Source organism: Agrobacterium sp. CNPSo 3708 (assembly GCF_028674915.1).
Lineage (GTDB): Bacteria > Pseudomonadota > Alphaproteobacteria > Rhizobiales > Rhizobiaceae > Agrobacterium > Agrobacterium cavarae.
Genome location: NZ_JAQZSF010000006.1, coordinates 335,752 through 377,320 on the forward strand (window position 1 = coordinate 335,752; position 41,569 = coordinate 377,320).

At 56.5% G+C, this 41,569-nt stretch carries 53 protein-coding genes (1 of these 53 cut by a window edge); 35 read left to right on the forward strand and 18 right to left on the reverse strand.

The annotated features are described in order from the left end of the window. From PVA19_RS15345 to PVA19_RS15460, 24 genes are all read left to right on the forward strand, one after another. Positions 1 to 489 carry the 3' portion of a phage portal protein gene (locus PVA19_RS15345; protein WP_274103234.1) on the forward strand. The gene continues 1,131 nt to the left of window position 1, outside the view, so 489 of the gene's 1,620 nt are visible here — the last part of the coding sequence; the start codon falls outside the window, past its left edge; its stop codon occupies positions 487 to 489. After that, on the forward strand, positions 486 to 755 hold the full coding sequence (locus PVA19_RS15350; RefSeq protein ID WP_274103236.1) for a hypothetical protein: 270 nt from the start codon (positions 486 to 488) through the stop codon (positions 753 to 755). Before PVA19_RS15345 ends, PVA19_RS15350 begins: the two co-directional genes overlap by 4 nt. Before the next feature lie 50 nt (positions 756 to 805). Further along, positions 806 to 1,111 (forward strand): hypothetical protein, encoded by a 306-nt coding sequence (locus tag PVA19_RS15355; protein WP_274103238.1) that lies wholly within the window; start codon positions 806 to 808, stop codon positions 1,109 to 1,111. A 135-nt stretch (positions 1,112 to 1,246) separates the two neighbouring features. Continuing rightward, entirely contained in the window at positions 1,247 to 2,299 is a 1,053-nt protein-coding gene (locus PVA19_RS15360) for a head maturation protease, ClpP-related (protein ID WP_274103240.1), read from the forward strand. 15 nt (positions 2,300 to 2,314) lie between these two features. After that, positions 2,315 to 2,686: a head decoration protein gene (locus PVA19_RS15365; RefSeq protein WP_274103241.1), complete on the forward strand. Its 372-nt coding sequence runs from the start codon at positions 2,315 to 2,317 to the stop codon at positions 2,684 to 2,686. A 15-nt stretch (positions 2,687 to 2,701) separates the two neighbouring features. Next, positions 2,702 to 3,730, forward strand: coding sequence for a major capsid protein (locus PVA19_RS15370; protein ID WP_274103242.1), 1,029 nt, complete (start codon positions 2,702 to 2,704; stop codon positions 3,728 to 3,730). Between the two features lie 38 nt (positions 3,731 to 3,768). Continuing rightward, positions 3,769 to 3,954 carry a hypothetical protein gene (locus PVA19_RS15375; RefSeq protein WP_274103244.1) on the forward strand — a complete coding sequence of 62 codons (186 nt, stop codon included), beginning with the start codon at positions 3,769 to 3,771 and terminating at the stop codon, positions 3,952 to 3,954. After that, a complete protein-coding gene (locus PVA19_RS15380) occupies positions 3,954 to 4,355 on the forward strand; it encodes a hypothetical protein (protein WP_274103246.1) in 402 nt (133 codons plus the stop codon). Before PVA19_RS15375 ends, PVA19_RS15380 begins: the two co-directional genes overlap by 1 nt. After that, positions 4,342 to 5,052 carry a hypothetical protein gene (locus PVA19_RS15385; RefSeq protein ID WP_274103247.1) on the forward strand — a complete coding sequence of 237 codons (711 nt, stop codon included), beginning with the start codon at positions 4,342 to 4,344 and terminating at the stop codon, positions 5,050 to 5,052. Before PVA19_RS15380 ends, PVA19_RS15385 begins: the two co-directional genes overlap by 14 nt. Positions 5,053 to 5,064: 12 nt before the next feature. Continuing rightward, on the forward strand, positions 5,065 to 5,253 hold the full coding sequence (locus PVA19_RS15390; protein WP_274103249.1) for a hypothetical protein: 189 nt from the start codon (positions 5,065 to 5,067) through the stop codon (positions 5,251 to 5,253). Beyond that, positions 5,254 to 6,735: a phage tail sheath subtilisin-like domain-containing protein gene (locus PVA19_RS15395; protein ID WP_274103250.1), complete on the forward strand. Its 1,482-nt coding sequence runs from the start codon at positions 5,254 to 5,256 to the stop codon at positions 6,733 to 6,735. A gap of 28 nt (positions 6,736 to 6,763) precedes the next feature. After that, positions 6,764 to 7,138 (forward strand): phage tail tube protein, encoded by a 375-nt coding sequence (locus tag PVA19_RS15400; protein WP_274103252.1) that lies wholly within the window; start codon positions 6,764 to 6,766, stop codon positions 7,136 to 7,138. Next, complete coding sequence (locus PVA19_RS15405) at positions 7,138 to 7,494, forward strand: hypothetical protein (protein WP_274103254.1); 357 nt, start codon at positions 7,138 to 7,140, stop codon at positions 7,492 to 7,494. Before PVA19_RS15400 ends, PVA19_RS15405 begins: the two co-directional genes overlap by 1 nt. A gap of 58 nt (positions 7,495 to 7,552) precedes the next feature. Further along, positions 7,553 to 9,454: a phage tail tape measure protein gene (locus PVA19_RS15410; RefSeq protein WP_274103256.1), complete on the forward strand. Its 1,902-nt coding sequence runs from the start codon at positions 7,553 to 7,555 to the stop codon at positions 9,452 to 9,454. 11 nt (positions 9,455 to 9,465) lie between these two features. Continuing rightward, a complete protein-coding gene (locus tag PVA19_RS15415; RefSeq protein WP_274103258.1) occupies positions 9,466 to 9,924 on the forward strand; it encodes a DNA circularization N-terminal domain-containing protein in 459 nt (152 codons plus the stop codon). A 9-nt stretch (positions 9,925 to 9,933) separates the two neighbouring features. Further along, positions 9,934 to 10,557 (forward strand): hypothetical protein, encoded by a 624-nt coding sequence (locus PVA19_RS15420; protein WP_274103259.1) that lies wholly within the window; start codon positions 9,934 to 9,936, stop codon positions 10,555 to 10,557. Beyond that, entirely contained in the window at positions 10,557 to 11,603 is a 1,047-nt protein-coding gene (locus PVA19_RS15425) for a phage baseplate assembly protein (protein ID WP_274103260.1), read from the forward strand. The genes PVA19_RS15420 and PVA19_RS15425 overlap by 1 nt, the downstream gene beginning before the upstream one ends. Further along, on the forward strand, positions 11,603 to 12,088 hold the full coding sequence (locus tag PVA19_RS15430) for a phage baseplate assembly protein domain-containing protein (protein WP_274103261.1): 486 nt from the start codon (positions 11,603 to 11,605) through the stop codon (positions 12,086 to 12,088). Before PVA19_RS15425 ends, PVA19_RS15430 begins: the two co-directional genes overlap by 1 nt. Before the next feature lie 11 nt (positions 12,089 to 12,099). Beyond that, complete coding sequence (locus tag PVA19_RS15435) at positions 12,100 to 12,636, forward strand: phage GP46 family protein (RefSeq protein WP_274103262.1); 537 nt, start codon at positions 12,100 to 12,102, stop codon at positions 12,634 to 12,636. Next, complete coding sequence (locus PVA19_RS15440) at positions 12,608 to 13,690, forward strand: baseplate J/gp47 family protein (RefSeq protein WP_274103264.1); 1,083 nt, start codon at positions 12,608 to 12,610, stop codon at positions 13,688 to 13,690. Before PVA19_RS15435 ends, PVA19_RS15440 begins: the two co-directional genes overlap by 29 nt. Next, positions 13,680 to 14,474, forward strand: coding sequence for a putative phage tail protein (locus tag PVA19_RS15445; RefSeq protein WP_274103265.1), 795 nt, complete (start codon positions 13,680 to 13,682; stop codon positions 14,472 to 14,474). Before PVA19_RS15440 ends, PVA19_RS15445 begins: the two co-directional genes overlap by 11 nt. A gap of 9 nt (positions 14,475 to 14,483) precedes the next feature. Continuing rightward, the gene (locus PVA19_RS15450; RefSeq protein ID WP_274103266.1) at positions 14,484 to 15,386 is read left to right on the forward strand and encodes a hypothetical protein; all 903 of its coding nucleotides are present in this window, start codon (positions 14,484 to 14,486) and stop codon (positions 15,384 to 15,386) included. Position 15,387: 1 nt separating this feature from the next. Next, positions 15,388 to 16,566, forward strand: a complete 1,179-nt coding sequence (locus PVA19_RS15455) for a hypothetical protein (RefSeq protein WP_274103267.1) — start codon at positions 15,388 to 15,390, stop codon at positions 16,564 to 16,566. After that, positions 16,563 to 17,078: a hypothetical protein gene (locus tag PVA19_RS15460; RefSeq protein WP_274103268.1), complete on the forward strand. Its 516-nt coding sequence runs from the start codon at positions 16,563 to 16,565 to the stop codon at positions 17,076 to 17,078. The genes PVA19_RS15455 and PVA19_RS15460 overlap by 4 nt, the downstream gene beginning before the upstream one ends. A gap of 21 nt (positions 17,079 to 17,099) precedes the next feature. On the opposite strand, the gene PVA19_RS15465 is transcribed toward PVA19_RS15460, so the two are convergent. After that, complete coding sequence (locus PVA19_RS15465; RefSeq protein WP_274103269.1) at positions 17,100 to 17,828, reverse strand: hypothetical protein; 729 nt, start codon at positions 17,826 to 17,828, stop codon at positions 17,100 to 17,102. Positions 17,829 to 17,950: 122 nt separating this feature from the next. Between PVA19_RS15465 and PVA19_RS15470 the strand changes: the two genes are divergently transcribed. Then, positions 17,951 to 18,196, forward strand: a complete 246-nt coding sequence (locus PVA19_RS15470) for a DUF7940 domain-containing protein (RefSeq protein ID WP_274103270.1) — start codon at positions 17,951 to 17,953, stop codon at positions 18,194 to 18,196. Next, positions 18,159 to 18,395 carry a hypothetical protein gene (locus PVA19_RS15475; protein WP_274103271.1) on the forward strand — a complete coding sequence of 79 codons (237 nt, stop codon included), beginning with the start codon at positions 18,159 to 18,161 and terminating at the stop codon, positions 18,393 to 18,395. The genes PVA19_RS15470 and PVA19_RS15475 overlap by 38 nt, the downstream gene beginning before the upstream one ends. Before the next feature lie 246 nt (positions 18,396 to 18,641). Here the strand turns inward: PVA19_RS15475 and PVA19_RS15480 are convergent, their stop codons facing one another. Further along, positions 18,642 to 20,615 carry an acyltransferase family protein gene (locus PVA19_RS15480; protein ID WP_274103272.1) on the reverse strand — a complete coding sequence of 658 codons (1,974 nt, stop codon included), beginning with the start codon at positions 20,613 to 20,615 and terminating at the stop codon, positions 18,642 to 18,644. A 200-nt stretch (positions 20,616 to 20,815) separates the two neighbouring features. Between PVA19_RS15480 and PVA19_RS15485 the strand changes: the two genes are divergently transcribed. The 5 genes from PVA19_RS15485 (at position 20,816) to PVA19_RS15505 (ending at position 23,051) form a co-directional block, all read left to right on the forward strand. Further along, positions 20,816 to 21,061: a DUF7940 domain-containing protein gene (locus PVA19_RS15485; protein WP_274103273.1), complete on the forward strand. Its 246-nt coding sequence runs from the start codon at positions 20,816 to 20,818 to the stop codon at positions 21,059 to 21,061. Continuing rightward, the gene (locus tag PVA19_RS15490; RefSeq protein WP_274103274.1) at positions 21,024 to 21,611 is read left to right on the forward strand and encodes a lysozyme; all 588 of its coding nucleotides are present in this window, start codon (positions 21,024 to 21,026) and stop codon (positions 21,609 to 21,611) included. The genes PVA19_RS15485 and PVA19_RS15490 overlap by 38 nt, the downstream gene beginning before the upstream one ends. Further along, the gene (locus PVA19_RS15495) at positions 21,608 to 21,988 is read left to right on the forward strand and encodes a hypothetical protein (protein ID WP_274103276.1); all 381 of its coding nucleotides are present in this window, start codon (positions 21,608 to 21,610) and stop codon (positions 21,986 to 21,988) included. The genes PVA19_RS15490 and PVA19_RS15495 overlap by 4 nt, the downstream gene beginning before the upstream one ends. A 317-nt stretch (positions 21,989 to 22,305) precedes the next feature. Beyond that, on the forward strand, positions 22,306 to 22,590 hold the full coding sequence (locus PVA19_RS15500; RefSeq protein ID WP_274103278.1) for a hypothetical protein: 285 nt from the start codon (positions 22,306 to 22,308) through the stop codon (positions 22,588 to 22,590). Continuing rightward, a complete protein-coding gene (locus tag PVA19_RS15505) occupies positions 22,587 to 23,051 on the forward strand; it encodes a hypothetical protein (RefSeq protein WP_274103280.1) in 465 nt (154 codons plus the stop codon). Before PVA19_RS15500 ends, PVA19_RS15505 begins: the two co-directional genes overlap by 4 nt. Here the strand turns inward: PVA19_RS15505 and PVA19_RS15510 are convergent. Together PVA19_RS15510 and PVA19_RS15515 are read right to left on the reverse strand one after the other, a co-directional pair. Beyond that, positions 23,039 to 23,467 (reverse strand): hypothetical protein, encoded by a 429-nt coding sequence (locus PVA19_RS15510; RefSeq protein ID WP_274103282.1) that lies wholly within the window; start codon positions 23,465 to 23,467, stop codon positions 23,039 to 23,041. The genes PVA19_RS15505 and PVA19_RS15510 overlap by 13 nt on opposite strands. A 407-nt stretch (positions 23,468 to 23,874) precedes the next feature. After that, positions 23,875 to 25,743, reverse strand: coding sequence for an ATP-dependent nuclease (locus PVA19_RS15515; RefSeq protein WP_274103284.1), 1,869 nt, complete (start codon positions 25,741 to 25,743; stop codon positions 23,875 to 23,877). Positions 25,744 to 26,325: 582 nt separating this feature from the next. On the opposite strand from PVA19_RS15515, the gene PVA19_RS15520 reads away from it, so the two are divergent. After that, a complete protein-coding gene (locus PVA19_RS15520; protein ID WP_274103285.1) occupies positions 26,326 to 27,012 on the forward strand; it encodes a hypothetical protein in 687 nt (228 codons plus the stop codon). A gap of 55 nt (positions 27,013 to 27,067) precedes the next feature. Here the strand turns inward: PVA19_RS15520 and PVA19_RS15525 are convergent, their stop codons facing one another. From PVA19_RS15525 to PVA19_RS15540, 4 genes are all read right to left on the reverse strand, one after another. Beyond that, the gene (locus PVA19_RS15525) at positions 27,068 to 28,624 is read right to left on the reverse strand and encodes a hypothetical protein (RefSeq protein ID WP_274103286.1); all 1,557 of its coding nucleotides are present in this window, start codon (positions 28,622 to 28,624) and stop codon (positions 27,068 to 27,070) included. A gap of 62 nt (positions 28,625 to 28,686) precedes the next feature. Continuing rightward, positions 28,687 to 29,499, reverse strand: a complete 813-nt coding sequence (locus PVA19_RS15530) for a hypothetical protein (RefSeq protein WP_274103287.1) — start codon at positions 29,497 to 29,499, stop codon at positions 28,687 to 28,689. 257 nt (positions 29,500 to 29,756) lie between these two features. Then, a complete protein-coding gene (locus PVA19_RS15535) occupies positions 29,757 to 30,692 on the reverse strand; it encodes a hypothetical protein (protein ID WP_274103288.1) in 936 nt (311 codons plus the stop codon). 317 nt (positions 30,693 to 31,009) lie between these two features. Next, the gene (locus PVA19_RS15540) at positions 31,010 to 31,666 is read right to left on the reverse strand and encodes an outer membrane protein (protein WP_113181025.1); all 657 of its coding nucleotides are present in this window, start codon (positions 31,664 to 31,666) and stop codon (positions 31,010 to 31,012) included. Between the two features lie 463 nt (positions 31,667 to 32,129). On the opposite strand from PVA19_RS15540, the gene PVA19_RS15545 reads away from it, so the two are divergent. Then, entirely contained in the window at positions 32,130 to 32,519 is a 390-nt protein-coding gene (locus PVA19_RS15545; protein ID WP_274103290.1) for a PAS domain S-box protein, read from the forward strand. 69 nt (positions 32,520 to 32,588) lie between these two features. Here the strand turns inward: PVA19_RS15545 and PVA19_RS15550 are convergent, their stop codons facing one another. The 8 genes from PVA19_RS15550 to PVA19_RS15585 form a co-directional block, all read right to left on the reverse strand. Further along, a complete protein-coding gene (locus PVA19_RS15550; protein ID WP_062425195.1) occupies positions 32,589 to 32,792 on the reverse strand; it encodes a CsbD family protein in 204 nt (67 codons plus the stop codon). 82 nt (positions 32,793 to 32,874) lie between these two features. After that, complete coding sequence (locus tag PVA19_RS15555) at positions 32,875 to 33,147, reverse strand: hypothetical protein (RefSeq protein ID WP_186330222.1); 273 nt, start codon at positions 33,145 to 33,147, stop codon at positions 32,875 to 32,877. Between the two features lie 96 nt (positions 33,148 to 33,243). Next, entirely contained in the window at positions 33,244 to 33,759 is a 516-nt protein-coding gene (dps, locus tag PVA19_RS15560) for a DNA starvation/stationary phase protection protein Dps (protein ID WP_274103294.1), read from the reverse strand. A gap of 202 nt (positions 33,760 to 33,961) precedes the next feature. Then, on the reverse strand, positions 33,962 to 34,222 hold the full coding sequence (locus tag PVA19_RS15565; RefSeq protein ID WP_062425157.1) for a hypothetical protein: 261 nt from the start codon (positions 34,220 to 34,222) through the stop codon (positions 33,962 to 33,964). A 129-nt stretch (positions 34,223 to 34,351) separates the two neighbouring features. Next, positions 34,352 to 35,869 carry a tripartite tricarboxylate transporter permease gene (locus PVA19_RS15570; RefSeq protein ID WP_062425156.1) on the reverse strand — a complete coding sequence of 506 codons (1,518 nt, stop codon included), beginning with the start codon at positions 35,867 to 35,869 and terminating at the stop codon, positions 34,352 to 34,354. Positions 35,870 to 35,960: 91 nt separating this feature from the next. Beyond that, a complete protein-coding gene (locus PVA19_RS15575; RefSeq protein ID WP_062439864.1) occupies positions 35,961 to 36,455 on the reverse strand; it encodes a tripartite tricarboxylate transporter TctB family protein in 495 nt (164 codons plus the stop codon). Beyond that, complete coding sequence (locus tag PVA19_RS15580) at positions 36,452 to 37,396, reverse strand: Bug family tripartite tricarboxylate transporter substrate binding protein (protein WP_062425154.1); 945 nt, start codon at positions 37,394 to 37,396, stop codon at positions 36,452 to 36,454. The genes PVA19_RS15575 and PVA19_RS15580 overlap by 4 nt, the downstream gene beginning before the upstream one ends. A gap of 320 nt (positions 37,397 to 37,716) precedes the next feature. Then, positions 37,717 to 38,784 carry an ABC transporter substrate-binding protein gene (locus PVA19_RS15585; protein WP_245495323.1) on the reverse strand — a complete coding sequence of 356 codons (1,068 nt, stop codon included), beginning with the start codon at positions 38,782 to 38,784 and terminating at the stop codon, positions 37,717 to 37,719. A 123-nt stretch (positions 38,785 to 38,907) separates the two neighbouring features. On the opposite strand from PVA19_RS15585, the gene PVA19_RS15590 reads away from it, so the two are divergent. Further along, positions 38,908 to 39,588, forward strand: a complete 681-nt coding sequence (locus tag PVA19_RS15590; RefSeq protein WP_062425152.1) for a response regulator — start codon at positions 38,908 to 38,910, stop codon at positions 39,586 to 39,588. Next, positions 39,585 to 40,958 carry a sensor histidine kinase gene (locus PVA19_RS15595; RefSeq protein ID WP_274103298.1) on the forward strand — a complete coding sequence of 458 codons (1,374 nt, stop codon included), beginning with the start codon at positions 39,585 to 39,587 and terminating at the stop codon, positions 40,956 to 40,958. The genes PVA19_RS15590 and PVA19_RS15595 overlap by 4 nt, the downstream gene beginning before the upstream one ends. A 55-nt stretch (positions 40,959 to 41,013) precedes the next feature. Here the strand turns inward: PVA19_RS15595 and PVA19_RS15600 are convergent, their stop codons facing one another. Together PVA19_RS15600 and PVA19_RS15605 are read right to left on the reverse strand one after the other, a co-directional pair. Then, positions 41,014 to 41,373 (reverse strand): hypothetical protein, encoded by a 360-nt coding sequence (locus PVA19_RS15600; protein ID WP_062425150.1) that lies wholly within the window; start codon positions 41,371 to 41,373, stop codon positions 41,014 to 41,016. Then, positions 41,370 to 41,569: hypothetical protein (locus PVA19_RS15605; RefSeq protein WP_274103300.1), on the reverse strand; the 200-nt coding region annotated here is incomplete at its 5' end. The genes PVA19_RS15600 and PVA19_RS15605, both read right to left, overlap by 4 nt.

Consider the following 41,569-nt stretch of genomic DNA (forward strand, 5'->3'; position numbering starts at 1 on the left):
TCTTACGGTGGTTATACACTGGATTACTCCAAAGCGACGTATGCCAGTACCAACATGGAGAACTCGGCTCTTTGGCCGATTGCCCAGAGACGTACGGACCGCATCGCAGCTCCGCATGTTCTTCTTCCATATGCCAGCTGGCTGGATGAGGAAATCGGCGAAGGGCGTATTCCGTTCAAGGGCGGATATGAGGCTTTCAAAGCCACTCGCGACGCGGTTCTGTGGGCGGTCTGCCAAGGCCCGTCGAAACCTACCGCCGACGATCTCAAGCGTGCGAACGCGGCAAGCGAACGTATCGCCAATGGTACCGGTATGCTTGAGCGGGAATGTGCCGAGAACGGTGACGATCCTGAAGAAGTCTTCGAAAGCCGGCTTCTTTGGCACACTCGTTATCTTGAGGCTGGGATGCCTTCGCCGTTTGAACGGGGATATGTCGGAAAGCCATCATCCACCGATGAGGACGCGCCGAAGCGGAAAGAAAAGGCATGATCACGCCAATCAAAATCGCCGGTATGGTGGTCGATCCCGAAGACCCGTGCGCAATGTATGCTGCGCTTGCTGCGGTGAAGGCCAAACGTCTCGCCGGTGAACAGATCGAGGAAAGCGAAATTCGCTCTCCAGTGATGCAGCAGCGCGTCAAGGTCGCGTCCAGCAGCATCGCAGATCTCGATAAGGAACTGGTTAAGCTGCAAGCGGCCTGTCAGGCAAAAACGAATGGTTGCCGCGTGTCGCGGCGCTGGAATTTAAGGTTCTGAAATATCCGAGATCGGCGGTACCGGTTACTCTTTCAACACAGGATGAAGATATGAAGTCGCTTCGAAGTATTGCCTTCGTCGCGCTGGCGCTTTTCGCCGGCGCGTTCATTGCTGCACCTGCGGCCGCTACGGTTGCCGCTGAATATCCAGTCTATGACACCATCGCCCGCGAACTGAAAAGCACGCCCGCGACCGTTGCCAACATGGCTGCCGACATTGCAGTCCATCGCTGCAAGGTTCCAGTGGTGCAGGCTTCGACCTCGCTGGGCCGAAGTATTCAGTCGGCTCGCGGCGCACGCGTCTTGCTCAGCCATGAAGCCAGTCTGCCGTCCATCGAATTCTTCCGGCGATGCTGACGCAGTTTGATGGCTCGACCTGATGTCATGTTGAAGCGGCCCGTGCCGCTTCAATTTGCCCCGCTCTGTTGCCCTGGGCTGCCAGGCAAGAGATTGAGGCAATCAACTCAGCCTCCTGTTTGAAGGAAATCCACCATGACCGTTCTCGTTAACGGCGAAGTCGTTCTATACGGGTTCGTTGGCGAAAACTATTGGGACGCCGGCTTCACGGCGCGCGAAGTCATCGAAGCACTCGCTGAAGTCGGGCGCGATACCGATATCACAGTCCGGATCAACTCGGGCGGTGGTTATACGGATGACGGCGTCTCGATCTTCAACGCCCTTAAGGCCCACAAGGGCAAGGTGACCGTCATCGTTGATGCTGTCGCTTTCTCGAGTGCCTCGCTGATCGCCATGGCTGGCGAGGAGCGCATCATGCGCAAGGGCGCGATGATGATGATCCACGACCCATCGGGCGGCGTTTGGGGTACGGCTCAAGATGTGGAGAGCTTCACAAAGTATCTTCAGAAGCAGGCCGAAAGCATGGCTGGCATCTATGCGGACGTCTCGGGCGACGATCCCGCCGATATCCGCGAGGAGATGAAGACCGAGCTTTGGCTGACCGCCGACGAGGCTGTCGAACGCGGCTTTGCGACCTCTGTCGCGGATACAAAGAGCAGGACCGTCGCGGCCCACGACTACCGCGTCTACTCGCATGCGCCGGAACGACTTGTCGCGATGGCTGAAAAGAAAAACTGGTCTCACGAAGAGGCTGGATCGAAAGCCCTGGCGTCCGCCACGGCACCTACCCGTCAACTTAAGGAGACCCCCAAAATGACGGAAAAGCCCAAGGCGGACGATAATGCCGCCGATATCGAAAGCGCAAAGGCTGAAGCGGCGAAAACCGCTGTTGTCGCGTACCAGGCTCGCCGCAAGAGTGTGATGGCGCTGGAAGAAGCCAAGGGTCGTGAAGCTCTGGCAGAAACGCTGATCGACACGGATCTCTCGGAGGACGCCATCAAGGGTGCGCTGGCTGCTGCACCGAAGCCTGGTACTTCCCAGGGTGGCAAGTCGTCGACCGCGAGCTACCAGGATCAGCGCCTTTCCGCAGCGGCTGGCTTGGCACAGCCAGGATCGAGCGAACGCTCTGAGACCGAAAGCCGCACATCCCTCCGCGCATCCGTCGACCGCGCCAACAAGCGCCGCTAACAGGAGATCAGTTTTATGGTTGTTCTTTCTGAAAATCTGCGTCGCACGGCGCACTATCTGGTCTCTGAAGCGAATGGTTTACGTTCCCGCGAGACCGGGCTCATCGCAGCTGGTAGCGGCAAACTCGACCCAGGTGCGGTTCTTGGCCGCGTGACGGCGAGCAAAAAGCTTGTGCCGTTCAACCCCGCCGCGACCGATGGCTCGCAGAACGCTGTGGCGATCCTCTATGAGGGCTGTGACGCCACAACCGTCGACGTTCGCCGGACTTATACAGCCCGCCACTCCGAAATTCAGGCCGCTGTGTTGGTCTGGGCGAATGGCATCACCGACAGTCAGAAAACCGCCGCGCTTGCCCAGCTCGCCGCGTTCGGCATTGCAGCCCGATAAAGGAGGGGCAACTCAATGGCTCTTGTGGCAGACATTTTCAACCAGAACGCCTGGGGTTTGATCGAAGTCCAGGAAGAGGTAATCGACCGCGTCGAGTACAAGCCTCAGCTTCTGGGTTCTCTCGGCCTTTTCGCGCCAATCTACTCGCGCTCCCGCACGATCGCTATCGTCGACCGTAACGGCACACTCGCTCTGATCCCGACATCTCCCACTGGTGCGCCGCCGGAAGAACTTATCCCTCGCGGATCACGCGTCCGCACGATGGAAGCGGTTCGCCTTGCCAAGGGTTCAACGATATACGCCATCGAACTCGCTAGCGTCGCTGCACTTCCCTTGGAAGATCAGACCGTTGAAGTTGCGGACGAGGTTGCAACCCGAACCGCGCAGATCACTGACGATCTCGAATTGACCTGGGAGCATATGCGTTTTGGCGCCGTACAGGGTAAAGTTCTGGACGCAGACGGAACGACTGTCCTTGTCGACTGGTACCAGTTCTGGGGCATCGCAGAACCTGCCGAGATCGACTTCGAGCTCGATGACGACACCAAGGACATTCGCAAGAAGTGCCGAGACATCAAGCGCGCCATGCAGAAGGCTGCGAAAGGCGTCTGGACCCCCAACACGCGCGTCGGGGCTCTCGTCGGCGACACTTTCTTCGATATGCTTGTCAATCACAAGCAGTACAAGGAGACCAAGCTCAACACCGAAGGTGCGATGGATCTGGAGAACATCGAAGGCTATTCGGTTGTTGTTTTCGAAGGCATCGCGTTCATCAATTACCGTGGCACGGACGATGGCAGTGCGATTGCAATCGCTACCGACAAGGCTCGCTTCTTCCCGATCGGCGCACGCAACGCCTTCCAGGTCGGTTGGGCGCCGGCGAGTGAGTTCAAGCCTTATCTCAACAAGCGTGGTCAGGAAAAGGTCGGCATGATCCTTTCCGACGTGTCCGGACGTGACGAATGGGACCGTGTCGAAATCTACAGCTACCCGCTGTTCATCGCGACCCGTCCTGAAATGCTGCTGCGCGCCAAAGCCTTCTGATCCTCGGATCAGTCGGCCAATTCTGAAGGAAACTCGACATGGCACCGAAGATTGTAACTGAGGCCGGCTATTACGCCGGTAAGTTTCTGAAGCCTGGCCAGTCTTATGAGGAAGATGAGGTCGTCCACGAGGAGGTTGACCTCGACAACCTCTCCGATGACGAGAAAGCGGTATTCGCAGGCGACAAAAGCGGAAATCGCAAAGCTGCTGTCCGGTCGACCTAATGGTTGACTGGCAGGCGGCTCGGGCCTTTACCGAGGCGGCGTGCGCCGAGATCTTCGACGTCACGCTTTGTCGCCTTCTGCCTTGGTCGAAAGGTCTTGACGTGAACAAGAAGGGTGGTGCCGATCCTGATCGGTTGCCATTCGACTTCATGGGCACCATCGATCTGGAGCCTCCCAGTGATCGTATCGCCCGGCACCTTCCTGCCGATCCGGGGCCTCGCAACAGCACTGTTTCCTATGATGCAGTGCTGTCGGCTCACGTTGGCGCATGGCTCTACGAGCCGAGGCGAGGCGACAGGGTGAAGACCGCAACTGATGTCTGGAAAATCGAGGCCAAAGAACCGGACGGATCGAACCGTCCGGCCTGGTATCTGACGAGGATTGGCGATGCTGTCAGCTGAGGCACTACGACTTGTGGCTATCGAAGCCCTTTGCCCGACCGAGGCGATCGCCGGCGAGATTGCGTTTCCGACCCTCGCCGGTCGCCGCGTCTATGACAGCAAGGCCGCGCCGTTGGAGGATCTTGATCGGTCCTCTGAAGATGGAACACCGGTTCTTTCGCTTTACACGCTAGAAAGCGGGGTGAAACCTCGAGGCCTCGCGTCCGCCGACACAGACAGCGTTGCTAGCGCGGTTCTTGAGGTCATTGCCGAGATCGCGATCGTCGCCAGAGATGGCGGCGAAGAATACGCCGACGCTGCAGAAACTGATCCTGAAGGCCGCCTCGTGCTTGCGGCGCTTTGCGCGCAGGTCCGGCACTGCCTCATGTTTAGCCAGCGGGGCGCTTTGTGGCGCAAGATCGTCCGGCAGGTCGAGGATATCGACCAGAAGACGTTTGCGGTTCCAGAGCTTGGGCTTCGGTTCCAGCGCGTCAATATGCGGTTTCATTGTTCGATCCGCGACGATGAATTTGCGACAGCTGGCGGGTTGCCGGAACCTCTGGCCTCGGTTTTCAATCAGCTATCCGAGCAGTCTTATGCCAAGGCGAAGCTGCAGAGCCTGGCCGGGCAATTTCAGCCGGCCATCCTTCCACGTCTGCAGGGTGTGGACCTCAACACGAACGGTCCGGTTCACGGCGCCGTTGTCAATTTCACGTAACCGGAGCCTCCCATGAGCGAGCTTTACAGGCCTGTCAAAGGCCAGCGCATTCCTATGCCCGGCGGCGAGCCAGACTGGCCGCAGGATGGCCGACCGATCAACGAATTCAACACCTACGAGGCGAGGCTTCTGGCTGAAGGCGCGCTCGAAAAAGTTCCTGAAGAGCCGCAGCAGAGCGGTACGTCTGGGAAAGGTAAGTAAATGGTATCGAACATTCCTGCCGCTCTGACGGCTCCGATCTTTACCTTCGACGTGCAGTCCGGCGGCCAGTTCGAAGCCGAAACGCGCATCATCCTGCTTGGTCACGGTCTGGCTAGCGGCGCTCTTGCGGCCGGTCAGATTGCGATCTGCAACACCGACATGGATGCGCGTACGCTCGCTGGCGCAGGTTCCATGTTGGAAAGCATGTTCATCGCGGCGCGTAAGAACGCGCCTGCACAGGAAATCTGGCTTGGCAACGTGGCTGATAGCGGAACGGCCGAGCAGCGCACGATCACGATCGCCGCGCCCCCGTCCGATGGCGGGCAGGGTGTGATCCAGATCGGGGGTGAGTTGATCGCCCTGCAGATCGCGGCTGGAACGACTGCGGCTACGCTGGCAACGGCGCTCGCTGCTGCGATCAATGGTTATTACAACCGGCTTTCGCATCGCTCTTTGCCTTACACAGCGACCGCTGCCACCAACGTCGTGACACTGACCGCGCGGCATAAGGGGACATATGCAGCTGGTATCGACATTTCTGTGCCAGTTCTCGATCGCGTCAATGCGTTCAAGAGCCTGTTCACGTTTGCAGTCTCGGTGCCAGGCGCTGGAGCACCATCGCTGTCGAATATCCTGGCGGCGATGAATGACGATCCATTCGAGATCATCGTCTCTGCCTTCGGTGACACAACCAACCTGGCCTTGCTGAACACCTTCCTCAGCGAGGTCAGCGGCCGTTGGTCTTACGCGAAGCAGATCTATGGTCACGCCTTCTATCCAAAAACGGATACATCGGCGAACCTGGTAAACTTCGCACTCGCCCGCGACACCTGGCACCTGACGATGATCCCGATGTTTGCCAGTGGTGGTTTCGGTGTTCCGGACTACCAATGGGTTTCTGCCTTCGTCGCTCGCATCGCGCCGTGGCTTGGTGGCGGATCGAACGGCGATGTTTCGCGCAACCAGACCGGCCTTGTCGTCGAGGACGTTCTCGCTCCTCGCGATCGTCTTTACTGGATGGATTACGCGACGCGTGATGCCTTCCTGAAGAACGGTGTGTCGACCTGGATGGTAAACCGCAGTGGTGAAGTGACGATCGACAAGATCATCACCCACCAGCAGACGACGAACGGTGCGCCGGATACGACGTTCCGCGACATCCAGCGCGTCTATCAGCTCACCTATGCGCTGAAGAAATTCCGCGCCGATCTTGCATACGAGCATTCGAACAAGGCTCTTGCGGACGAAAATCCGAGCAACCTTGCGGCAATCTCGACGCCGAGGGACATCAAGGCGACGCTGTATCACAGCTACCGATCCATGCCGGGTGTGTTGGAAAATGACGCTGCGGCTCTGGAGGCGATGGTCGTGACGCGTGATCCGGAAAATCCAAATCGGATCAACGCCAGCCTGCCGCTCGATTTCGTCAACGCGCTCGATATCTTCGCCGGTCTCGCGCGCGTCTACAGCCAGTTCCGCTGAAACCACTCAGATCTAACAGGAGGCTCATATGAGCAATGATTTCGGCGGGCGGATGACGTTGCGCTTTTCGAACAGCACGCTGATCTCGCTGCGCTCGACGGTTACCATGTCGCCGGGCCGGAACTCGGTTGAAGCGATCGCCAACCAGGATGGCTCTGTCGATCGCGCCGGGACCGTCAAGCCAGGCACATGCGAAATCAGCTTCGCGGCAGCTGATGATCATGACTATGACGCGCTGATCTCTGGCAATCGCTTCAACGCCACGCTCATCGAGGAGTTTGGCGGTCGGACGCATTACTTCACCAACGCGTTTCTATCGGGTGAGGCTTCCATCAACCGTATGAACGGCGAAGTCACCGGTCTTTCGCTCACATTTGAGGGCTACAGGAAGGCGGCATCCTGATGAAGGTTCAGCTTTCGAAACACTACACCGTCAACGACGTAAAATTCGACAGCATCGAGCTTCGTGAACCGACCTACGCCGATACCTTCATGTCAGGTATCGGCGAGCCTCGCGAATGGCAGCCGGTCGCCGGCGGTGGCATGGCTGTGCTGGTTTATCCTGAGCGGATCGACCAGTACGCGCAGCGTTTGATCCAGAAGCCCGGTTATGAGTTCATCCATGCGATCAGTGCCACCGACGCTCGTCGACTTCAGAATGCGATCTGCGATTTTTTTCAGGAAAAGCCGGATGCCTCGAAGTTGGAGACGACTTCGTCTTCCGGCTCGGATGGGACCCAGTCCGCGTCCAAGGAATGACGCTTTCTGAACTGGCCTGGTGGGCGACCCGATTTATCAGGAAGGCAAAGTCCAAGCCATGACGAGAGAAATTGAAGCCCGGCTGAAGGTGTCGGCGGTCGACAAGACCGGGAACGTCCTAAAAGGCGTTGCCAGCAAGCTTGAGCAAGTCAACAACCGCGCGGCCGCTCTGAATCGACAGCAGGGCGTTCTCGCTCGGACCTCGGCAACCGCCTTTGCAGCGGTTTCGCGTTACGCGGCACCTGCGGCGATCGCTTACGCCGGCGCGCGGGCTGTGAAGGACTTCGCGGCTCTTGAACGACAGATGACCCGGATCGGTGTCACGGCCGATGCGACAGCAGAGCAGACGAAGCGCGCCTTCGAGGAGGCGCAGAGAGTCACAAAAGATCTGGGTTACAGCAGTGTGCAGCCCGCGATCGAAGCGCTGGACACTCTTGTCGCGTCGGGCAAGTCTCTTGAAGAGGCCATGGCGTTCCTGCCATCTGTTCTGGCGACCGCTCAAGCCTCTGGTGCCGCAACAGAAGACATTGCCAACACCGGCATTAAAGCGGCTTCTGCTCTTAAACTGCAAACCGGTGAGCTGCAGCGCGCCTTTGACATCATGGTCATGGGCGGCAAGGCAGGCCAGTTCGAACTAAAGGACATGGCGCAGTATATTCCCGGGCTTGCAAACAGCTTTGCCTCGCTGGGATACGAGGGCGAAGACGGCCTTAAAAGGCTTGTTGCGATCCTTCAGACGATCCGAGAGGATACGGGCGACGCTTCCAGTGCCGCAACGCAGGCCCAAAACATCTTCGGCAAGATGTTCGCGGAAGACACGTCGAAGAAATTTGCCGGGTTTGGTATCAATCTCCGCAAGGAGATGGAGGCTGCAAAGAAGGCGGGAGAGGACGCGGTTTCTGCGTTCGTTCGCCTGTCAAAGCAGGCGCTCGATGGCGATCTGTCCAAGCTGCCTTTGCTTTTTACCGACCAGGAGTTCCGCCTTGGCATGCAGTCGCTGATCACCAGCGAGGAAAGCTTGCAAAAGTTTCTGAAAACGGTGAATGGCGCGGAGGTCGACGGTGTTGTTTTCCGCGATCTCAATCGTGTTCTGAGCGACACTCAGTCCCGCCTCGACAAGATGTCTGCCAGTTGGGACAAGATGTGGACGAGCCTCGGCGGGGCCATCGCTCCTGCCGCCACGCCTATCATTGATGGAGCGGTCAACGATCTCGACCGATACAACGCAAGACAGGTGGGGATGGAGAAGCGCGGCTGGTCCTGGTGGAAACGGAACCTCGGGGTTTTGAGCAAGCAGGACGAACTGGATCTTGCTTATGAGGGCGGCTATCGCGACCCGAAGTTCCTAGGTGAATACTGGGGTTCCAGATATGGCGCCGGAGCGGATGATCCTCGTCGTCCGAAAGATTCGGTAGGTCGACAGGGCAGGCCGGTCGTACTTCCAGAGTTTCCGGGTGGGGGTAGAGGGTACACCAATGGTCAATCACCTGAAGCGTCCGCGCCTGTTCCCGGACAGCGACCGATCGTTCCTGATGCACCGTTCTCTCTGCCGCGCGGTCTTCCAAACGAGTTGAAGCCGATCGGGGCGCAGCCAGTTATGGCTGGCCTCCCCAGTCTTCCTTCAATCTCATTACCCTCCAAAGAGGATTGGAAGAGCGCTCTGAAGATCGACATCGACAGCTTGAAAAGCTCTGGTCAGCAGGCAGGTCAGGCTGTCGCAGACGGTGGGCGCGACGCCGGCAAGGCAGTAGAGGATAGTGCCGGTTTCTTCAGGGTCGCTGGCATCGATGTTGCCGAGGCGATCAGATCGGCGGCAGCCTCGCTCGCCGAGAGCGCTAAAAGCTTCAACCGCATGCAGGCCAGCGCCACGAACCTACCGCGCAGTGCCGTGAACGCAGACACAGGACGTTCCATGCCGCCTTCCGCTAACCAGCCTGGTGGCGGAGGTGGTGGCTATTAGGAGTTGAAGTAATGAGGGACTGGCCGAGAACGTTGCGCCTCGCGAGCTATCGCGGGGTGCCCTTTTGGGTCGAGTATGACGATCTGAGCGGCGGAAAGCGTCTGGCCTTGCATGAGTATGCAGGCGGGCGTCAGACTGTCGTTGAAGAACTTGGCCTCGCCACTTCTGCTTTCGATGCCACCATCTATGTCGTTGGCGATGATGCTGATATCGCGGCCCACAATTTATCCGCGGCGTTTCTTGCCAGCGGACCTGGTTATCTGATCCTGCCGATCGACGGTGGGATGTTGGCGACGGCACAGAATTTTCGACGGTCTCGCGAGAAGAGCCGAAATGGATATATCGGTTTTGAGGTGACGTTCGTCCCTTCATCAAACGAAGTCGGTGGAAGCTTGTCGATCGGGAATGTGAACGTTGCTGCCACATTCAATATAGGTCCGGTTAGCGTAGAGCTTTCGGCCTTCTTCTGAGGATTATCGATGTCTGCCAACCGAATGGCCATTCTGCGATGGATCGAGGATCTTGCCGCGGTCATCGTTACGGACGCAGAAGATGCTGCAGATCTTGCAACCCGTATCGCAGCGACGCCCAACCTATCTGCGCAAAGCTTCTCGTTGGAGGTCCTGTCGCTGACACGGGTCGTGGCGGAAAGTGTGGATGCTGCATCAGATTTCGATCTGATTTCTTCCGCTCTGCAGGTTGACGGCACCACGCTGCCCGTTCTGCAGATATTGCAGGCCATGGCGCTCGCCATCGCTGGCGTCCGCGTCGATTGGCCCTCAAGGCCATCAGCGCGACGCGCGCGCAGCAGGATGGCATCGTCCGGCGATATCGCTTTGTCGGCAGCTTCGGCGCTTGGCGCGGGAGGCGCAGAGACGTTTGCCTGGCTGGCGTCATTGGTCGCGGTGTCGAGCCGTTTGATTTCCGATTTGGCCGCCAATGCAGCGCCGATCGTGCGGGTGCAAACGGGCGTTTCCTTGCCTTCGACCGTGCTGGCCTATCAGTTGTACGGCGATGCAAACCGCGCAGAAGCGATGATCGATATTGCAGGGGCGGCGACGCCTTTGGTCATGCCAACCCATTTTGATGCACTGGCTTCGTAATGCTGGAAAACCTGACCATCAGCGGATTGCCGCCCTACAAGTCGATATCACTGTCGTCTTCGGCGGAAGAGGCTGTGAGCACAGCCTCGCTTGATCTTGTCCCAAGCGGCAATGGAGTTGGTGTCTTGCCGGGGCAAGATGTTACGATCAAGGCCGGAAGCGATTTGCTGCTGACCGGTTACGTGCGCGACGTGGCGCCCAGTCACGATGCGCGAAGCCGATCGCTCTCAGTCACTGTCTGCTCCCGCACTGTGGATGCTACCGAGTGCTCATGCGATCATCCGACAGGAGAGTTTCTCGACAAGGATCTCGCTGCAATCGCGAAGGAACTGGACCGGTTAAACATCGGGGTTGAAAGCGACAGCAAACTTCCGAAGGAGCCGCGGCACAAGTTGCGGCCCGGTGAGACGCTGTTCAAGACGATCGAGCGACGGGCTCGCGGTCGAGGCATCTTGATCCACGACACGCCGCAGGGAAAGCTGAAGCTTGCGACCAAGCCGGAAGGCACTCATGTCGGTGGTTTGTTTTTCGGCAAGAATATCCTGTCCGCGTCGTCCAGCCTCACCGAAAAAGGGCGCTATAGCAAAGTCAAGGTTCGTGGTCAGTCGAGCGATGGTAGCACGAAACAACAGCTTCGATCGGAGGCTACTGCCAACGATAAGGGTGTTACCCGCGAGAGACCGATGATCATCCACCATGAAGGTGAGACGACGGTCGACCGCATGAAAACGCGGGCAGAATGGACCGTAAAACGAGGTGTCGGCGATAGTTCGACGGCGACGATCAAGGTTACAGGCTGGCGTGACGAGGGTGGCAACATCTGGAAGAGAAACTGGCTGGTCTATGTCGAAGATGACTGGATCGGTATCCGCAGCATGATGATCATAAAGTCCGTCACGCTCGACCAGGTCGCGGATGGCGAAGGAACGACCGCGACGATAAACGTTGCCGATCCTCGGTCGCTCGGCGGCGAGAACCCGCGCGGCAAGTCATCAAAAGCCTATGCGGCTCCTGGCTCGACGCCAGCGGAAATCGAGGATGAGTGATGAGCGGGAAGCGCATCGAGCTTGACGGCGAGAATGTCGAGCGTGACGGGCAGCAGTTCGTTTCGGGCCGAGGTCTCTTCCGAGACGCGTACACGAAAATTCATCGTATCGAACCGCATGGGTTTGCCTCTCAGCCGGTCAAAGGTGCCAAAGGTCTGCTGCTATCGCCAAATGGGGATGACGATCAGAGCTATGTTGTCGGTGGCGAACATCCGGGACACCGTCCGAAAAATATTCCGGGCGGGGGCGCTGCGCTCTACGATGCGGCTGGCAATATCATCAAAGTGGTGATGGGTGACGGCATAGTGGTTGACGTGACAGGTGCCGCTTACACGATCACGAAGGGTGGAAATTCCTTGCGTATTTCTGCAGACGGCTTCGACTTCAGCGGCGGTACCGTGCGGCACAACGGTAAGAACATCGGCGATACTCACTATCATGGTGGGGTGCAGCCCGGCTCTTCAAATACCGGCGACCCGGTTTAAGGATCACTTGCATGTTGAAGATCATTCCGGTCGACGAGGCCGAGGAGCCATACCGCGCGCCCGATCTCGACTGGAACGGGATCGTTGGCGACCTTGTTCTCAACCCTCTGACGCATCCAACAGCGCCCGGAGACCTGAAGGCAGAGCAAGGATTGCATACGCAAGTGCTGATCTGCCTGATGACCGACCGTCGTGTCGAAGAGAGCGAACTTCGTTCCGGCGATGAAAATCGCGGATGGTTTGGCGACAGCTTCGACATGATGGCGAACGAAACGCCGATCGGGTCGCGGCTCTGGCTTCTTCGCCGCTCCGCACTAGTGCCAGGGATAGAGTTACGCGCGCAAGATTACGCTCGTGAAGCGCTTCAGCCGCTGATCGGCCAACAGGCTGTTGTGCGGGTCGATGTGACAGCTGTCGCGGATCGTGCCGCCAACCGTCTCGATCTGACAGTCGATCTATACGGGCGCGATGGTGCCCGGATCTACAATCGTAAATTCGAACTGCTCTGGAGACAGATTGATGGCGTGGCAAATCCGCCCACTGGCTGACGCATCGGCGCGCATCCGCGGTGCTTTCCGGCAATACATGCCAGGTACCGATTCCGCGTTGGCAAATAATTTCGTCACGGTGCTGGGCAAAGTGCTTGCAGGCCTGTCGCATGAATTTGAACTGCGCATGGCCTATCTCGCAAGGCAGATGTTTCTCAGTACGGCCACAGGTCGATTTCTGCAGCTTCATGCCGGCGACGTCGGGATCTTTCGCAAGCCCGCGGCGCCTGCCTCAGGAAAGATCAACGGCAAGGCGACGCCCAGCAAGACCTATCCAGCCGGCATCCGCTTCATTTCCGGCAACCAGACCTATGTTTCCATCTCACCAGCAAGCTCCAGCCTTTACGGCCTCATCAGCTTTACGGTGAAGGCGGAGGCAAGCGGATCGCAGACCAACCGCAACGCGGATGGCGTTCTCATTCTTGCTGATAAGGTGCTGTGGCCAGATCTCAGCGACGAGTTCGTAGTTGCCAGCGATGGCATCGGGGGTGGAGCGGATGTTGAGGATGACGACGGCGTGCGTGCGCGTGCTCTGTTCCGTAAGCGCAACCCTCCTGGTGGTGGCAAGCTGACGGATTATGAGGCGATTGCGCTAGGTGTGCCAGGCGTTCGCAAGGCTTGGGCGTTTCGCAGTCCGCTAGCGCCGGGCTTTATCGCGGTCTTCTTCATTTTTGAAGGCCGGCCAAACTACATCCCAACCGCTGGCGATGTGTCCGCGGTACAAGATGCGATCGACGCGGCGCGACTGATCCGGATCGATGACAATGTCGCCGTTGCTCCAACTCCTTTCCCTATCGACGTCACCATTCACGGCCTGTCGAACGACACTGCCGATGTGCGTGCGGCGATCGAACTTGGTCTAGCGAAGATGTATGTCGAAAAATGCAGACCTGGTATTGCGGGCGACACCTTCGCGGTTTCCCGATCTTGGATATCGGAAGTGATATCGCAGGTGACAGGCGAAGAGCGCCATATCCTCGCCTTGCCACTCGATGACGTGATCCTGACAAATGGACAGTTTCCCGTTCCTGGGGTGATGACCTATGGCGCGTGATCCTGCGTTTTCGACCATTACGAGGTTGCCTTCAGAGGAGCGCAGCAGGGCGACGATGCGTGGCCCGGAGGATGCTCTCTCTGCGCCGGAGAATGATGACCTGATCACAGCGGCTCTTTCCATGTGGCCGCAGGGTCCGGCATGGGGCACGCCCGATGGGCAGGCGCTCGATCTCGGTTCCGTGCTGGCGCGGTTGACGCGTGTTCTGGTCGACAGCTTTGTCTGGCTGTATGCGCGGGCCTTTGCGCTGACGCGTGAGGCGACAGTGCAAGGGGCCAACGAACTGCTGTCAGAGTGGGAGGTCGATCACGGTCTTCCGGAAAGCTGTTTCGCGTCTACCGAGCGCACCACAGCTGAACGGATGAAGGATTTGTCGCGAAAGGTTTTGGCGGAAGGCGTCAATCATCCTCGTGATTTCGTCCGTCTGGCCGCTGATTACGGCTTCGAGATTGAGGTCGAGGAGCCTGGCCTGTTCGAATGCGCATTTTCTGAGTGCGCCGGGTTTCACACGACCGGTCGCTATACAGACGAAACCTATTGGATCGTGCGCGTTCAAGACGTGTCCGTCAGCTACTTCGAGGCAGGCGTGGGGGAGGTGGGTTACGATCCTCTCTTCTCCTTCGGAGGTGCCGAGCAGCTGCTCTGCCTTATGAGAAAGATGGCGCCCGCCTGGACGCTACCCGTCCTTCAGCTTTGGACACAATGGACTGTTCTTTCCGATGGAGGCTCCTCCGGCCTCTGCGATGAATACGGCAATCCGCTTTTCTTCATTCCTCCCGAATAGAGGCCCCTCATGAAATATAATCAGCCTTTTGGCTCGACAGATCCGAACGCGCCCTATGTCGACAGGAACACGCCGGGTGCGATTGCGGGATCTCGCGTTCCAGCCGCCGCTATTGAGCATCCGCAACGCGAGATCATGGCCGTCATTGCTGCCGCGGGACTAACGCCGGACCCGGCTGACCTGACGCAGTTGCTACAGGCAATCCAGAACATAGTTGACGCTGCGACGGGTGGAGCTGGAGATGCGAACTATGTGCTGATGAACCAGGCTCGGGTGCGTCTTCCCATTTTTCCGGAGGTGCAGACGGCGGATGGGCGCCTGCCTGTGATCTCACCCACCGCAAACACCGTGCGGCTCATGCCAGGTTACAACTTTGTCCATCGTGGCATCTTCAACGTCACAACCCTTCAGCAGGATTTCATGACCCTGCCGAGCAAAACCTATCATTTGCGATGGAACCCGAACGATGGCTATTCGCTGAAGGATCTTTCGGACGCCTTATATAATCCGGGTGGCCTGACTGAAGACAACATCGCTTTCGATACAACGTATGACGAAATGCTGATCGCTAAAGTTGTTACGAATGCTTCGAATGTTGCGGTTATTACTTCGCTTTCTAACAAGGCTGACATCTTCCTCAACCAGATCACCGACCTGACATCTTCGATCGTGGGTTTCGATACACATGGCTCATACGCGCCCTACAGTCATACTTATAACTGGTCGCGAATGCCGCGGAATTTTGATCTCGGGGTAGTCGATAGTGGTGCCGGCGATGGGATGCAGCATTGGCGCATCTTCAAGCCTGACGGCTCATCGGCGGGTTATAATCTCAACCGCTATCAAATCTCCCAGCGATGCTTAATCGATGAGATGGTTCGTCTGATCGTGAAATTCTCGGCAAGGGCTTGATATGGCTGACTATACCCCATTCCCACTGTCCCCCTGGTACGAACGCCCGGACGTTAGAGTGCCTTCGCGGGATCACAAGGTCATGGCTGCAGGTCCGAATGGTTCGGGCGGCGTTTCTAGTGAGATGTTTTCCGTCGATCAGATGCTTGCGCAGATCAATGCCACCGATGTGAAGCCATTCGCTGATCCTCGCGCCGCTCGATCGTCAAAGTCGATCGATTATACTGCGACGGTCGACGATAACAGGAAGTCCATCTCATTTACTGCATCTGGAAAAACCCTGACACTGCCACGCGCGGCTTTCGCCGCGGCGGCATCGGATGCCTTCGAGTTGACCGTCTCCGCCGAGGTCGGCTCGGTCACGGTGAGCCGGAGCGGCACAGATACTATCCTCGGCGCGACGTCGATCGTCATCAATCAGGGTGAGACGGCAACTTTCTTCCTGGATAGTTCCGGGAATGGCTGGCGCGCTGCAATCTCGCCGACATATGGCGTGGTTGCGCGGACGGATGCAGCTAATGTTTTCACACAGCGTCAGCACTTGGCAAAGGGAACGACGATCGCTTCCGCCCCTGTGATTGCTATGCCTGCGAATGGTAACTTTTTTGACGTGAGCGGCACGGCTGTGGTCGCGGGCATCAGCACTGTCACGCCGGCGGGAACCCGCATCCAGCTTCGTGCAACAGGTGCCTTCACGTTGCAGCACAACGCTGCAAGCCTGATTTTGCCTAGAAGCGCGAATATCGTGCTCGCCGTTGGTGACATCGTTGAGCTTGTTTCACTTGGTTCTGCCAACTACGTGCTGTCAAGTATTAGTAAAGCTGATGGCACTGCATTAACTGGGGCTTCTCAACCGTTTGAGAGTGCGCTTCAGACGCTAACAAATGGTTCGCTTCTAACGATGGCTCACGGTTTTGGTAGTAAGCCTCGGCGATATGATGGCTATCTTGTCTGCGTTACCGATGAATATGGTTTCGGAATTGGGCGAGAGATACTGGCAGTTCCTTGGGGGTCGAGTGGCAATCAATCTGGTTACGGAGTGTTGGTTTCTGCCGACGCAACGAATGTATATGCGCGCGTTGGCAACGGCGGGATTGCAGTTACTCTGCGATGGTCCGATGGTGTTTGGCAGCAGCTTACCACGGCAAATTGGAAATTATTGGTGAGGGCATACCTATGACGCAACGCTTTTTTGTTGACGGGCATGGCCATTATTTAGGCAGTTATGATGGCCCAGATGAAACAACACCTGCTTACTTCGTCGATGGAATAGAGATTCCGACGGCTCCTATGGACGCCCGACAAGTCTGGAACGGCCATGAATTGCTTGCGGCTGTACCGACCCCTGAAATGTTGACTGAAGAAGTCAACCGCCGCCTCTCTCTCGGCTTCGATTACGATTTCGGAGATGAGCGCGGTGTCCATCACTTCGGCACAACGCCGGGTGATATGACCCGGTGGATGCAGGAAGTCACGCCACTGGCGCAAGCGGCGATGAACATGAATAAGCCAGACCGCATCATCGGCATCAAGACCGATACCGGTCTCGTTGAAGTGAAAGCCTCCGAATGGTGGTTGGTTCTGGATGCTGCCGCCGCATGGAGGCAGCCTCTCTATAGCTCGTATTTCGCTTTAAAATCTCTCCCTAATTTGCCTGCCGACTACGCGACTAACAACTCATACTGGCCGTAGTAGGTTACCCAATCCAGCAAGTTAAATAGCGCGAAGAATCTGAAAGATTTTTGCCTTCACATCTCTGCGCATTTTTTTTAGCGGAGATATATAGGCAGGCTGTGCGGCGGGGCTTGGGTTTGGCCAGGGAGGGCTGACCGTAGTGTAAGTGGTACCAAAAAAACTATTTAGAGCTTTTGCGATCGGCGCGGCCTCCCTAGAATCTATGTGGACACTCTTGTCGGATCGATGCACATCAAGGAGACCGTCCTGATCAGTGAAGTGTGAGCGAAAATCAATCAAGGGAAGAATATGCTTTAGATTATTATTCATCCGATCTCGAATAAGTTTCGCATCTTCCAGGCATTCGTCCTTCGATCCATAAAATTCACATGGGAGATCAATATGGTTAGGAGGGAGTATGCAACAAAAGGCAAGCGTTGCTTCGCACTTCTTTTCAAATCGACTGATCTCATGGCCGATTCTTGCTGTCAGCAAGTCCACCTGCGTTGCAGTAGAGGTTCCCTGTTGGTGAGCCTGCTTAGCAATGTGCGCTCTACAGTCGATGTCCCCAAAAGAGAGAATTAAAATATCACCTTTTACCGGTCTGCAGTTTTTGGGAACGAGTGATGAAATTCCATCCCTAGCTGCCCGATGCATCGTTACGGGGCCTCTCCAGAATATCTTAGCATCCTTGATGCCGGCGAAATTCCAAAGCGAGTGGCTATCGCCCAGCGTGTACAATGTTGGGTTTGTAACTTCGCGTTCCAATTCGGTCTCCCGATTTCCTTACTCTCTATTAGAGATTGAGTAGTGCCTGAGCAACAATCTCCACTATGCCTACTAGCCCGATACCTTAAACATTTGTCGTCCCAACACGATAGGAAATCCAAATGCTCGTCTCAAATTGGGGACAGGTGCTGAAACGCGCCTGGTCCATTCGATGGATCGTGCTCGCCGGTCTGCTGTCCGGCCTCGAGGTCTTCCTCCCAATCATCGACGGGTCCGTCGAAATTCCACGCGGCATCTTCGCTGCTCTTTCCGGCGCGGCGACCTGCGCCGCATTCATCTCCCGCATCATGGTTCAGAAGGGTGTTTCAGGTGCCGATCAACAAGATCAAGCCCACGACGCGCGGTAAGTCTGCGATTGCCACCGTTCTGGCGACGATCGCAGCTGGCGGCTACGCGTCCTATGACCGCTATGCCGCAACGGCGAAAATGGACCCGGCCGTTATCCTTGCTGTGGAGAAAGCTATCATGCCATGGGAAGGGCTGGTCCTGAAATCTCACTGGGACCCTTTCGCCAAGATCTGGGATCATTCCTCCTGCAATGGATAGTCTGGTGGACCGACTCCCCGAACTAGAGCAATTCGCCGCACGGATGCTCATCAGAGGAGCAACCGCTTTCTGCAGAGACCATCCCGTCACTGAATTGATCGGGCAGCTTTATGGCATGTCATCCGATCAGATAGACCAGACTTGGAGAGACGCATTTATCCTGTGAACATATGAAGGAGGCGACCACCAAGTCATCAAGGCGTCGCCGTTCAACAAGAGATTTTATATCTGCGCGGGAGATGGTCATTAACGGTCCGCTGATGGAACGGCACTTCTGACCAAAATTTTATCTAACTGTGGGCCAAGCACCGAAGAGACAACGTGATCAGAAGCCGGCTTTGATAGATGACCGTAATCAGCAGTGCTTAATTCTGGAAGGCCGCGCTCGTTTTCCTCATAACGGGGGCATTTTGAATCTTTGCACAAAGCGTCTAATACGGACACATACTCCGCTCCTGCTTCCGTCACGGTTTTTCGGTACGCAACGTCGAATTTGAACAGCCCATCCATTAACCCGCTATCTGAATACCTAGGTATTCTCTTAAGATCGCTTTGGAACACGCCTAGTTCCTGCGCAACTAATTCCGGGAGAAACTTCTTCCATACTGGAACTTGCCCCAAAACGATAACGCGATGTTCTTTGGTAAGTTTTGATAAAGCCGCTCGGAAATCGCTAAAGTACGATGGGTATGACCACCGTTCATCAACCGGGATAGACCCTCCAGCGGCTGACCACTGGTACATGTACGCCGCCAGAATTATCAGGTCTGGCTTTTTTGAGTCGATCTCTTGTAGAACTTGCTTGTTAATTTCCTCGCAGCGTTTTGTGGCGGTCTCCGAACGGTTTTCGGGGAAGCCAGTGATCAAAGGTAAGCAATAAGTGGCGGTCATGGGCTTTAATTCGAAGCCTCTGGTAGAGGCCCATGACTTCAGAGATGAGTATACAGCCGCAGCATGAGAGTCGCCGATAAGAAGGACTTGCGGGGATTTTTTTGCGTCGTCTAAGTGGCACGTCGCGGAGAACCGAGACTCTTTATAAAGAAGGCACTCTTCCAGCTTTAGACTATCGTTGGTGTGTCGCGGCGTAACGGATGCAACACGCTTATCGTTGACGTCTTTCAGCATCGACGAGGCTAGTAAAATGAGACAGATTGATCCTGACATCACGGTTAGAAACTGTTTGGTTGATATCGCGGACTGTCTCCGGAAGGGCGTTTCAATATAGCGCCAAGAAAGATAGGAGACTGCGAATACGGCTCCGATCACCGCCGCTTTGTAAGTTGGATCTGAGAACAGCCCCGCTTCCTCAGCGATAACAAATGCTGGAAGATGCCACATGTAGATACTGTAGCTGAGCAAGCCCGTAAAAATAGCCGGACGGGATGACAACGCTCGGCCAAGCAAAGATACCCGCGTTGTGAAAAGTATCAGAAGACACGCAGACAAGGACGGAATGACAGAGAGCACGCCTGGGTACGCCACAGTTTCATCGAATAGATAGATGCATCCTCCGAGCGTCGCGACACTGGCCCATGTCGCTGCGGAACGTGCTCGCGGCCTCACAACGGCTGACAAATATGGCGCGAAAAGTGCCACATTTGCGCCTATAAGGATTTCCCATATCCGAGCCCAGAACATGTAGTAGGAGCCGGCCGGCTTAATCGCAGTCAGGATCACTGACAGGAACAGAAACGCTAGAGTTGCTCCGATAAGCGTTCCGCCCAGCCGGTGTCGCCATCTACCAAAAACAAATCCGAAGATGATCGGGAAAACTATGTAATATTTTTCCTCAATCGACAGACTCCAAGTGTGAAGCAGCGGTCGCGGGTAATCGACAGCGTCAAAATAACCCCCTGTCTTACGGAAATAAACCTCAGCTTTCAGTTCGAGAATCTTGGGGATGCTGCTTGCAAATCGAGAGAAGTCTCCTGGATTGAAAATGAAGAACGCCAGCGGCATGCATGCGGCGATTACGCATAGCAGCAGCGGAAGTATCCGGCGTGCGCGGCGTTCATAAAAATCTAGGAATTTGAAATTGCCACCTTTGAGGTCGCCATAGATCTTGGCCGTGATCAGATAGCCGCTGATTACGAAGAAGACGTCGACACCAACAAAGCCTCCTGAAAAACCGGGCAGATTTGCATGAAAAAATAGCACGGGCAGAACTGCAAGCGCACGCAACCCATCTATCTCTGGCCGATAGCCGTTCGACGTAAGCATTTATTACGAAGACCCTAATGAAATTTTAGACTGCGATAACAAGCGACATCTGAATTGGCAATCGCACAAAAACTCTAGATCCGTCCTAACTTCGGATCTTTTCTAGCAATCCGCAAAAACTGAGGGCAAAACGCCACACACCAAAATCTCCACGCAGGGGAGGGTTTGGGTGCGCGTGCCGACACTTCGGAGGACGTCCAATGCTCATTACAAACTGGTGGCAGGTGCTGAAACGCGCCTGGTCCATTCGCTGGATCGTGCTTGCCGGTCTGCTGTCCGGCTTCGAGGTCTTCCTCCCGATCATCGACGGATATGTCGACATTCCTCGCGGCATCTTCGCGGCGCTCTCCGGCGCGGCGACATGCGCCGCCTTTATCTCCCGCATCATGGTTCAGAAGGGTGTTTCAGATGCCGATCAACAAGATCAAGCCCACGACGCGCGGTAAGGCTGCCATCGCTACCGTGTTGGCGACCATCGCGGCAGGTGGCTACGCGTCTTATGACCGCTACGCAACCTCAGCGAAGATGGACCCTGCCGTGATCCTTGCTGTGGAGAAAGCTATCATGCCATGGGAAGGGATTGTCCTGAAATCCCACTGGGACCCATTCGCGAAGATCTGGGATATCTGCTACGGCGAGACGAAGGGCATTGGCCCCGGCATGACGAAGACGCGTGCGGAATGCAAAGACATGCTGCTTCGCCGCGTGCATGACGATTATTACCGGCAGATCATGACGTGCTCGCCGAATCTGGCGAAGGCGCCGACCAGCGTTCGCGCCTCGATGCTCTCCGGATCCTATAACTTTGGAGTCCCGGCTTGGTGCCGGTCAACTGCGAAGGCTCGGATCGAGGCCGGGCGATGGGAAGAGGCATGCCTGGCCCAGACGGCATTCAACAAAGCGGGCGGCATGATCGTCCGCGGTCTCGTCAATCGCCGTGAGATGGGGGATGCGCAGCGGGTCGGTGAAGCCGAGTTGTGTGCGAGCGGCCTATGAGCTTCCTTCCCACTACCATCATAGGTCGGGCCATCGCGTCCGTCCTCGTCGTCTTGTCGCTCTACGGCGGCTTCCGGCTCTGGCTGCACTCGCACGACTCCGCGATCCTGAAGGGCTATGTGCTGCTCTCCGAGAAGACAGCAGCCCAAGCCAAGGCGAACGAAATGGAGCGCCAGCGCAACGCAGCTGCGCAAGCTCTGGAAGACTACCGCAAGCGTGCGGTGGCCGACGCTCTCATTCAACAGCAGCTTGAAACAAGGCTCGAACAGGCGATCAAAGATGACAATCAAAACATGGATGACGGCGATTACCGCTGGAGCGATGCTGATCGTGTCTGGCTGTGCCAGCAAAGAGGCGAGGCTCATTGCAGCCGCTGATACGCGCGGCAAAGCGTCGGCCGGCGTGAGCCTGCCAGATCTTCCGGATGAGTGCCGGCAGAAGATGGCACGCGTGGTTCCAAAATACGGGACCGAGAAGCCTCGCAACACACAGCTGCGGTGGGAATTCTCGGCAGATTTCGAAGATCGCAAGATCGGCCGTTGCGCCGGTTTCTATGATCACGTCAGGGCTAATTTTAGGGGTGTGAAATGACGAATACTTTCAGGGTAGCTGGCACACGCCTTCCGTAAAGCCGCTAAAGGTCCATCAGCGTGGCCAAGGCCCCGCTCCCTTCCTTCGTCTCGAAAGCTATAAGATGACCGAAACTGCCATCCCGGACAAAATGCGGGACTTGCCGACGGAGACCCGCGAATGGATGGCGGGTCTGCGACCGGACGAGCTTAATACTCTCAAAGCGATTGTTGAGCTTCCGGAAGAAGACATCCGCGACGCATTCAAGCTGATCCGAGATATGCGGATTGTCGGTCGATACATGCGATGGGTGATCATCACCTGCATCTCGATCTTTGTCGGCACAGTCATGCTCTACGAGCAGTTCCTTAAATTCTTAGGCTTTTTCAAAGGGGGATCATCCCAATGAAGCGATTTTTGACAAAGCTTTTTGCCGCCTTCGTCGGAGCCCTCGCAGTGGTGGGCTCGGTCAATCTTGGGATCTGGGTGACTGATACTGACGCTCCCATCGAATACGAGAATGTCAGGGCGCTTGCAGACAGTGTGGAGCAGGGCGGGACGATCGAAGTCGAGTTTTCTGTTTTCCGCAAACGGATATGTCCGCTGGTGGCAAAGCGCTGGTTGCTCGATGCCAATAAGGAGCGACACTCGATTCCTCAATACACCGCAGGACTGAAGCTGCTGGCGGGTAGGGAGACCTATCGCAGGTCTATCACCATCCCCCCGGCCGCGGCGCCTGGTCCCGCTGAATATAGTGTGACGCTGGACTACATCTGCAATCCCCTTCACAACCTGGTCGGGCCGATCCGGGTTGTTTCGCCGGGCATCCGGTTCACGATCTTGCCAGCGAGCAAGCCTCAATCTTCTTGATCGGATCGGCCCATGAATCGGCAGCCTTCGCTGAGACGGATGATGCCTGATGAGTTGAACTTGTGCACCTGGTAGATGGCATTTGCCGCCACGACGTTATGCGCACCGCCCAGCTTTCGGATGCGGTGCCCGTCCGGCGTTATCTCGTCAATGCTGTGGTTGAACGCGTTATCGAAGAACGGCTTCTCGTCTGGGTTTGGCAAATCGAAGACGTATCGCTCTTGCCCGACCTCGCAAAAGAATATGCTTTCCCTACCATAGACCCAAGCGGTGACGATCTTGCCGCCCGGCATCTTGCCCCGCGCCTTATAACAGACCTGCCATTCATTGCCGTGGCAAACGAGAATCGGAAAGCTTAAGGGCTTTCTGATCGTCGTCCAAATTTCATCAGGGGTAATGAGTGATCGGGCGCGCATGGTCCTTCCTTTTTGTTCTATAAATGTTCTCGTTTGAAGGCAGAGTCAACCAATCGCCAGTAGCGATGAAAAAGGCCGTCCGGAGAAATCCGGGCGGCCTTTTTTTTGGGGGTCAAAATGTGATTTCTACCGTGGGTTACCACTAAAATTTCTGGTCTCGAACAACCGCCACTTGGATTGCTCGTACCACGCTAAGAGAACATGCCTAGAACAGAGTGTGCCGACTTTCGTGTGACCGAAGTGCGCCGTTTGTTCCGGTTTGTCCGACATGTCCGAGGGGGTAAGCCCTGTTTTCTATAAAGAAATTTGGCTGGGGAACCTGGATTCGAACCAAGATCGACGGAGTCAGAGTACGCAACTCAAGTGAATTGCTCCATCAGCGGCAATCCACTGTTCAGTTTCAAACGCTACTCGCCTCTTATCAGTCGGGACACACTAGTGATTGGGTCATCCGCTGGGTTGATTTTTAGAGGGAAGCAATCGATGTCAAGGATTTCGCTTCTCATATTGACTATCAAGTAGCCGTTCTCTTGCGATATGTCGAACAGGCTGGAAAATGGGTGATGCATGGTCATCAAAAGCCTGGAGATGTCTATGTCCGGGTTATCTCTAAGTTTCGCCACGATGGGAGCTAAGATCGTGATTATTGCATCCCGCACCTGCTCTGCTTCGTCAATTATTTCAGTCTGTGCCGCACGACTTAGGCACCTTACAACATCTGCGTATTGTTCCTTAACCGCCGATGCGCTATTCTCTTTGAAGGTGATCACCTCCTCCGTAGCGGCTCCGGGTTTTCCATCAAGATCTTCAACATCCGTCTCATAGTAAGACTCGATCGTCCCCTTCCTGAGTATGAAGCAACCTCCTGCTTCTAAGGCGTCGAGCACCTTTGCCAGTCTCACCCTCATCGTTTTAAATTCAGGAGGTAGCACTGCAACGTCGTTTGCAAACATTGCAGAAAATGCAGATCGCCGTCTCAGTAGCGTTTCGTTATCATCATCCTTTTTCTTTTTCCAATATAGCGTGTCTTCGGCCAAGGGTTGGATCACTGACCATGAGGATTCCAGTAGTTGGGTAAAAGAAGTCTGCGTAACTGTGTACAGTTTGATCAAACTCTCGTGAGACATCGACACCGCCGCCTCATTAGCAGGCTCGCTGTCAGAGAACGCTAGCACCAGATCGTTTCCGTCCGTAAACGCGTCCGCATCAGCTAGAACTATCGGCGTCTTTCCCATCAACTTCAAAAGTTTCACAACTACAGGAAATTGACCTTTCCCGACGACTGGAAGGATTTGTGATCCGCCTGCCTCGATGTGAATACCGAGCTTACTACAAAGTCCTGAGCATATGATGGAGTCTGACGGTCCCTCAACCAGTAAAGGTGAATTGGCAAAGAACGAGAGCTTATGTTCTTGGCCCATTCTACTAATCAATTCCGCTACCTTCCGACTTTTGAGTTCAGGAGTTGTCGCGGGTATCTGAGTGGGGGGCGTTGTAACTGACGAAGTGAAGACTATGTTCGCAAGATCGTTGGGGTGATCAATCTTTAAGAACTCGGTTGAGTGCGTGCTGATTACGACAATTTTTTTGTTGCCCAATCCGGGCGCTCCCGCAACTCCCATTGTTTCTCTTAGTAAGAAAGCTTGTAATTGCGGGTGAAGTGATACTTCAGGCTCATCCAGTAACAGGACGCCCGTCTTATCGTCGTAAATCGCCGAGAGCAGCCCCACTAGATGGAGCAGGCCTGATGCTTCCCTCGCTGCCGAATACGGAGCACCTCTCGAACTATCCGAAGAGAATTCAGCTTTTAGTGACCCATTATTCCACCTAAGAGAGATGTCCCGTCTAAATAATTTCTTGAGCCGCTCTCGAATTTTCAACTGTATGTCGGGTCGCTCGGCTATGTTTTGATAATCGCCTTCAAGTGTCTCTAATATGTGTCGGCTTGCTCGCTGGTCATAACTTCCGAAACTCGCTTGCTCATATTGAATAGTTCCACCGTATATATTGTGGATTGAACGATACTGCTCGGTTGTCCCAATTCGACCTGCTGATATGAATCTCGTGTGTTTTCCTTGGGCAAACTGAGGTAGGGTTTCTTTTAGAGCTCTAAGGATATGGGTTTTTCCTGACCCGTTGGGCCCCAATAATACGGTCAGTCCAGAATTCAACGTGAATGTAAATTCGAGCGCCGCACTGCTCGTCTGGCCTGTTCTTAAGGAGAGCGTTGCGCTCTTGGGGAAAAAATCCAAATTCTCAGAGTTGGTAACGTTCAAAATTTCCCCTCCCTAAAGCCACAGTAGTACTTTCCGATAGTGATCGGCGCGGCATCTCTCCCACCTAAAGCTTAACGCCGGTCGGGGTTAACAAGCACACCAGGTTCTTACTGAGTTCTCCTCTTAAAGGAAACAACCTAAACGGCTAAAGTCGCCTTGTACCCTTGCTTACGCGCAAAATTTTCCGAGGCTAAATCGGGGGGATGGTATTGATCGGTCTCCCGCTACCATTATTTCCATTGTCCGAACCGAAGACATAGGTAACAGTTTGTACCTAAGACATAGGTGACAAACTCGTGCCGAACGGATTGTCGATTGTATCCTGTCGCGCGTGTACCCCGTAGCGCTTTTTCGGAATTTTGACACGAGATATCGGAATTCGCCGACATTCCATAACCTCTGACAAATTCGAACCTTCTGTGATTGATTGGTCGGAGCGCGCAGCCGAAACATCTCAGAACTGGACGAATCGAGCGATTAGAAGTTCCATGTGAAAAAGCGAGGTCACATGGCGAAGTCTCCAGGCAGTTGTGTTTTTGCGGCGGGTCAGGGCTCTCAAAAGAGCATCTGTGGCCTCAGTGGATGGCAAGGCTACTGAAGCTGTTCGCAGGTCCGGAAGGCACAGGTTCTACCACTCGAACGAAGGCCAACCACATGACTGTAGGGGTGCCTTTTGTCTACCGGACTAAGAAACGGATGCAAGGCCACTTATTCAACAAGAAGCTCAGAGTTGTCTGTCAGTCGTGCAACAATGGCTGGATGAGCCAGATGGAAGAGGACTGTAGGTTCATTGGCCGTATGATTATTGGGCTGCCGATTATCCTCGACCCGCCAGCTTTGGAAGGCCTGGCAACGTGGATTGCAATGAGAGCAATGGTCTTCGAACGTGATGACCCGTCTACCGCCGCGATTCCTCGTAGCGACTACAGGTACTTAATGGAACACAAGCAGCCACCCCCTAATTGGCACATCTGGATCGGTTTTTACGACGGAAGGGCTTGGCAGGTTCGGTTCAAACATACGGCGGTGCATGCAGCAACTACATTTTCGGTGAGAATGGAGCCCAATCTTCAGTCTACCAGTTTTGGGGCCGGCCACTTATTTGTTCATGCTGTTAGCACTACAGTTGAAGGGGTCGAGCCGAGACCTCCGACGATAAGCGCCATGATGAAGATCTGGCCGCCTCGAACTATGCCATTGCATTGGCCACTTCCTTTCGCCACTGACGACGATATGGCGAATGCTTTCGGCTACATGTTCGATTTGTAGCAGTCTCAAAGAATGCGGGCTTCTCAACCCGCATTCTGTTCTGCCTAAGCGTAGCTCACATGGGCATACTTGAGAGTTCGCCAAGCTTTCTCTCGATCACTTTCATCGCCGGCTGTAGCCATGCACCCTCCGGCGTCTTGGATAGGGCGACACCGAAAGTCAGAACATGATACAGAACGATAACTGTGACTACCGTGCCACCGACGGTAAGGACTGCTTGGGCGGGCTTTTTCACCAGTTCGTTGAAGCAAGCTGCTATCACGTTCAGCACTGTTCGACTTACGCCTAGCCGGGTGCGCGGGGTATCGGCTCTGTCGTTCCAATCCGCAGCTTGCCAGAGCGCAGTTGGAACACTTTCGTCCACTGACTGTCGGTTTTCGAGGTCAGCTGCCAACACTCTAGCTACTTTCGCAAACAGCTCAGCGTCCTCTTTCGAGTATCTATCCTCAGCAGCGTTCTCGGAGAACCGCTGCCAATCTACGAACTGCGATGCGTAACCTTTGACGCTCTCGGCGTATGAAGAAAGCAAATTTTGTAAACTACTCGACAGCTCCTCGCTCGCAGCGTTGATTTGCCCTTCAAACGATGAGCAATGCAAGCCGATTTCGATAACACTGGCCTCACGCTTAATCGCCTCCACCAATCTCGTAAACGATCTAAGGAGTCGCGGATGATTAGAGTTTTGCAAGTCCAATGCAATATCTTCCGCAAGCTCACCCAGTGCTGTTGATGCAGCCTCAGCAATCGCTTTCGATTCAAGTTTCGGATGCGATGCCTGCGGTTGCAGAGCGAGGCGCTCGTCGGTAACGACAAATTGAAATGGCGCTAACACCTGCTCAGCATGAGGAGCTCCCGGGTAATCCTCTAGCCCAGCGTTTCGACGAAGCATTAATCGGAGGTACCGAACAATTTCGCGAGCGCCCTTCACAAGCGCATTTAATTCAGTGTCTACTTCGTCACTTAAAATAAGGGGGAAATGTCTGCAGACATCTTCGAGGGCAGCATCCAATCTTTCTGTACTATTTAAACGCGTATCCTGACCGGCGAAACGCAGATTAATGTGCAGAGATTGAATCCGGTCGATTTTATCGAAAAATTCCGGAGCTGCTGGGAGATCTGAAATTTCGCGTGCTGCCCTCGTTCGCAATATGCGACCAGCGGCATCGATAGCGTTTCCTATCCGCCTGATTTCGTTTTCTACCTCTGCTTCCCAATCGAATTGTCCGGCCGAGAGAGAGCGCAAGCCTTCGCCGTTGGATCTCCGGGTTTGCTCATTAAAAAAATCGCGAATTACGTCTAGCCCTGCGGAGATGTCATCCAACATTTGGGAAACAGGTATCCCGTTTCGACGCAGTGACAGAAAGCGGGACAACTCAGGCTGAGATTTTAGGCGGTCAACAGCGACGTGAACCTGCTCGATAGGTCGCCACATTTCATAGGCGCCCTCTTTATGCATGGTGTCAAGGTTAGATCTCGCGTGTCTCATAATCTCGATGGCATTATATCTCTCATCAGAATTATCGGCATCGTTTTGGATGAGAGCCGTGACCTCATCCACCAGCCTGTAGCAGTCGTCAAATATTCTTACCGCGTCACCTTGAAGAGCAAGCATTCGAAGCCTCCTTAAATGCAGTTTGGTAGATATGGCTTCTTTGTTCTGAATACTAGCTCGTGCTAAACTATACCTAACTCAACTCGATCGTAGCTCGCGAGTTTCGCATAGCCTGCGGCCATCAAATGCACTCGGTCAGGCTGGAAGATCGTCGTATTATAGGTGTTGGTGGCGAACTGGCGGGGATCAAACTCAGGGTAGTTTCTCCGGTCGACAAGCTTCTTGATCCCGAGAGCTGACAGTCTCGGCAACAGCCAGTCCCCGTAGTCGATAAAGGTCTGGTTGTTCTGCGCCTGCATAGAAGCAAACCCGCGAGCTATAGGCGTACCAACGTAGATGTTGACGTTCGGATCGAGAGACCGCTCGGCCGCTATGGTGGGTATCAGGCAATCTTCGATCAGGTTGGGACGGCCTTTGGAGGGGTCGCCGTAGAGCGTGTATCCAGCCTGCATTGCGTGCGTGACGTCATTGGTGCCAAAGTCGAGGAACACGTTGTGCTCCTGACCGGGGAAGTAGATCGAGCCGCCAGCAGCCTGATAATGATCGAGCCACGCTTCCCCATTCTGATAGGAGACGCCCGGCTTTGACCACATGCGCTGGCTGTCCCGTCCCCAGTTGCGGATGAGACATGACTTTTTCTGCCACCACGCGGCCATCCGAATGAAGTCAGGCGCGAACGGGTCAGCATCTTCCTGAAGAATGTACGGGTTGCCACCCTGCGCCAGAAGTTGAGCCCAGTATCGGTTCAGCGGGTCCTGTAGTTCGGTGAAGGTGGATGAACCGGCAACACCATTGACGAGGCTGGTGCCACGAATATCCCAGATGACGTTGAGAAGGCCGTCGTTTGCGTTCGAGACCGCGTCAGAGGTTGCCACGAGGGCCGGTGAGGTTGGAGCTGTCTGTGTCCGAGTGTCACCAGGTTCGAACACGGAGGGAGCGGCGTCGAGGAGATCGTACAGAGCGTCAGTTAGGACGATCCACCGTTCACTGCCCCGCGCCATGATGGGGCCCGGCGAAAGAACGCTCCGCTTCCATTGCAGTCTGTCAAAGCAGCGGCGGAGAAAGAACCGCATGTTCGTGGTCTCAGCCATGCTTTCCCCGGGCAGGACCGCAACGGGGCGAACGTACCAAGTCAAGCGATCACCGTGTCGAGATAGGCATTGATCTTTGCTCGACGGATGGCGTCAGGAATTTCTGCCAGTACCACCGCTGCGAAGAGTTCTCCGAAGAAGGTGCCGCTGTTAGCTCCGGTTGGACTAGCGCGTTGCCCGAGTGAGACCGTGGTCGCGTCAGCCGTGTTTAGCTTCTTGTCTGACTCGGTGGGGAGCCAGCTTGTATTCGCAATAAGTCTGCCATTCTCGTAGATCGCTTGCGAGGCGGTCTCTCGCGACAAATCAATTTCCCATCCGGCATGCACTTTTGTGTCGCTGGCCAGTGAAGGTATTCTAGGAGAAATAATCGAGGTCCTAGCGACTGTGCCATCGGTTATCGCAACGCTGGAGAATGGCTGACGCCCAGTTCTGCCGCCCGAAAGCTGCGCTGCAAGGCGGTCCCGCGATGATCCGTTCCCGCGAGGCGTTGCCTTGGTCGACGCCTGGGTGACCGCCAAAACTACGCGACGCTTGGTGTTAGCCCCGTAAGACGCACCGTCTAGGCGGAACGCGGCGTAAATCGAAATGAAGGACAGCCCATTTGCAATGTCTTTTAGGAAGCTTGTCAGGGTCTGGCCGTCAGCATCAAAAAGAATCCCTCCGTTCGGACCGAGCCTTGGCTGGCTGCTTTTATCGCCATTTGCGAATCCACGGCCGTTGCCAAATAAATCCTCGATGGCACCCACCGTAGTCCTGCCGCCAGTGTTGTCCGTCATCATAAACGACGTCTGGCGTGTATCAATCCAAAGACGCCCATTGCTAGCGCCGAACGGTGGAATTGGCAGGCCGGCGACCTCTTCAGCCTCGGTAGGTGCCACCGCTAACGCGCTACCTGAGCCAATGGTAAGCGATGGAGCTATTGTGCCAGCCGAGAGCACACCAAGGCCAACGATCAGGTTTCTTCGATTGCTGTCCAATGCGAGCCTCCGTCGCTCGGCGTAACGATACCGATGGTCTCGTACTGTCAGACAGATGATAGCCGCAACCGGCCCGCCAATGCTAGTCTCGCTACCCGCAGCACAAGCCGTCAGCTTTCAATGTGCTTGTTGCAGCATTGAGGCAGGTCACTATCCCAACCGCGCTATCTTGGTTCAGCAGAACAATCGATGCTGCTGCCTGCAGAAATAGAATCAAGAGAATGCCCGGTAGGTTTGACAGTGGGGTAAGGTCACACCAGACAAAAAAAGCCCGGCGAAACGGCCGGGCTTTCTTAGGTATATATGATCTTCTAACCTTAGAACTTCACGCCAAGACCGACGCGGATCGCGTGTTGGTCGACGTCGGAGTTAAGCGTTGCGCCGCCGCCGAGGTCGAAGTCCTTGTCGCCGAAGTCGGTGTAGCGGTATTCGATGCGGCCGAACATCATGTCGGTGAAGGCGTAGTCTACGCCCACGCCAACGGTGTAGCCGTTGAAGGTTTCCTTTTCGCTGGCGCCTGGGACTTCAGCGAAGCCACGGGCATAGGCCCAGCCGGCGGTACCATAGACCAGTGCGCGGTCGAAGGCGTAGCCGACGCGGCCGCGGACGGAGCCCTGCCAGTCGAGACCGTAGTCAACCGTGGCGATGCCGCCGAGGTCTGCCGTGTCATCCGCCCAGTTCTTTTCGAAGTCTGCTTCAAGGCCGACGACCCAATTGTTGCCGAGTTCGTGGTTGTAGCCGACGAAGCCGCCGAGAAGGCCGCCGTCGACGTCAGCAGAACCGGTTGCGCCCAGCAGCGAAACGTCCTGGTTGGCCCAGTTATAGCCGCCCTGGATACCGATGTTGAAGCCAGTCCAGCTGAAGGCAGGGGCAACGTCGGCGACGGGTGCAGCCGGGGTTTCGTAAACGGCGTCCGCTGCCATTGCAGTCGAGGCTGCGAGAAGGAATGCCAGTGTGGCGATGGTCTTTTTCATGGTCTTTACTCCCTTATATGAGGGAGTACTAAAACGCATTTTGGTTGAAAAATCTGTAGATTTTATGCAACAGTTACCGATCGATAGGCCAAAAAATCCCTTTGAAGTTGCGTTGCGGTTTGCGCGCGCAGAGGAGCTCAAGCTGTTCGTTCTCATCACAGCAGGGAATAGGCGTTGTCAGTACGCCCGGCCTCGCGCCGTGCCCTGTATATTCCAAGATCAAATAGGCCCTAATACTTGTAAGTGCATACAAATCTTGGGAATATTTGGCGCGTCCAGCCTCTTTCTGCGCACAAATTTCGTTGATAGTGTTGTTTTTATGAAATCGACACTTCACCCGGCGCGGATATAAATGTTAGGCTCTCCTTAAGTTCCCCGTACCGGCAATAGCGCCACGGATGTGCGCAAGCGGTCTGCGCCTCCTGAATGATTGACGGGGTGCGATCAGGATTTGGAGTGGGACATGGATTGCCTGTTGGGCAGGGACCCGAGTGAAGTTGGGTATCATACTTGGGACATCATCGAGAACCGATTGTCGCTCGATCGCGTCTGCGCAGCAATGTGTGGCGTGCCGGAGGCGGAAGGGGCAGAGGGGCTTCCGATCGAGGCCTTTTTGATGAAGATCGACCTTGCCAATAGAGAGCGGGTGGCGAAGGCCATCCATGACAGTCTTCTCTACGGCAATTTCTACCAGGAAGAATATCCGGTTGAATATGAGCCTGGTCTGTTTCGTCTCGTGCGGGTGGGCGGTCGGTTAATCTACGACCGGGACGGCGTGCCTCTCAGGGGGATCGGCTGGATGGTGGATGTCAGTCCTGAAAAGATACTCGGCGAGGGCGTCACCCGCCAGTAACGCAATCCAAACGTGAAAACGGGCCGCGTGTTACGCAGCCCGTTTTCAGATAGATTTGCTAGTGTGCGGTTACCAGCCCTGGCGACCGTACCAGCTGTCGACGTCGCTCTTGACGCGATCCTTTTCAACGCCGTAGCGCTCCTGGATCTTACCCTCCAGCTGGTCGCGCTTGCCTGCGATCTGGTCCAGATCATCGTCAGTGAGCTTGCCCCATTGCTCCTTGATCTTGCCCTTGACCTGCTTCCAGTTACCTTCGACGCGGTTCCAGTCCATGGTGGTGTCTCCTCTATTAAATCATGGTGATATAACGGGCGCATGAAGCTGTGGTTCCAATAAATGAATGATTGATAATTCGTTAAAATCTGATTCGACATCCGATTCGATCAGGTGTAAAAATTAAGTGTTCATGGAAATTAACATCGTTTGTCAGCATGTTGCGGGAGGATGAGCCTTGTCGTACGCGGCATTTCAACGAGTCGGCGGACAGTTGTCGCCCCAGCAGGTCACGGATCTGCAGACTATCTTTGACGGTGTTTGTTTCGAATGCTTGGAGGATCGCAGCAGTCAGGTGGCGAATGAATGTGCCGCCGTGCTGATCAGAAGCGCCCAGCGCGGCATTCTTGATCACGACATGCTTCGGGACATCGGCCGCGCAGTCTTGCGGCGGCATTAGTTGGCAATATCTTGGTGAAAGCGCCCGGTCTTGGCCGGGCGCTTTGTCGTGTCAGGCTTTTTCCTGAACGTGCGCTTCGAGGAACCACAGTGACTTGTCGAGATCGCGCGAGGCGGCGGTGAAGATATCCGCCGTGCTGGCGTCGCCTGCCTCATTCGCCTCATCGATCGACTTGCGAACGAGATTGGCGACATCGCCATAGCGCTCGATCAGCTCATCCAGATGATCATGGATCTTATAGATATCTGTCGGATAGGCCTTGAGCTTGGTGGTGGACGAGACCGCCTGAAGGCTGCCAAGTGCGGTGCCGCCGAGCTGGACGGCGCGCTCTGCGATAATGTCGGTGTGGTTGTCGATCAGCTTGCGGAAGCTGTCGAGAAGCTCGTGCACGGCAATGAACTGCGGACCCTTGAGGTTCCAGTGTGCCTGCTTGGTAAGGAGTGCCAGATCGATCATCGAAGCCAGCGCTTCGTTCAAAAGCCCGATCACCGTGGATTTGGTGTTGGAGGGCAGGTCGTTTCTGGTCTTGTGGGTCTTCATCTTCTTCTCCTGGACGGTCGCGGCCATGCGCCGCTTGTGCTGTTCAGGAGAGGAACGGGCAGCGGCTTATGATGTTCCGCTGCCGTCGAAGGGACGATGGAAAATTTGCGCGGCGCTTAAAGCGTGTCGCGATCTTTCAGATTCGCTCCATACGCTTTAAGTCCTTGTTTTGTCGCATGTCGTTATCGCAAAACCGCTGCACACCTTTGCGCGACATGCTTTAGCGCGGTCAGTTTTCCGGATAGTCGCTGATGATTTCGCGGCGGAGAAGGGTTAGCGAACGGTCCGGTTCGATCCGATAGGTTTCCAGCGCAAGGCGTCCGTCGCCGGTGCGGAAGCTATGGCTGAAGGTGGAGCCTGCGGGCGACTTCACCAATCTCTCACGCGGCTGTCCGCCATAGGTAATGCTGCCGGGAATGGGTTCGACGGTGGACCCGGCTGTGGAGCAGGAGGCAAGCGCCAGAACGAGGAGAAGGCCGAGTTTACGCATGGTGGCTCCCGTTGAATCTAGGTGAAGTATGAGTGTGTAACTCAGGCTCTTCGCGTCTGTTCCAAAGGAAAGAGCCCCGCATCGTGCAAGATACGGGGCTCTTCGTCTTGGGAGGTGTTCTGGTTACGATCAGTCTTCGTTGGCCGCAAGCTGCGTCAGAACCTGGCCGCGTCCGCGAATACGCATGATCAGCGGAACGATGAAGGCTGCGGCGGCCACGAGGAAGAGGCCGACGGCGATGGGCGAGGTGAAGAGGACGCTCGGGTCACCCTGGCCGATGGCAAGTGCACGGCGCAGCTGTTGTTCGGCAAGCGGTCCGAGGATGAGGCCAACGACGGCGGGCGCGATCGGATAGCCGAAGATGCGCATGATGTAGCCGAGGATACCGAAGGCGAGCAGCATGCCGAGTTCGAAGACCGATGGATTGGCGCCGATGGTGCCGAGCGTCGCAAACAGCAGAATGCCGGCATAGAGCCATGGCTTCGGGATGGTCAGCAGCTTCACCCACAAGCCAATCAGCGGCAGGTTGAGAACCAGCAGCATGAGGTTGGCGATGAAGAGGCTGGCGATCAGGCCCCAGACGAGCTGCGGATTGGTGGCAAACAGCAGTGGACCGGGCTGCAGGCCATATTGCTGGAAGCCCGCGAGCATGATGGCGGCGGTTGCCGTGGTGGGCAGGCCGAGTGTCAGGAGCGGAACGAGCGTGCCGGCAGCCGATGCGTTGTTGGCCGCTTCGGGACCGGCAACGCCTTCGATGGCGCCTTCGCCGAATTCTTCCGGATATTTGCTCAGCTTCTTCTCCGTCGCATAGGAGAGGAAGGTACCGATTTCGGCACCGCCGGCAGGCATTGCACCGATGGGGAAGCCGATCAACGTGCCGCGCAGCCATGGCTTCCAGGAGCGTGCCCAGTCCTGCGCGCTCATCCAGATGGAGCCCTTGACGGCTTCGATCTTGTCCTGGCCAGTCTGGCCCTGTGCAACGATGAAGAGCGTCTCGCCAATGGCGAACATGGCAACGGCAAGCGTCGTGACTTCGACACCATCGAGAAGGTCCGGAACGCCGAAGCTCATACGCGTCTGCCCGGTCAGCTGGTCGATGCCGATGATGGCAAGCGTAAAGCCGATGAAGAGCGAGGTGAGGCCGCGCAGAGCCGAATCGCCGAATGCCGACGAGACGGTGACGAAGGCGAGAACCATCAGCGCGAAATATTCGCGCGGGCCAAAGACCAGTGCCAGCTTGACGATGTAGGGCGCGACGAAGGCAAGTGCGATGGTGGCGATCAGTCCGGCGACGAAGGAGCCGATGGCGGCGGTGGCAAGTGCCGGGCCGCCACGACCCTTGCGGGCCATCTTGTTGCCTTCGAGTGCGGTGACGATCGAGGCGCTTTCGCCTGGCGTGTTCAGAAGGATCGAGGTGGTCGAGCCGCCATACATGCCGCCGTAATAAATACCGGCAAACATGATGAGCGAGCCCGCGGGATCGAGCCTGTAAGTGACGGGCAGAAGGAGTGCCACGGTAAGAGCCGGGCCGATGCCGGGCAGAACGCCGACGGCCGTGCCGAGTGTCACGCCGATCAGCGCGTAGAGCAGGTTCATGGGTTGGGCTGCAACCTCAAGACCGTGCAAAAGGAATTCGAATGTGCTCATGGACAGATGTTCCCCTGTCGGGCGAGGCTGCCGCGGAATTCGCGTCCCACTGCGGTCAAACCTCTGATCTTTGTTGTTTTATAATTTGCGGTCAGATGAAGAGCTGCTCGATCGGGCCAGCGGGTAGAGACAGCTGCAGCAGGCGGGCGAAGATGAACCACACGACGAAGCTGATCGCGATACCGAGCGGGATCGAATAGTGGAGCTTCTTCTTGCCAAAAGCGCGCGCGGTGAAGGCAAACAGCAGGCCGGTGGCAATGGAAAAGCCCGCAACCTTCAAAAGCAACATCTGTGCGGCAAGGCCTGCAACGACCCAGACCACGGGTCCGACTTCCTGGTGGTCGCGCTCTGGGAAATCCCCACGCCAGGCTTCGATCGCCGTCCAGATTGCCAGACCCACAAGACAGAAGCCGATGGCGTAAGGTACCGTTGCCGGACCGACAGGCGAGTAGCCGGTGACGCTGGCCAGACGGCCTGAATCCCAGAAGATGACAGCGGCAATGGCGACCAGCGCCACGGCGATGAGGAGCGCCGCCCAATCAGGGCGGCGTTTTTGTGATTGTGAGGGGTTGATACCCTGGCTCATTTTACAAGTCCGATGTCTTTGAGAATGGTTTCGGTCGCGGCCGTATCCTTGGCAAGCTCCGCCTTGAAGGCTTCACCGGCGAGGTAGGTGTCCGTCCAACCCTTGGTCTTCAGCGTTTCCTGCCACTTGGCGGATTTGACCAGCTTCTCGATATCGGCGTTCACAGCCTTTTCCTGATCCGCCGTCAGGCCGGGAGGAGCGGCAACCATGCGCCAGTTCTGCACGACCACATCAAGGCCGCTTTCCTTCAGCGTCGGTGCGTCGACGCCTGCAAGCTTCTCTGCGCTGGTGACGGCGAGTAGGCGAAGCGTTCCGGCCTTCACCTGGCTTTCGAATTCGCCATAGCCGGAAATGCCGGCGGTGACCTGGGCGCCGAGGATGGAGGCAAGTGCTTCGCCGCCGCCGGAATAGGCGATGTAGTTGATCTTGGTCGGATCGACGCCCGCAGCCTTGGCAATCAGGCCCGCCGTGATGTGGTCGGTGCCGCCAGCCGAACCGCCGCCCCAGGACACGCTGCCCGGATCCTTCTTCAGCTGTGCGACCAGATCGTTGATGTTCTGGATCGGCGAGGAGGCAGGAACGACGATCGCTTCAAATTCGCCGGTCAGGCGGGCAATCGGGGTGACGTCGTTCAGCGTAACGGGCGCCTTGTTGGTAAGGATGGCACCCACCATGACGTAACCGCCGACGATCAGCGCGTTGGCGTTGCCCTTCTGCTGGCTTGCGAACTGGGCAAGACCGATGGTGCCGCCAGCGCCTGGAACGTTTTGAACCTGCACGCTCTTGGAAATGCCCTCTTCCTGCAGAACCGTCTGCAGCGAGCGGGCCGTCTGGTCCCAGCCGCCGCCCGGATTGGCAGGCGCGATGATGGTGTAATCAGCGGCTGCTGCGGGAAGAGCGATGGCGCCAGCCAGAAGCGAGGCGAGGAAAAAATGCTTCAAAGTGAATCCTCCTTGAATGCCGTTTCGGCATTGTTGCGATCATTGACAACGGAAGGAGCACGCAAATTTACCGACCTGGCGCGAAGACGCTGCCTGTTGAACGGTATGATGCGATGAGACTTGCCTCCCGCTTCCCCGGCCGCCTCCACGGCATGAAGAAGAATTGCAGAGCACCATACAAAGCTGTCATTTAACTGACGCGGGGTGAAGGTTGCGGTGTTTACGGGCTGTTAATTTTTACGAGAGGGTGTTTTGTTTCAGTCGCATCACGCCGGGCATCCCTCATTCCTGTCACAAGGACAGGAGTGAGTAGCGGGGTATTACTGCGACCGCAGCGCCTCGTTCCAGCGCTCGATGATGCGGGCGCGCTTGACCTGGTCGAGATAGACCATCAGGCCGGGGCTGACGGGAACAGGGCGCAATTGCGCACCGTGGATCGCCTGCATGGTGTTGGCAGTGTTTTCGCCGGCCACTTCCGGGCTGACGGCCGGGATCTGCAGTTGCCGTGCCATGATCGTCTGGCCTTCCTTCGACATGAAGAACTGCAGATAGCGGCGGCCGAGTTCTGGATTGGCTGCGGCTTGTGGCACGAGGCCGATGCGTGACATGACGACGGTATAATCGCTTGGCAGCATGATGCCGACATCCGGGTGGCGGGCAGCCCAGTCGGCGGCGTATGAACCGAGGATGTTGTAACCCAGCACGAAGCGGCCATCGGAGATGCGCTCGAGAATGGCTGAGCTGGTGGAGTAGACCTTTACGCCCGCGGCACCCATGGCCTTGATGACATTCCAGATATCGCCGAACTGCTCCTGGTCGCGCGACATGAAGAGAAAGCCGACGCCGGAGCGCTCGATATCATAGGTGGCGATGCGGCCGTGGATATCCTTGGCATGGCGCTGAAGATAGTCGACGAACTCGGCGCGGCTTGTCGGTGGCTTCTCGTTGACGAAGCTCGGCTTGTGATAGACGAAAACGGCGGGCTCGAAGGTCAGCGCGTAAGCGGTGTTGCGCCAGTTGGCCCAGGCGGGCCAGAGCGCGCTGCCGGGCAGGTCCGAGCGCTGGGCGTAGCCGTCATTGCTGAGCTTGACCTGAAGGTCCATGGCGGAGGAAAAGGCAAAATCGGCGGTCTTCTTGCCGCTATCGGTCTCTGCCACGATGCGGTCGTAGATCTCGCCGGTCAGCATGTCCTCATAGGAGACGGCCACATCCGGGTTGGCGCGCTGAAAGCCTTCGATCATCGGTGTGGCGAGCGGCTCATCGAGCGAGGAATAGACCACCAGCGTTTGCGCATCCTTCTTCCCCGAAAGCGCGGGAAAGAGCATCGGCTGCGCTTGCGAGGCGGCAGTGCCGAGAAGGACAAGACAAAGGGCAAGGGCAATACGCATGGGCGCAATCATGCCGCAGGGCGTTGTTCTTCACAAGCGGGGTTCATGAGCGGTCGCTTCGAGATGGGCATTCACAAGCGCGAGCGACTTCGCTAACGTCCGTATGAGAGAGGGATTTTAGGTTTGCGCATTCTGCTGGTGGAGGACAATCAGGTTCTGTCGGAGGGACTGTCGGCGCTGTTGCGTGGCAGTGGCTATGCCGTGGACGTGGTGTCCGATGGCAATTCGGCCGATGCGGCAATTGCCGCTGAAAACTTCGACCTTGTCATTCTCGATCTCAATCTTCCGGAGAAGGATGGCATCGATGTGCTGCGCTCCATGCGCGCGCGCCAGGACAAGGCCGCCGTGTTGATCCTGACGGCGCGCGGCACGCCCGAGGAGAAGGTGAGGGGGCTCGATCTCGGCGCCGACGACTACATGATCAAGCCCTTCGACATTGCCGAGTTCGAGGCGCGGGTGCGGGTGCTTCTGCGGCGCAATGCCGGCCTGCGTTCCTCACTCGTCAGCTTCGGCAACGTCTCCTTCGATCTCACCTCGCGCACCTTTTCCGCCGGTGGTCATCCGCTCGATCTTCCGGCGCGCGAAGTGGCGCTGCTGGAGGTCCTCTTCATGCGGGCGGGCAAGGTGGTGGCGAAGGAGGCGATCGTCCAGTCGCTGACGGGCTTTGACGACGAGCTTTCCGGCAATGCCATCGAGCAATATGTCAGCCGGTTGCGCAAGCGTCTTGCACCCCACGGGCTGACGGTGAAGACGGCGCGTGGCATTGGCTACTATCTCGAAAGGCTGGCCGAGGCCGCCGAATGAGAAAGGTCGCCTATTCGCTTCGGCGCAGGCTTCTCGGCTGGCTCTTGGTGTCTACCGCGATCATCGGCTGCGTGGCGCTTGCCGACACCTATCGCGAAGCGATCAACACCGCCAATATCGTCTCGGACCGTGTGCTCTCCGGTTCGGCGCTTGCCATTGCCGAGCGCGTCGTGGTGGCGGAGAACGGCACGCTGGAAGTCGATATTCCCTATGTCGCGCTGGAAATGCTGACGTCAGCTGCGCAGGATCGCGTGTTTTACCGGGTGGATGGGCCGAACGGCCAGTTTCTCACCGGCTACCAGAACCTTCCTTCGGTGAATGGCCTGCAAGGGGATAGCCCGCGCTATATGGACGGCGTGTTCCGTGGCGAGCCGATCCGGATCGCGGGCCTTCGCCGCTTTGCCTCCACCGGGATCAACTCCGTGCCCTTCACGGTCACGGTGGCGGAAACCACCATTGCCCGCAGCCGCCTTGCCCGCGCCATCATCCTGCGCTCGGCGCTGCGATTGCTGCTGATGATCCTCGGTGCCGCAGCGATTGTCTGGGTGGCAGTGACTATATCGCTTCGGCCTCTCTATCGCTTGAGCGAGGCGATCGACGAGCGCAGCCCGGACGATCTGCATCCGATCCGTCAATCCGTACCGGTCGAGGTCGAGAACCTGGTGGAGACGGTCAACTCCTTCATGGTACGGCTGCAATCGGCGCTCGATGCTCTTCGCCATTTCACCGGCAACGCCAGCCACCAGTTGCGCACGCCGCTTGCCATCATCCGCACGCAGCTGGCGTTGGCCGCGCGTGCCCAGACGCTGGAAGAGGCCAAGGCAGCAGCGAAGAAGGGCGATGCTTCCGTTGCGCATGCCGAGCATATTCTGGCGCAGCTTCTGCGCATGGCCAATATCGATGCCGCGGGCTCCGGCGAGAAGCAGAGCCTCATCGCTGTCGATCTCGTTTCACTTGCCCAATCGGTAACGGCGGATTTCGTGCCGAGTGCGGCAGACGCCGATATCGATCTCGGTTTTGAGGAGGTGGAGCCCGCGACCGTCGAGGCTGAACCGCTGCTGCTTCGCGAACTTCTCGGCAACCTCATCAGCAATGCGATTGCTTATGCGGGACGCGGCAGTGAGATCACCGTGCGGGTGCGCAAGATCGATGGCAGGGCCTGTCTGGAAGTAGAGGACAACGGCATCGGCATCCCACCGGAGAAGCGCGCTATCGTGCGCCAGCGCTTTGCGCGCGGCGAGGGGAATGTGGCGCCCGGCGCTGGGCTGGGCCTGGCGATCGTCGAGGAGATCGCAACGCTCTTCAAGGCGGAGCTGGTTCTCGAAGATGGCGCGGGTGGACAGGGGCTGAAAGCGTCGATCCGGTTCTGATCGACAAGGGTGAAGCGGCAGGGCAGCGCATCGCCACCCTGCCACATCCAATGGCTTAATCGTTCATCTTGTCGATGAGCTGCATCATGATATCGGCGCAAGCTTTCATCGGTTCATCGTCGGCGCATTTAACGTCGATCTTGGTTTCGCCGCTCTCGATGCGGAAATGCGCACCCTTGGAAGGTGGCGGCGGCGGAGGCATATGACCGCGCGGGCCGTCCGGACCTGGACCATCTGGGCCGGGGCCACGCTCCATAGGACCGCGAGGGCCTGGTGGCGGTGGCGGCGGCGGAGCGTCGGGCTTTGCCATTCCGTCAGCCGGCGCTGCCGGCGGAGGCGGCGGTGGTGGCTGCTGGGCAAAGGCGGTTCCGGCCGCAAGGAAAAGCGCGGCGCCGGCGATAATCAACTTTTTCATGGGGAAGCCTCTTGGTTGGACTGCGCAAAAGAAACGGCACGGAGCGCCGTCAGTTGCTTATGGTCCAAAATTATTTTTGGCTTCCCCGGGAAGACGCTGCCTACAGCATCGGCCCGAAAATCGGAATCGATTTTCGGAAAGCACGATGCGTAGATCAAAGAAGATAGAGCGTCCTTTGTGCGTCCAATAGGACGCA

What these genes read in the sequence shown, in the direction of transcription:
- PVA19_RS15510 (WP_274103282.1), bottom strand. Translation starts at nt 23,467, where the DNA reads ATGCGCGCCCGATCACTCATTACCCCTGATGAAATTTGGACGACGATC.
- PVA19_RS15500 (WP_274103278.1), top strand. Translation starts at nt 22,306, where the DNA reads ATGACCGAAACTGCCATCCCGGACAAAATGCGGGACTTGCCGACGGAG.
- PVA19_RS15565 (WP_062425157.1), bottom strand. Translation starts at nt 34,222, where the DNA reads ATGCGTAAACTCGGCCTTCTCCTCGTTCTGGCGCTTGCCTCCTGCTCC.
- PVA19_RS15525 (WP_274103286.1), bottom strand. Translation starts at nt 28,624, where the DNA reads ATGCTTGCTCTTCAAGGTGACGCGGTAAGAATATTTGACGACTGCTAC.
- PVA19_RS15415 (WP_274103258.1), top strand. Translation starts at nt 9,466, where the DNA reads ATGAGGGACTGGCCGAGAACGTTGCGCCTCGCGAGCTATCGCGGGGTG.
- PVA19_RS15520 (WP_274103285.1), top strand. Translation starts at nt 26,326, where the DNA reads ATGGCAAGGCTACTGAAGCTGTTCGCAGGTCCGGAAGGCACAGGTTCT.
- PVA19_RS15440 (WP_274103264.1), top strand. Translation starts at nt 12,608, where the DNA reads ATGGCGTGGCAAATCCGCCCACTGGCTGACGCATCGGCGCGCATCCGC.
- PVA19_RS15430 (WP_274103261.1), top strand. Translation starts at nt 11,603, where the DNA reads ATGAGCGGGAAGCGCATCGAGCTTGACGGCGAGAATGTCGAGCGTGAC.
- PVA19_RS15365 (WP_274103241.1), top strand. Translation starts at nt 2,315, where the DNA reads ATGGTTGTTCTTTCTGAAAATCTGCGTCGCACGGCGCACTATCTGGTC.
- dps (WP_274103294.1), bottom strand. Translation starts at nt 33,759, where the DNA reads ATGGCCGCGACCGTCCAGGAGAAGAAGATGAAGACCCACAAGACCAGA.
- PVA19_RS15585 (WP_245495323.1), bottom strand. Translation starts at nt 38,784, where the DNA reads ATGCGTATTGCCCTTGCCCTTTGTCTTGTCCTTCTCGGCACTGCCGCC.
- PVA19_RS15495 (WP_274103276.1), top strand. Translation starts at nt 21,608, where the DNA reads ATGAGCTTCCTTCCCACTACCATCATAGGTCGGGCCATCGCGTCCGTC.
- PVA19_RS15400 (WP_274103252.1), top strand. Translation starts at nt 6,764, where the DNA reads ATGAGCAATGATTTCGGCGGGCGGATGACGTTGCGCTTTTCGAACAGC.
- PVA19_RS15455 (WP_274103267.1), top strand. Translation starts at nt 15,388, where the DNA reads ATGGCTGACTATACCCCATTCCCACTGTCCCCCTGGTACGAACGCCCG.
- PVA19_RS15380 (WP_274103246.1), top strand. Translation starts at nt 3,954, where the DNA reads ATGGTTGACTGGCAGGCGGCTCGGGCCTTTACCGAGGCGGCGTGCGCC.
- PVA19_RS15435 (WP_274103262.1), top strand. Translation starts at nt 12,100, where the DNA reads ATGTTGAAGATCATTCCGGTCGACGAGGCCGAGGAGCCATACCGCGCG.
- PVA19_RS15485 (WP_274103273.1), top strand. Translation starts at nt 20,816, where the DNA reads ATGCTCATTACAAACTGGTGGCAGGTGCTGAAACGCGCCTGGTCCATT.
- PVA19_RS15450 (WP_274103266.1), top strand. Translation starts at nt 14,484, where the DNA reads ATGAAATATAATCAGCCTTTTGGCTCGACAGATCCGAACGCGCCCTAT.
- PVA19_RS15410 (WP_274103256.1), top strand. Translation starts at nt 7,553, where the DNA reads ATGACGAGAGAAATTGAAGCCCGGCTGAAGGTGTCGGCGGTCGACAAG.
- PVA19_RS15425 (WP_274103260.1), top strand. Translation starts at nt 10,557, where the DNA reads ATGCTGGAAAACCTGACCATCAGCGGATTGCCGCCCTACAAGTCGATA.
- PVA19_RS15490 (WP_274103274.1), top strand. Translation starts at nt 21,024, where the DNA reads ATGCCGATCAACAAGATCAAGCCCACGACGCGCGGTAAGGCTGCCATC.
- PVA19_RS15370 (WP_274103242.1), top strand. Translation starts at nt 2,702, where the DNA reads ATGGCTCTTGTGGCAGACATTTTCAACCAGAACGCCTGGGGTTTGATC.
- PVA19_RS15405 (WP_274103254.1), top strand. Translation starts at nt 7,138, where the DNA reads ATGAAGGTTCAGCTTTCGAAACACTACACCGTCAACGACGTAAAATTC.
- PVA19_RS15395 (WP_274103250.1), top strand. Translation starts at nt 5,254, where the DNA reads ATGGTATCGAACATTCCTGCCGCTCTGACGGCTCCGATCTTTACCTTC.
- PVA19_RS15355 (WP_274103238.1), top strand. Translation starts at nt 806, where the DNA reads ATGAAGTCGCTTCGAAGTATTGCCTTCGTCGCGCTGGCGCTTTTCGCC.
- PVA19_RS15595 (WP_274103298.1), top strand. Translation starts at nt 39,585, where the DNA reads ATGAGAAAGGTCGCCTATTCGCTTCGGCGCAGGCTTCTCGGCTGGCTC.
- PVA19_RS15600 (WP_062425150.1), bottom strand. Translation starts at nt 41,373, where the DNA reads ATGAAAAAGTTGATTATCGCCGGCGCCGCGCTTTTCCTTGCGGCCGGA.
- PVA19_RS15570 (WP_062425156.1), bottom strand. Translation starts at nt 35,869, where the DNA reads ATGAGCACATTCGAATTCCTTTTGCACGGTCTTGAGGTTGCAGCCCAA.
- PVA19_RS15445 (WP_274103265.1), top strand. Translation starts at nt 13,680, where the DNA reads ATGGCGCGTGATCCTGCGTTTTCGACCATTACGAGGTTGCCTTCAGAG.
- PVA19_RS15545 (WP_274103290.1), top strand. Translation starts at nt 32,130, where the DNA reads ATGGATTGCCTGTTGGGCAGGGACCCGAGTGAAGTTGGGTATCATACT.
- PVA19_RS15385 (WP_274103247.1), top strand. Translation starts at nt 4,342, where the DNA reads ATGCTGTCAGCTGAGGCACTACGACTTGTGGCTATCGAAGCCCTTTGC.
- PVA19_RS15550 (WP_062425195.1), bottom strand. Translation starts at nt 32,792, where the DNA reads ATGGACTGGAACCGCGTCGAAGGTAACTGGAAGCAGGTCAAGGGCAAG.
- PVA19_RS15420 (WP_274103259.1), top strand. Translation starts at nt 9,934, where the DNA reads ATGTCTGCCAACCGAATGGCCATTCTGCGATGGATCGAGGATCTTGCC.
- PVA19_RS15575 (WP_062439864.1), bottom strand. Translation starts at nt 36,455, where the DNA reads ATGAGCCAGGGTATCAACCCCTCACAATCACAAAAACGCCGCCCTGAT.
- PVA19_RS15375 (WP_274103244.1), top strand. Translation starts at nt 3,769, where the DNA reads ATGGCACCGAAGATTGTAACTGAGGCCGGCTATTACGCCGGTAAGTTT.
- PVA19_RS15360 (WP_274103240.1), top strand. Translation starts at nt 1,247, where the DNA reads ATGACCGTTCTCGTTAACGGCGAAGTCGTTCTATACGGGTTCGTTGGC.
- PVA19_RS15350 (WP_274103236.1), top strand. Translation starts at nt 486, where the DNA reads ATGATCACGCCAATCAAAATCGCCGGTATGGTGGTCGATCCCGAAGAC.
- PVA19_RS15505 (WP_274103280.1), top strand. Translation starts at nt 22,587, where the DNA reads ATGAAGCGATTTTTGACAAAGCTTTTTGCCGCCTTCGTCGGAGCCCTC.
- PVA19_RS15480 (WP_274103272.1), bottom strand. Translation starts at nt 20,615, where the DNA reads ATGCTTACGTCGAACGGCTATCGGCCAGAGATAGATGGGTTGCGTGCG.
- PVA19_RS15460 (WP_274103268.1), top strand. Translation starts at nt 16,563, where the DNA reads ATGACGCAACGCTTTTTTGTTGACGGGCATGGCCATTATTTAGGCAGT.
- PVA19_RS15390 (WP_274103249.1), top strand. Translation starts at nt 5,065, where the DNA reads ATGAGCGAGCTTTACAGGCCTGTCAAAGGCCAGCGCATTCCTATGCCC.
- PVA19_RS15470 (WP_274103270.1), top strand. Translation starts at nt 17,951, where the DNA reads ATGCTCGTCTCAAATTGGGGACAGGTGCTGAAACGCGCCTGGTCCATT.
- PVA19_RS15540 (WP_113181025.1), bottom strand. Translation starts at nt 31,666, where the DNA reads ATGAAAAAGACCATCGCCACACTGGCATTCCTTCTCGCAGCCTCGACT.